This window comes from Myxococcus dinghuensis, from assembly GCF_024198235.1.
Taxonomy (GTDB): Bacteria; Myxococcota; Myxococcia; order Myxococcales; family Myxococcaceae; genus Myxococcus; species Myxococcus dinghuensis.
In genome coordinates this window covers 57672-115342 of record NZ_JAKCFB010000014.1, presented here as the reverse complement: position 1 = coordinate 115342, position 57671 = coordinate 57672, and the positions used below count along the sequence as shown (strand labels likewise).

At 70.7% G+C, this 57671-nt stretch carries 44 protein-coding genes (2 of these 44 cut by a window edge); 20 read left to right on the top strand and 24 right to left on the bottom strand.

Going from position 1 to position 57671, the window contains the following annotated elements:
- From LZ198_RS19895 to LZ198_RS19845, 11 genes are all read right to left on the bottom strand, one after another.
- Positions 1–268, bottom strand: partial view of a superoxide dismutase family protein gene (locus tag LZ198_RS19895; RefSeq protein ID WP_253973592.1) — the start only. It extends 317 nt beyond the left edge of the window; 268 of the gene's 585 nt are visible here — the first part of the coding sequence; its start codon is at positions 266–268; the stop codon falls past the left edge of the window.
- A gap of 107 nt (positions 269–375) precedes the next feature.
- Positions 376–1956, bottom strand: a complete 1581-nt coding sequence (locus LZ198_RS19890) for an HsdM family class I SAM-dependent methyltransferase (protein ID WP_253973591.1) — start codon at positions 1954–1956, stop codon at positions 376–378.
- 184 nt (positions 1957–2140) lie between these two features.
- Positions 2141–2584, bottom strand: a complete 444-nt coding sequence (locus LZ198_RS19885) for a DUF6691 family protein (RefSeq protein ID WP_253973590.1) — start codon at positions 2582–2584, stop codon at positions 2141–2143.
- Complete coding sequence (locus tag LZ198_RS19880) at positions 2581–3006, bottom strand: YeeE/YedE family protein (protein WP_253973589.1); 426 nt, start codon at positions 3004–3006, stop codon at positions 2581–2583. The genes LZ198_RS19885 and LZ198_RS19880 overlap by 4 nt, the downstream gene beginning before the upstream one ends.
- Before the next feature lie 315 nt (positions 3007–3321).
- On the bottom strand, positions 3322–4959 hold the full coding sequence (locus LZ198_RS19875; RefSeq protein ID WP_253973588.1) for a sodium:solute symporter family transporter: 1638 nt from the start codon (positions 4957–4959) through the stop codon (positions 3322–3324).
- Between the two features lie 13 nt (positions 4960–4972).
- Positions 4973–5251, bottom strand: a complete 279-nt coding sequence (locus LZ198_RS19870; protein WP_253973587.1) for a DUF485 domain-containing protein — start codon at positions 5249–5251, stop codon at positions 4973–4975.
- A gap of 28 nt (positions 5252–5279) precedes the next feature.
- Positions 5280–7244 (bottom strand): acetate--CoA ligase, encoded by a 1965-nt coding sequence (gene acs / locus LZ198_RS19865; RefSeq protein WP_253973586.1) that lies wholly within the window; start codon positions 7242–7244, stop codon positions 5280–5282.
- A gap of 36 nt (positions 7245–7280) precedes the next feature.
- Positions 7281–8390 (bottom strand): porin family protein, encoded by a 1110-nt coding sequence (locus LZ198_RS19860; RefSeq protein WP_253973585.1) that lies wholly within the window; start codon positions 8388–8390, stop codon positions 7281–7283.
- 207 nt (positions 8391–8597) lie between these two features.
- Entirely contained in the window at positions 8598–9971 is a 1374-nt protein-coding gene (locus LZ198_RS19855; protein WP_253973584.1) for a sigma-54-dependent transcriptional regulator, read from the bottom strand.
- Positions 9968–12940, bottom strand: coding sequence for an ATP-binding protein (locus LZ198_RS19850; protein WP_253973583.1), 2973 nt, complete (start codon positions 12938–12940; stop codon positions 9968–9970). Before LZ198_RS19850 ends, LZ198_RS19855 begins: the two co-directional genes overlap by 4 nt.
- Positions 12937–13131: a hypothetical protein gene (locus LZ198_RS19845; RefSeq protein WP_253973582.1), complete on the bottom strand. Its 195-nt coding sequence runs from the start codon at positions 13129–13131 to the stop codon at positions 12937–12939. The genes LZ198_RS19850 and LZ198_RS19845 overlap by 4 nt, the downstream gene beginning before the upstream one ends.
- Positions 13132–13824: 693 nt before the next feature.
- Here LZ198_RS19845 and LZ198_RS19840 point away from each other — a divergent pair.
- From LZ198_RS19840 to LZ198_RS19830, 3 genes are all read left to right on the top strand, one after another.
- Complete coding sequence (locus LZ198_RS19840; RefSeq protein WP_253973581.1) at positions 13825–14394, top strand: hypothetical protein; 570 nt, start codon at positions 13825–13827, stop codon at positions 14392–14394.
- Between the two features lie 233 nt (positions 14395–14627).
- Positions 14628–15698, top strand: coding sequence for a hypothetical protein (locus LZ198_RS19835; protein WP_253973580.1), 1071 nt, complete (start codon positions 14628–14630; stop codon positions 15696–15698).
- Between the two features lie 109 nt (positions 15699–15807).
- Positions 15808–16335: an FHA domain-containing protein gene (locus LZ198_RS19830; RefSeq protein ID WP_253973579.1), complete on the top strand. Its 528-nt coding sequence runs from the start codon at positions 15808–15810 to the stop codon at positions 16333–16335.
- Here the strand turns inward: LZ198_RS19830 and LZ198_RS19825 are convergent, their stop codons facing one another.
- A complete protein-coding gene (locus LZ198_RS19825) occupies positions 16336–16533 on the bottom strand; it encodes a hypothetical protein (protein ID WP_253973578.1) in 198 nt (65 codons plus the stop codon).
- A 377-nt stretch (positions 16534–16910) separates the two neighbouring features.
- Between LZ198_RS19825 and LZ198_RS19820 the strand changes: the two genes are divergently transcribed.
- The 4 genes from LZ198_RS19820 to LZ198_RS19805 all read left to right on the top strand — a co-directional run bounded on the left by LZ198_RS19820 (position 16911) and on the right by LZ198_RS19805 (position 21377).
- A complete protein-coding gene (locus LZ198_RS19820) occupies positions 16911–18092 on the top strand; it encodes a GNAT family N-acetyltransferase (protein WP_253973577.1) in 1182 nt (393 codons plus the stop codon).
- A 115-nt stretch (positions 18093–18207) separates the two neighbouring features.
- Positions 18208–19203: an NAD-dependent epimerase/dehydratase family protein gene (locus LZ198_RS19815; protein WP_253973576.1), complete on the top strand. Its 996-nt coding sequence runs from the start codon at positions 18208–18210 to the stop codon at positions 19201–19203.
- Between the two features lie 63 nt (positions 19204–19266).
- Positions 19267–20136 (top strand): WGR domain-containing protein, encoded by an 870-nt coding sequence (locus LZ198_RS19810; RefSeq protein WP_253973575.1) that lies wholly within the window; start codon positions 19267–19269, stop codon positions 20134–20136.
- Between the two features lie 35 nt (positions 20137–20171).
- Positions 20172–21377: a substrate-binding domain-containing protein gene (locus LZ198_RS19805; protein WP_253973574.1), complete on the top strand. Its 1206-nt coding sequence runs from the start codon at positions 20172–20174 to the stop codon at positions 21375–21377.
- Here the strand turns inward: LZ198_RS19805 and LZ198_RS19800 are convergent.
- Together LZ198_RS19800 and LZ198_RS19795 are read right to left on the bottom strand one after the other, a co-directional pair.
- The gene (locus tag LZ198_RS19800; RefSeq protein WP_253973573.1) at positions 21374–22168 is read right to left on the bottom strand and encodes a M14 family metallopeptidase; all 795 of its coding nucleotides are present in this window, start codon (positions 22166–22168) and stop codon (positions 21374–21376) included. The genes LZ198_RS19805 and LZ198_RS19800 overlap by 4 nt on opposite strands.
- Before the next feature lie 94 nt (positions 22169–22262).
- Entirely contained in the window at positions 22263–22709 is a 447-nt protein-coding gene (locus LZ198_RS19795; protein WP_253973572.1) for a Spy/CpxP family protein refolding chaperone, read from the bottom strand.
- Positions 22710–23034: 325 nt separating this feature from the next.
- Here LZ198_RS19795 and dnaE point away from each other — a divergent pair, with 325 nt between their 5' ends.
- The 4 genes from dnaE to LZ198_RS19775 all read left to right on the top strand — a co-directional run bounded on the left by dnaE (position 23035) and on the right by LZ198_RS19775 (position 29462).
- A complete protein-coding gene (gene dnaE / locus LZ198_RS19790; protein ID WP_253973571.1) occupies positions 23035–26589 on the top strand; it encodes a DNA polymerase III subunit alpha in 3555 nt (1184 codons plus the stop codon).
- 96 nt (positions 26590–26685) lie between these two features.
- Complete coding sequence (locus tag LZ198_RS19785) at positions 26686–27513, top strand: crotonase/enoyl-CoA hydratase family protein (RefSeq protein WP_253973570.1); 828 nt, start codon at positions 26686–26688, stop codon at positions 27511–27513.
- A 79-nt stretch (positions 27514–27592) separates the two neighbouring features.
- On the top strand, positions 27593–28630 hold the full coding sequence (locus tag LZ198_RS19780; protein ID WP_253973569.1) for a prephenate dehydrogenase/arogenate dehydrogenase family protein: 1038 nt from the start codon (positions 27593–27595) through the stop codon (positions 28628–28630).
- A gap of 163 nt (positions 28631–28793) precedes the next feature.
- Positions 28794–29462 carry a dihydrofolate reductase family protein gene (locus tag LZ198_RS19775; protein WP_253973568.1) on the top strand — a complete coding sequence of 223 codons (669 nt, stop codon included), beginning with the start codon at positions 28794–28796 and terminating at the stop codon, positions 29460–29462.
- A gap of 49 nt (positions 29463–29511) precedes the next feature.
- Here LZ198_RS19775 and LZ198_RS19770 read toward each other — a convergent pair whose 3' ends face one another.
- Complete coding sequence (locus LZ198_RS19770) at positions 29512–32145, bottom strand: U32 family peptidase (RefSeq protein ID WP_253973567.1); 2634 nt, start codon at positions 32143–32145, stop codon at positions 29512–29514.
- 115 nt (positions 32146–32260) lie between these two features.
- Here LZ198_RS19770 and LZ198_RS19765 point away from each other — a divergent pair, with 115 nt between their 5' ends.
- From LZ198_RS19765 to LZ198_RS19755, 3 genes are all read left to right on the top strand, one after another.
- Positions 32261–33064 (top strand): SDR family oxidoreductase, encoded by an 804-nt coding sequence (locus tag LZ198_RS19765; protein ID WP_253973566.1) that lies wholly within the window; start codon positions 32261–32263, stop codon positions 33062–33064.
- 170 nt (positions 33065–33234) lie between these two features.
- Entirely contained in the window at positions 33235–38790 is a 5556-nt protein-coding gene (locus LZ198_RS19760) for a lamin tail domain-containing protein (RefSeq protein ID WP_253973565.1), read from the top strand.
- A gap of 195 nt (positions 38791–38985) precedes the next feature.
- Positions 38986–40938: a M3 family metallopeptidase gene (locus tag LZ198_RS19755; protein WP_253973564.1), complete on the top strand. Its 1953-nt coding sequence runs from the start codon at positions 38986–38988 to the stop codon at positions 40936–40938.
- Positions 40939–41000: 62 nt separating this feature from the next.
- Here the strand turns inward: LZ198_RS19755 and LZ198_RS19750 are convergent, their stop codons facing one another.
- Together LZ198_RS19750 and LZ198_RS19745 are read right to left on the bottom strand one after the other, a co-directional pair.
- Complete coding sequence (locus LZ198_RS19750; RefSeq protein WP_253973563.1) at positions 41001–41318, bottom strand: YciI family protein; 318 nt, start codon at positions 41316–41318, stop codon at positions 41001–41003.
- Between the two features lie 118 nt (positions 41319–41436).
- The gene (locus LZ198_RS19745; protein WP_253973562.1) at positions 41437–41940 is read right to left on the bottom strand and encodes a hypothetical protein; all 504 of its coding nucleotides are present in this window, start codon (positions 41938–41940) and stop codon (positions 41437–41439) included.
- Between the two features lie 179 nt (positions 41941–42119).
- Here LZ198_RS19745 and LZ198_RS19740 point away from each other — a divergent pair, with 179 nt between their 5' ends.
- The 4 genes from LZ198_RS19740 (at position 42120) to LZ198_RS19725 (ending at position 45094) form a co-directional block, all read left to right on the top strand.
- On the top strand, positions 42120–42476 hold the full coding sequence (locus LZ198_RS19740) for a hypothetical protein (RefSeq protein WP_253973561.1): 357 nt from the start codon (positions 42120–42122) through the stop codon (positions 42474–42476).
- Between the two features lie 82 nt (positions 42477–42558).
- Positions 42559–43584 (top strand): hypothetical protein, encoded by a 1026-nt coding sequence (locus LZ198_RS19735; protein WP_253973560.1) that lies wholly within the window; start codon positions 42559–42561, stop codon positions 43582–43584.
- Positions 43585–43760: 176 nt separating this feature from the next.
- Positions 43761–44540 (top strand): hypothetical protein, encoded by a 780-nt coding sequence (locus LZ198_RS19730; RefSeq protein WP_253973559.1) that lies wholly within the window; start codon positions 43761–43763, stop codon positions 44538–44540.
- A gap of 143 nt (positions 44541–44683) precedes the next feature.
- Positions 44684–45094: a thiol-disulfide oxidoreductase DCC family protein gene (locus LZ198_RS19725; RefSeq protein ID WP_253973558.1), complete on the top strand. Its 411-nt coding sequence runs from the start codon at positions 44684–44686 to the stop codon at positions 45092–45094.
- Positions 45095–45160: 66 nt separating this feature from the next.
- Here LZ198_RS19725 and LZ198_RS19720 read toward each other — a convergent pair whose 3' ends face one another.
- Both LZ198_RS19720 and LZ198_RS19715 read right to left on the bottom strand, forming a co-directional pair.
- Complete coding sequence (locus LZ198_RS19720) at positions 45161–46156, bottom strand: aldo/keto reductase (protein ID WP_253973557.1); 996 nt, start codon at positions 46154–46156, stop codon at positions 45161–45163.
- A gap of 35 nt (positions 46157–46191) precedes the next feature.
- Positions 46192–46944: a (R)-mandelonitrile lyase gene (locus LZ198_RS19715; protein ID WP_253973556.1), complete on the bottom strand. Its 753-nt coding sequence runs from the start codon at positions 46942–46944 to the stop codon at positions 46192–46194.
- A 637-nt stretch (positions 46945–47581) separates the two neighbouring features.
- Between LZ198_RS19715 and LZ198_RS19710 the strand changes: the two genes are divergently transcribed.
- Positions 47582–48598 carry a zinc-dependent alcohol dehydrogenase family protein gene (locus LZ198_RS19710; protein ID WP_253973555.1) on the top strand — a complete coding sequence of 339 codons (1017 nt, stop codon included), beginning with the start codon at positions 47582–47584 and terminating at the stop codon, positions 48596–48598.
- Between the two features lie 59 nt (positions 48599–48657).
- Here the strand turns inward: LZ198_RS19710 and LZ198_RS19705 are convergent, their stop codons facing one another.
- The 3 genes from LZ198_RS19705 to LZ198_RS19695 all read right to left on the bottom strand — a co-directional run bounded on the left by LZ198_RS19705 (position 48658) and on the right by LZ198_RS19695 (position 53773).
- On the bottom strand, positions 48658–49728 hold the full coding sequence (locus tag LZ198_RS19705) for a hypothetical protein (protein ID WP_253973554.1): 1071 nt from the start codon (positions 49726–49728) through the stop codon (positions 48658–48660).
- A gap of 70 nt (positions 49729–49798) precedes the next feature.
- The gene (locus LZ198_RS19700; protein WP_253973553.1) at positions 49799–50908 is read right to left on the bottom strand and encodes an esterase/lipase family protein; all 1110 of its coding nucleotides are present in this window, start codon (positions 50906–50908) and stop codon (positions 49799–49801) included.
- A 369-nt stretch (positions 50909–51277) separates the two neighbouring features.
- Positions 51278–53773, bottom strand: a complete 2496-nt coding sequence (locus LZ198_RS19695; RefSeq protein ID WP_407667446.1) for a glycogen/starch/alpha-glucan phosphorylase — start codon at positions 53771–53773, stop codon at positions 51278–51280.
- A 250-nt stretch (positions 53774–54023) separates the two neighbouring features.
- On the opposite strand from LZ198_RS19695, the gene LZ198_RS19690 reads away from it, so the two are divergent.
- Positions 54024–54614: a DUF2378 family protein gene (locus LZ198_RS19690; protein WP_253973551.1), complete on the top strand. Its 591-nt coding sequence runs from the start codon at positions 54024–54026 to the stop codon at positions 54612–54614.
- A gap of 13 nt (positions 54615–54627) precedes the next feature.
- On the opposite strand, the gene LZ198_RS19685 is transcribed toward LZ198_RS19690, so the two are convergent.
- The gene (locus LZ198_RS19685) at positions 54628–55812 is read right to left on the bottom strand and encodes a M23 family metallopeptidase (protein ID WP_253973550.1); all 1185 of its coding nucleotides are present in this window, start codon (positions 55810–55812) and stop codon (positions 54628–54630) included.
- Positions 55791–57671: the 3' portion of a M36 family metallopeptidase gene (locus LZ198_RS19680; protein ID WP_253973549.1), read on the bottom strand. 2217 nt of this gene lie beyond the right edge of the window; 1881 of the gene's 4098 nt are visible here — the last part of the coding sequence; its start codon lies beyond the right edge, outside the window; the stop codon is at positions 55791–55793. Before LZ198_RS19680 ends, LZ198_RS19685 begins: the two co-directional genes overlap by 22 nt.

Genomic DNA, 57671 nt, shown 5'->3' with positions numbered 1-57671 from the left:
CGTGCTCGCCCGGCGCCAGGTTGGTCAGGGTGCCCTTGATGACGACGCCACCGGCCGTCTGCTCGAGGGTGATTTCACCCAGGTCCTTGCCCTGGGCGTCCCGCATCACGGCCTTCGCCGTCTCGCCCTTCTTCGGCGCGGGCTGCTTCGGCGCGGCGGCGGCGGGGGGCTGCTCCGCCGGCGCGGGGGCCGCGGCCTGGGGCGCCTGGGCCAGCGCGGGGGCGGCGGCGGTGAGGACGGTGGCGGTCAGCAGCGCTCGGATCTTCATGAGAGTGTCCTTCCTCCTGAGGAGATGTGTGCTCAGCGACGGGCGGACACTAGCGGTTGTTCAAGCGGCCCGGTGGGAAACCATGCGGGCCGCTCGAAGCGGGATGTTCACTGCTGGGACTCCGACGTCACCAGTGGAACGGGCACCACGCGTGAAGCGCCGAACGCGGGCGCCCAGTTGCGCTGGACGTCGGCGCTGTTGAGGAACCGCACGATGGCCTGGAACGCGGCCTGCGGGCCGCCCAGCGTCTCCGCCCACTCCAACCCGCGCGGTGACAGGTTCGGCACCAGCGGGCCCAGCTCGTCCGCGGATTCCACCGAGCGTGTGACCCGCAGCCCCTCGTCGCGGAGGCGCTGGGGCACGTACAGCGGCGCGAAGCGCGCGTGCCGGTGGTCGTGGACGCAGCCCTCCTCCTCGAGCAGCGCCGCGGACAGGGGCAGCTCCCGCACGTTGAAGAGCAGCTTCACCGCCCCGACGTGCGGGTCGTACGGCCCGCGCAGGCGGTGGTCCCCGCGTGGGATGAGGCGCCGGTCCAGGTAGCAGTAGGCGCGCGCCTCGGGCGGCAGGGTGCCGCGGTGCCGGGCTCCGCCATAGCGGAAGAAGGGGCGCAGGTGGCGCGCGTCCACCTCCAGCGGCGTCCCCACCTTCAGCGCCCGCAGCTTGGGCAGCAGCTCCTCCGGCAGGCCGTGGGCCCGCGCGAACTCGGGCAGCGACTCCTCGGTGGCGGCGGCGAAGGCGCGGATGCGCTCGAGCAGGCGCTGCGGGTCCGCGTCCACCAGCAGCTCGTCGAAGCGCGTCTTCACCCCGGGCAGGCTCACCGGCACCAGCGTGGTGAGCGGCTCGCCGAGCGCGCTCCACCGCGCGTCCAGCGCGCTGGCCTCCGGCGTCGTGGGCGCCAGCCGCCACTCCGGGGCCTCCGGCGTGAAGTGCTGGAAGCTGCCCTTGCGCTCGAAGCGCGGCGGGTCCATGTGGCCTGGAATGGATGACCACACGGTGATGCAGGTGCGCACCTGCGTGCCCGCGAACGCGCCAGGGCCCAGGTCCACCACCTCCCGCAAGGCGAGGGTGCGTGTGAGGGATTGGCGCAGGGGCGCGTAGAGAAAGGCATCCAACAGGCTCGCGGGCGTGATGAAGGCCAGCACCCCCGGGCGCGTGGAGAGTCTTTGCGCCGCCACCAGCAGGAAGAACGCGAAGTCGTCCCGCAGGCTGGTGCCCGGTGGAAGCGCGAACGGGAGCAGCGCCCGCAGCTTCGCGTAGGCATTGGGGTCCTTCAGCACGGGGGACGTGCCGTTGTAGGGCGGATTGCCCACCCACAGCTCACGGTGGTCCGGGGACACCGTGGCCAGGATGGGGTCCATCCCCGCGCGCAGCGCGTCACCCTCGCGCACCTCCGCGCTGGGGACTCGGGCCTGACACAGCCGGGCGACGGCTGGATCCAGCTCCAACCCGCAGAGTCGGGCGCCGGGCCAGAGCTTGGCGGCGGCCGAGAGAAACGCTCCGGCCCCGCAGGCCGGATCGATGACAGTGAGTGGCCCGTCCCCCAGGTGCGCCATCGCAAGCGATAGCGTGCGCTCCACCAGCGGCGCGGGGGTGAAGAACGCCCCCACCGCTTTTCGGTCCAGCCCGGGGAACTGGTGGACGAGCTTTTCCTCGTCGACGTCCAGAATCCTATTCGCTGCGCGTGGCATCGGGGACCCATCCTAGCGACCACGCATGCGCCCAGTATCCCGCGGGCTGTGATTCAAGCGCCGCTTGTGTGCGGATGTGATGTCCCAATCAATTCACATGCCCGGGAGTCTGAGTTTGGGAGCCCGCAGCAAGGGGTTTCCCTTAGCCCGCACGTGCCGCGGACGTCCGACAGCGGCTCCTGCGTCAGCCTGGCTGGGCCTGCGTGCGTGCCGTGAGCCGGGATTCCCACCACCGGAAGGCGCCCATCCCCACCACCATTCCGACGACGAAGAGCAGCACCGTCGCGCCTCCCACGGGCAGGACCACGAGCGCGGGCCCCGGGCAGTAGCCCGCCAGTCCCCAGCCCACGCCGAAGAGCGCCGCGCCCGCAACGAGCCGCGCGTCCACGCGCGTCGTGCCCGCGGTGGGGAACGCGGGCGCGAGCACCGGCCGCCGTCGGCGCAGGATGAGGCGCCGCAGCAGCGCGTGGCTGCCGAGCGCGCCCGCCATGACGAACGCGAGGCTCGGGTCCCACGCGCCCGCCACGTCGAGGAAGCCCACCACCTTCGCCGGGTCCGTCATGCCGCCCAGCCCCAGGCCCACCGCGAACAGCAGCCCGGCCAGTCCCGCCGCGAGCGAGGCCTTCATGGCGCGCCCCCCACCACGTGCCGCGCGACGAAGACGGTGAGCGCGCCCGTCGCCATGAACACCAGCGTCGCCACCAGCGAGCGCCCCGCGCCCCGCGCCAGCCCGCAGACGCCGTGGCCGCTCGTGCAGCCGTTGCCCAGCCGCGTGCCGAAACCCACCAGCAGCCCCGCGACGACGGCGACCCCGAGCCCCGGCACCACGGGGGCTCCGAAGGCGTGCGGCCGGACGAGCGCCAGCAGCACGCCACCGCCCGCGAGCCCCAGGAGGAAGGCGCCCCGCCAGCCGGCCTCGCCGGGAGCGGGGGCCAGCAGCCCACCGAGGATGCCGCTGATGCCCGCGACGCGGCCGTTGAAGAGCAAGAGGAGCGAGGCGGCCACGCCGATGAGGACGCCGCCCAGCAGGGGAAGGAGGTAGGAGTTCATCGAAGCCACACCCGACGAGAAGAGAGTCCGAGCAGGGGCGGGTCTCGACGCCCCCGGTCACCCCGCCATGATGACGGGGTGCGCCCGTGAGAGCCATGCGGGGCGCGAAAGGATTCTCGGGTGGAGTGGGGCGGGCGCGCCCGGGGCCCTCGGCCGTCCGGCCTCCCTGGCTTCAGGGGGCGGGCGACGGGGCTGCTCGCGGCGCGCACCGGCGGGTGAAAAGGGGACGGGACCCAGGCCCCTTGGAAGCCTGAGTCCCCGTCCCTGCCCTCCTCCCCAGGAGCAATGAAAGAGGAGGGCGTGTGTGACGCACGCTCACGCCTTGCTGGGCGTGGCCGTGGCGGAAGGCGTGGATGCCGCCGAGGCGGTGGCCGTCGAGGGGACGGCGGCCACCGGCGAGGGCTTGCCCAGGCCGACATGCATCCGGTGCTTCACCTCGGCGAAGCGCGAGGAGGCCTCGCGCTCCGGAGACAGCAGCGAAACGATTCCTCCCACGACGAAGGCCAGCGGAATCGTGATGATGCCTGGATTCTTCAGCGGAAACAGCGCGGTCGCGTTCTTCAGCAGGTCCACCTGTACGGTGGGCGACAGGAAGATGAGCAGCACGGAGCTGATGGCGCCGGTGAGCATGCTCGCCACCGCGCCGCGCGTGGTGAAGCCCTTCCACGCCATGGACAACAGCAGCGCGGGGAAGTTGGCGCTCGCGGCGATGGCGAAGGCCAGCCCCACCATGAAGGCCACGTTCTGCCCCTTGAAGACCACGCCCAGGACGATGGCGAGCACGCCCAGGAAGAGGCTCGCCAGCCGCGCCACCTTGAGCTGCTCGTGCTCTGGCGCCTCGCCCTTGCGCACCACGCTGGACCACAGGTCGTGCGACAGCGCCGCCGCGCCGGACAGCGTCAGGCCGGCCACCACCGCGAGGATGGTGGCGAAGGCCACCGCGGAGATGAAGCCCAGGAAGCCCGTGCCGCCCACCACCTCCGCCAGCATGGGCGCCGCCATGTTGCCGCCCTTGTCCACCCCGGTGATGGCCTGCCGCCCCACCAGCACGGACGCGCCGAAGCCGAGGATGAACGTCACCAGGTAGAAGTAGCCGATGAGCCCCGTGGCGTAGAACACGCTGCTGCGCGCGGCCTTCGCGTCCGGCACCGTGTAGAAGCGCATGAGGATGTGCGGCAGGCCCGCCGTGCCGAACATCAGCGCCAGCCCCAGCGACACCGTCTCCAGCGGGTTGCTCACCAGCGCGCCCGGCGCCAGCACCTGCGGCCCGTACCGCGTGGCCGCCTCGTTGAAGAGGGTCGCGGGGTTGAAGCCGAACTTGTACAGCACCGCGCCGGCCAGGCCCGTGGCGCCTCCCAGGAGCAGCACCGCCTTGACGATCTGGACCCAGGTGGTGGCGATCATCCCGCCGAACAGCACGTAGAGGATCATCACCGCGCCCACGATGACGACGGCCATCTCGTAGGACAGGCCGAACAGCATGTGGATGAGGTTGCCGGCGCCCACCATCTGAGCGATCAGGTAGAAGCTCACCACCGTGAGCGTCCCCACCGCCGCGGACAGCCGCACCGGCGTCTGGCGCAGCCGGTAGGCCACCACGTCCGCGAAGGTGTACTTGCCCAGGTTGCGCAGCGGCTCGGCGATGAGGAACGTCACCACCGGCCAGCCCACCAGCCAGCCCACCGAATAGATGAGGCCGTCGAAGCCGGAGGTGGCCACCAGGCCCGCGATGCCCAGGAAGCTCGCCGCGCTCATGTAGTCGCCCGCGAGCGCGAAGCCGTTCTGCAGGGCGCTGACGCCGCCGCCGGCGGCGAAGAACTCCGAGGTCGTCTTCGTCTTGCGCGCCGCCCAGTACGTGATTCCCAGGGTGACGCCGACGAAGAGGATGAAGAAGCCGATGGCCGTGCTGTTGGGCTGGCCGAGCTGCGTGGGGGAGACCGAGGTCGGGTTCATGCGCAGGCCCTCTTCAGCGACGGAGTTGGTGCAGGGCGCGGTCGTACTTGCCGTTCGCCCACAGCATGTAGAGGCCCGTCAGGGCCCAGGCGGTGACGATGACCACCGCGCCCAGGACGATGCCCACGGACAGCCCGGGGGTGAGCTGCTCGCCCATCAGCGGCTTGTTGAACGCCACCAGCAGGATGAAGCCGAAGTACGCCACCAGCGTGGCCACCGTCAGCACCGCGGCCACGCGCCAGCGCGCGGCGGCCAGTGCTTCCAGGGCGTCCTCTTGGGGATTGCCGGACATGTCTTGCCTCCTGTGCGACGGGGATGGACTACGGCTTGGCGCGCGCGGGCGCCGCCTGGGTGAGCAGCTCGTCGAGCACGGCGGGGTCGGCCAGCGTGCTGGCGTCGCCCAGGTTCTCCGTCTCGCCGGAGGCGATCTTGCGCAGCATGCGCCGGAGGATCTTCCCCGAGCGCGTCTTGGGCAGCCCCTGCACCACCACCACCCGGTCCGGCGTGGCGATGGGGCCGATGACGTGGCGCACCTGCTCCTTGAGCGCGCCCACCATCTGCTCGGAGGACGTCTCCTGCCAGTCCGGCTTCACCGTGACGAACGCGCACACGCCCGTGCCCTTGATGTCGTGGGGGAAGCCCACCACCGCGGCCTCGGCCACGGCCTCGTGGGCCACCAGCGCGCTCTCCACCTCCGCGGTGCCCAGGCGGTGGCCGGACACGTTGAGCACGTCGTCCACGCGGCCGGTGATCCAGTAGTACCCGTCCTCGTCGCGCCGGCAGCCGTCGCCGGTGAAGTACAGGTTGGGGAAGCGCGAGTAGTACGTGTCCTTGAAGCGCTGGTGGTGGCCGTACAGCGTGCGCGCCTGGCCGGGCCAGGAGCGGGCCAGGCACAGGTTGCCGCTGACGCCGTTGCCCTCGATGATGCGGCCCTCGTCGTCCAGCAACACCGGCTCCACGCCGAAGAAGGGCAGGGTGGCGGAGCCGGGCTTGCACGGCGTGGCGCCGGGCAGCGGGCTGATGAGGATGCCCCCCGTCTCCGTCTGCCACCACGTGTCGATGATGGGGCAGCGCTGCTCGCCCACCACGTCGTGGTACCAGCGCCACACCTCCGGGTTGATGGGCTCGCCCACGCTGCCCAGCAGGCGCAGCGACTTGCGCGAGGACCGCTTCACCCACGCGTCGCCCTCCTTGATGAGCGCGCGCAGCGCGGTGGGCGCGGTGTAGATGTTGGTGGTCTTCAGGTCGTCCACCACGCGCCACAGCCGACCCGCGTCCGGGTAGGTCGGCGTGGACTCGAAGAGCACGGTGGTGGTGCCGTTGATGAGCGGGCCGTAGAGCAGGTACGTGTGCCCGGTCACCCAGCCCAGGTCGGCGGTGCAGAAGTGGATGTCGTCCGGCCGTACGTCGAAGACGAAGCGGTGCGTCGTCGCCGCGTACACCAGGTAGCCGCCCGTGGTGTGCAGCACGCCCTTGGGCTTCCCCGTGGAGCCGGAGGTGTAGAGGATGAACAGCGGGTCCTCGGCGTCCATCCACTCCGCCGGACAGACACCCCGGTGCTTCGCCATCTCCGTGTCCAGCCAGTAATCGCGGCCGTCCGTCATGGGGACGTCGCGGGAGGTGCGGCGCACGACGAGCACGGAGCTGACCTGGGTGAGGCCCTCCACCGCCTCGTCCGAGATGGCCTTGGTGTGGACGCTCTTGGGGCCGCGCGGCCCCTCGTTGGCGGTGACGAGCACCTTCGCCCCACAGTCGAGGATGCGCTCGCGCAGCGACTCCGACGAGAAGCCCGCGAACACCACCGAGTGCACCGCGCCGATGCGGGCGCAGGCGAGCATGGTGTAGGCCAGCTCCGGAATCATCGGCAGGTAGATGCAGACGCGGTCACCCTTGCGCACGCCGTGGGCCTTGAGCACGTTGGCCACGCGGCCCACGTGGTGCTGGAGGTCCCGGAAGGTGATGGTCTCGTACTCGCCGGGCTCGTTCTTCGCCCAGAGGATGGCGGCCTTGCCCGGGCGCTCGCGCGCGTGGCGGTCCACCGCGTTGAAGGCGGCGTTGAGCTTGCCGCCCGTGAACCAGGCGAAGTCCACCTGCTCCGCGTTCACCTCGCGCACCGTCTCCGGCGGATGGAACCAGGTGAGCTGCTGGGCCATCTCGCCCCAGAAGGCCTCGGGCTGCTCGATGCTGCGGCGGTACAGGCGCTGGTAGTCCTCCAGGCTCTGCACGTGAGCGTGGCTGCTGAAGTGCTCCTTCGGCGGGAAGAGTGCTTCCGTCGACGTGGTCATCCGGGGCTCCTGGTGGGAATGGGGGAAGGGGAGGGGTCAGTAGAAGAACTGGACCTGGGCGGTGCCGGTGATGCCGGTCTCCGCCTCGGAGAGCTCACCCACGCGGGTGAGGGCCAGCTCCGTCTTCAGGTTGAAGGTGTGCTTCATGAACCAGAGGTTGACGCCGGGGCGCAGCGCGACGGCGTCCTGCGCGTGCACCCGCGAGTTGAAGTACTCGGCGGAGACCACCGGCTCCACCTTGCCGAAGCGGTAGCCCAGCTCCGACAGGAGGCCCGTGCCGCTCTGCGGGTTGTCCATGCCCTGGCGGTAGTGGAAGACGGTGCTCTGGAAGACCAGCTCCTGCGACGCGCTGAAGGGCAGGTCGAGGAAGACGTCCGCGGAGAACGCCGCCGAGTCGTGCTTGCCCGTGGCGCTGGCGACGGCGTTGGGCTGGTAGTCCGCGCCCGCGCCGATGGACAGGTGCGTCTTCTCCGCGAAGTAGATGCCCTGGAAGAAGAGGTCCTCCTCGCGCGTGAGGAAGTTCCAGCGCACCATCGCCACGCCGCGCGGGAGGTCATCCGGGTTGACGGTGGTGCCATTCTCCAGCCGCACACCCTCCTGGCCGTTGAGGATGGCGGCGCGGAAGCCGACGGGCCCCACGAAGCCGCGCAACTGCACGCCCACGTCGCGCCAGACCTTCCCCATCCCCGCGGTGAAGCGCACCAGGTTGGAGTGGAAGTCCACCGTGTTGAGCGCGATGGCGCCCTGCAGGTTGTGGCGCGACAGCGGCGCGATGATGAGCCCCACGTCCACCCAGACCTTGTCCAGGAACTCGTAGGACACGAACGCGTCCTGCACGTAGAACTGGGCGTTGAAGTTGCCGTCCTTGCCGAAGTTGGGCTGGTCCGTCTCCATGAAGAAGGACAGCCGCTTCGTCACGCTGCCGTAGACGAGCAGGCGCACGCGGCGGAGGAAGAAGTCCGTGCCCACGCCCCCCAGCGGCGTCGCGTCCTTGATGACCTGCGCCTGGGGTTGGAGCAACAGCGCGATGTTGAGGTTCGCCTCGTCGTTGATGGTGAGCTTCCCCGCGAGGGCGGAGTGGAGGGGGAGCAGCGCCACGACGAGCGCGGCCAGGACCGACAGCGGGCGGGACGGGGCTGGGGACATGCCGCGCTCCCAGAGCAACACTCCGGCCAACGCCCGCACGTACTGGATTCAGGACGTTGCAGGTTGGCTCGTCGCGTCAGGACGTTACCGAAGGTGACGTGGGCGTTACCCCGGTAACGATTCGCGCGGCGCGTCGTAACGATTTGCGCGGCGCGGCAATGATTGACGCGGGCCGCGACGGTGGGGGGGCGGTGCGCGAGATGACAATCAATTGCGGGCGCGCGGGATGCCCAGCTTCTGTCGCTTCTCCCACAGGGCCTTGCGGCTGATGCCCAGCCGCTTCGCCAGCTCCGTCTCGCCCATGTGCTCCTGGTGCTCCAGGACGAAGCGGCGGAAGTACTCCTCCATGGAGTCGGGGGACGTGCTGGCGGTCTCCGCCTCCTCCTCGGGCGGCTCCGGGACGAGCGGGCTGGTGTCGGGGCCGCCGCCGGGCAGCTCGAGGGACAGCAGCTCCGGGGTGATGACGGGCCCGTCCGCGAGGATGACGGCGCGCTCGAGGGCGTTCTCCAACTCGCGCACGTTGCCGGGCCAGGGATGGGCGGACAGGGCGGCCATCGCTTCCGGGGACAGCGTGGCGGTGGCGTGGCCCACCTTCCGGCCCGCCTTCTCCAGGAGGAACCTCGCCAGCGCGGGCAGGTCCTCGCCGCGCTCGCGCAAGGGGGGCAGGCGAATCTCCACCACGCGCAGGCGGAAGTAGAGGTCCTGGCGGAAGGCGCCCTCCTGTACGCGGCGCGGCAGGTCCCGGTGGGTGGCGGCGATGATGCGCACGTCCACCTTGCGGGGGCGGGTGGAGCCCACGCGCCGCACCTCGCCGTCCTGGAGCATGCGCAACAGGCGCGCCTGCGCGGGGGCGGGCAGCTCGCCCACCTCGTCGAGGAAGAGGGTGCCGCCGTGCGCGGCCTCCACGAGGCCCGCGTGCGCGGTGAGCGCGCCGGTGAAGGCGCCCTTCTCGTGGCCGAACAGCTCGCTCTCCAGGAGGCCCTCGGGAATCGCGGCGCAGTTGACGGAGACCAGCGGCCCGTCCGCGCGGGGGCTCTGCGCGTGGAGCGCGCGGGCCACCAGCTCCTTGCCCGTGCCGGACTCGCCCAGCACCAGCACGGTGGCGGGCGATGGCGCCACCTTGCGCACGCGCTCGAAGACGTCGCGCATGGCCGCGCACTGGCCCACCATGCCGCTCACCGGCCAGGCCTGCTCCACCTCGCGCCGGAGGGCCACGTTCTGCCGCGTCAACCGTCCCTCGCGCAGCACGCGCTCCACCTGGAGCAGCAGCTCGTCGTGGTCGAAGGGCTTGGCGATGTAGTCGACGGCGCCCAGCTTCATGGCGTCCACGGCCGACTTCACCGTGGCGTAGCTCGTCATGATGAGCACGGGCACCCCGGGACACAGGGCGATGACGTCCGTGCCGGGCGCGCCGGGCAGGCGCAGGTCGGAGATGACCAGGTCGAAGGAGTCGAGCGCGTAGTCGCTGGAGGCCTCCTGCACCGCGCCCGCCTCGGAGACCTCGTGGCCGGCGCGCACGAGCAGCCGGCGCAGCTCCGTGCGGATGATGGGCTCGTCCTCGATGACCAGGATTCGACTCATGTGGAAGCCCCCGGAGCCGGGCGCGCGGTGGGCGCGGTCCCGCGCGCGGCGGGGAGGCTCACCGTCACGCTAGTCCCTCCCCCGGGCCGGTTGTCCATCTGGATGGCGCCACCGTGCTCCCGGACGATGCCCGCCACCAGGGCGAGCCCCAGGCCCGTGCCCTCTCCCGGTTGCTTGGTGGTGAAGAACGGCTCGAAGACGCGCTGGGTCAGCTCCCCGGGGATGCCGTGGCCCCGGTCCAGCACCCGCAGGTGGATGTTCCCGTCGACGGCCTCCGCCTCCAACTCCACGCGCGCGCCCTCGGGCGAGGCGTCCACCGCGTTGGTCAGCAGGTTGACCAGCACCTGCTCCAGCCGCTGCGAGTCCCCGAGGATGACCAGGCCCTCCGGGCTGCGGTGCTCGAAGGACACGCCTCGCGACTTCGACGCGCCGCGCGCCATGCGGGCCAGCGCCACGGACTCCGCCAGGAGCGGGCCCACCTCCACCCGCGCGAAGGGCCGCGCCTCGCCGCCCACCGTGCCCGCGTGGCTGAAGCCCACCAGCATCCGGACGATGGCGTCGATGCGGCGCGTCTGCTGGAGGATGAGGCCCGTGCGCTCCTTCACCGCGTCCGCGTCGTCCAGCTCGTACTTGAGGTTCTGCGTGAGGCTGGCGATGGCGGTGAGCGGGTTGCCGATTTCATGCGCCACGCCCGCCGCCACCCGGCCCAGCGACGCGAGCCGGTCCTGGTGCGCCATGCGCGCGTCCACCGCCTTGCGCTCCGTCTGGTCCTCCACCAGCAGCGCCATGCCCTGCGACGCGCCGCCGCCCTCCTCGTCCTGGGTCAGCCGCGAGCGGTGCAGTCGCAGCGTGCGCTCGGCGCCGACGAGGGAGAGCCGCGCTTCGATGTCCGCCTGCTCGCCCGCGGCGAAGCCGGAGAGCAGGGGCCCCCAGGGTGGAGGCAGGGCCGCCAGGGGATGGCCACGCGCCGCGTGCTCCTCTACTCCGGACAGTCGCTCCAGCGCCGCGTTCCAGATGACCACCTCGCCATCCGGTCCCACCGCGCAGACGCCCAGCGGCAGGTCCTCCAGGATGCGGCGCAGGTAGCGGCGCACCGCCTCCACGGGCCCCTGGGCCTCGCGCGCGTCGCGCAGGCGCTCCTCCACGAAGCGCAGCTGTTCGGCCAGGGCCGCGCGGGGGCCGGGCCCCAACCGCAGGGCCTCCTCCACCGTCAGCCGCGCCAGCACGGGCCCCAGCAGGCCGGACAGGTTGCGCTCCACGCCGTCGCGCAGCCGGCGCAGCTCCAGGGGACGACGCTCGTCCGGCGCCATGTCCAGGCCCTCCAGCGCGCGGTCCACCTCCGCCGTCGCGGCCTCCTCGCCGAGCAGGGGCGCGAGCCGCTCGCGGAACTCTCCGGGCGAGCGGGCCTCCACGCCTCCTGGGACGAGCGAGGGCGTCTCGCGCGTGCACGCCCGCGCCGCCTCCGCTTCGGACTCGGATTGCCGCGTGGCCAGCGACACGCCCACGAAGGCCAGCGCGTTGAGCGTCAGCGAGGCGAAGGTGGCGAAGCCCCACGGCTCGTCCTCGGGGAAGCCCATGTGGACCGCCAGGTCATGTGTCCACGCCACCAGCTCGCGCGAGGCCCACATCGGGACGACGAGCGTCACCACCCACGCGCAGGCGCCCGCGAGCAGGCCCGCGAGCAGGCCCGCGCGGGTGCCCCGCTTCCAGAACAGCAGGCCCAGCACGCCTGGGGCGAACTGCGCCACCGCGACGAAGGACACCAGCCCCAGGTCCACCAGTCCCAGGCCGCGCGTGTCGAGCAGGCGGTAGAAGCCGTAGCCCGCCAGGATGATGAGCGCGATGAGCAGTCGCCGCGCCCACAGGAGCCAGCCGTACAGGTGGGGCTGACCGCGCGCGTAGCCCAGCGGCAGCACCAGGTGCGTCAGGCACATGGGCGCCAGCGCGAGCGTGGTGACGATGACCATGGCGCTGGAGGCGGACACGCCGCCCAGGAAGGCCACCAACGCCAGGCCCGTGGCGCCTTGCGAGGCGGGCACGGCGAGCACGTGGAAGTCCGCGGGCCAGGGGAGTCCCAGGGCCTCGCCGCCCCACAGCAGCACCGGCACCGCCAGGTTCATCACCAGGAGGAGCAGCGGGAAGGCCCACGTCGCGGTGGACAGGGCGTCGCGCTCCGGGGCCTCCGTGAAGGCGACGTGGTAGCTGCGCGGCGTGAGGAACGCGGCCGCGCAGGAGAGCACCAGCAGGGGCGCCCAGGAGGCCTCGCGCGCGGGGCGCTGGAGCTGCTGCACCGCCTCCGGATGCGCCTTCAGCCACGCCCACAGCCCATCCACGCCGCCGAACACCGACGACACGGCCCACGCGCCCACGGCGACCAGGGCCACGGCCTTCACCGCGGACTCGAAGGCGATGGCCAGCATGAGGCCCTCGTGTCGCTCGCGCGGGGTGAGGTGCCGCGCGCCGAAGAGGACGGAGAAGACGATGAGCACCGCGCAGAAGCTGGTGCCCACCAGCGTGGGCGAGGCGGACGGGCTGAGCACCTTCGCGGACTCCACCACCGCGCGGACCTGGAGCGCGAGGTAGGGGAGGCTGCCGGCGAGCATGAACAGCGTCACCGCCGTGCCGGTGGACTGGCCGGGGTAGCGGAAGGCGAGCAGGTCCGCCAGCGAGGTGAGTTGCAGCTCGCGCGTCAGCCGCAGCAGCGGGCGCCACAGCACGGGCACCAGCAGGCAGGCGAGGGTGACGCCCAGGTAGATGCCCAGGTAGCGGAAGCCGTGTCGCGCCGCGTAGCCCACGCTGCCGAAGTACGACCAGGACGTCGCATAGACGCCGAGCGCCAGCGCGTACACCAGTGGGTGCTGGGTGACGCGAGAGGGGATGAGGTTGCGCTCCGCCGCGTACGCCACGAAGAACAGCACCAGGAGGTAGGCGATGGACGCGGCGAGCAGCGGCCCCAGCTCGAGCGTCACGGGTCACCGCCATGGCGCGCCGCCCATCCGCCCAGGGCGATGACCCCCAGCCACACGACGAAGGGCAGATAGCCCGGGGCCTCCTCCGAGAGCCACACCCGCCTCAGCGGCGAGCCGAAGAGCAGCACCGCGATGGCGAAGACGAGCAGCGACGGCATCGCGGGCGCATCCGGCTCGGAGGGGCGCTTCATGGCGTGGAGGATACCAGTCGCGTGGCTCCTGGGTGACAATGCAGTGGCAGGGGTTCCGCGCGGGCGAGGAGTTGGCGAAGGGCGCGGCGATGACAGACACGGGGTGAGAGATGGATGGACACACCATGTGGCTCTGGCGGGAAGGCGAGACCTGGCGAGCACGGCTGGCTCCCGGAGGCTGGTCGCGGTTCTTCCTGGCGGGCGCCTGTGCGCTCTGGCTTTCCGTCTGGCTCGTCGGGGAGATGTGTGCCCTCGACGGCATCACCACGTTCGTCGGCAAGCTCTCTCGACCGCGGTCCCTGTCGCCGCTCCAGGGGTTGGATGGGAATGGGTCCCTGGTTGGGACACTGACGCCGCTGTTCGTGTCGTTCGGATGGGTTCTCTGGACCCTCATTGGCCCCTGGTGGCGTTCGTGTTGCTGCGTTCGATGGCGCGCACCGAGCACCTCTCCTTCGACCCGCGGGGGGTCGAGCGTTGGTTGAACCTGGGGCCCTTTCGCCATGGCTTCGAGCGCGTGGCGTTCGCCGACCTCGTGGACCTCTATCAGTCGCAGAGGGATGGCTCGGTGATGGGGCTCCTCCGCGCGGGATGCACCGTGCGGCTGGCCAGTGGAGGAAGGTACGAACAGCACGCCGAGTTGTTGGGCCGGTGGCGTGAACTCACCCAGCTCCCGTTGCAGGATGGGAGCTCGCGATGCGGGTCCCCGCGGGCAGGGAGGTGCTCTCCGAACAAGAGGGCGTCACCGTGATGCGCGAGGCCCCCGGGGCGAGTCGCTTCGCCGCGTGGGCTTGGTGGGTGACGGCGGGGCTGCTGGCCGTCAATCTGGGCTTCCTGCTGTGGCGTCGACGCTTCGGCGCGGAGGGTGTCCCCGAGACGCTCACGTCCCTGGGGCTGGTCGTCGTCACCTGGGCGGCGGCGCGAAAGGCCTGGCGCAACACCTGGGCCCTCCAGTGGTGGGAGGTTGGTTCAGGGCACTTCGTGCACGTCATCAAGACCCCCTTCTCCCTCCGGCGCGAGGCGCACCGTGTCTCGCGGTTGGTGGTGGAGATTCATCGGGACGATGACGACGGCGACCACGAGTGGACGCTCTGGTTGCATGGGGAGGGCAGCAAGGTGGCCCTGGTTCGCTACTCAGACGAACCTCGCGAGGTCGAGCACCTGGGGCTGTGGTTCGCGCAGCGCACCGGGGTGCCCTTCGAGCGCGAGGCGCTGACCGTGACGCCCGCCCCATTGGCGGTGGCGACCGACGGTCGCGCGGGATGAGTCCGTGGGCTCGCTCCTCCAGCGCGGGAGCCCTTCGTGGCGCGGAGGACGTCCGTCGCGTGGCGCCCGGGTGACAATGTGGTGACAGGGTTTCCGCGAGCGCCGGGCGCATCTGGAGAAGGGCGCGCGGCCATGACGGCCGCGGGGACGGGGAAAGGCACCCCATGTGGCTTCAGAAGGAGGGAGAGACCTGGCGGGCGAGGCTTGCGCCCGGGGGCTGGTCGAGGCTCTTCTTGGCGGGTTTCTGTGGGTTCTGGCTGATGGGTTGGGTCGTCGGCGAGGTGCTCGCCATCCAAATCCTGGCGACGTTCGTCGGTGAGTTGTCGCGGTCCGTGCCCTTGTCGCAGCTCCGGGGGCTGACGGGACAAGGCGACGTGGGCGTGACGCTGACGCCGCTGTTCCTGTCGTTCTGGCTGGCGCTCTGGACCCCCGCCGGGTTCGCGGTGGCTTTCGGGTTGTTCGCAGCGCTGGCGGGCGCCGAGCACCTGTCCTTCGACCGGCGCGGCGTGGAGCGCGCGTCCCGGCTGGGGCCCTTCCGCTTCGGCGTCCAGCGCGTGGCGTTCGCTGACCTGGTGGACCTCTACCCGCTGCAAGGCGTTGGCGCGGTGGTGGGGCTGCTGCGCACGGGGCGCAAGGTGACGCTGGCCAGCGCCGGAACGAAGGACCAACACACGGAGCTGCTGCGCTGGTGGCGCGAGTTCTCCCGGCTTCCGTTGGAGGACGCTGCGCTCGCGTCGCACGTCCCCATGAATCGCGAGGTCGTCTCCGAGCGCGCTGGACGCACGGTGCTGCGGAAGGCCGCGCGGGTGCGCCGCATCGCCGCGTGGGCGTGGTGGGTGACGGCGGGGCTGCTCGCCTTCAACCTGGGCATCCTGCTGTGGCGCCGGCTCTTCGGCGCGGATGGCGTCATCGAGACGCTGGCCACCCTGGGATTGGCCGCGCTCACCTGGCTGACGGCGCGGCAGGCCTGGCGCGAATCCTGGGGACTCCAATGGTGGGAGGTCGGCCCGGAGCGCTTCGTCCGCGTCACCCAGGGACGCTTCTCCTCCCGCCGCCAGGCGCACCGTGTGCGCAGGCTGGTGGTGACGGCGCAGCGGGACGACGAGGACGGCGACCACTCATGGGCGCTCTGGCTGCACGATGAACAGGACGGGAAGGTGGCGCTGATTCGCGGTTCCAAGGACGCGCGCGAGGTCGAGCACCTGGGCCTGTGGCTCGCACAGCGCACCAGGGTGTCCTTCGAGCGCGAGGCACTGTCCCCGCCCCTCGCCGAGCCGGCGGTCGCGACGGGTCGCCGTCGCTGAGGGGCCTGTCCGCGCCACCTCCTCGAACCGGTGATGACGGAAGAGGACTCGACGCGGGGCCCGGTCCGCCCCAGAATCGCGCGCCGACCACCGCAGGGGGACTTCTTCGATGATGACCGTTCAGGAGCTGCGCGCGCTGAGCAAGCGCCTGACCGAGCCGTTCTTCTGCAAACAGGTGGGGCCCTTCGTGCTCGTGCAGAAGCCCCCCAGCCCGGTGATGGCGCAGCTGGCCCTGAAGATGGGCGCGGCGCGCACGACGATGGCCCGCGACATCCCCAGCCTCGAGCGGCAACAGGTGGCGCTCTGGCTGCACTTCGACGCCCTCACCGTGGCCATGCTGCCGCCGGTGGGCGGAGAGGACGTGCTCACCGTGGGGCGTCAGCCCGACTGCGACCTCGTGGTCAACGAGCCCTCCGTCTCCAAGCGCCACGCGAAGCTGTGCTGGTGGGGGCCGCAGGTGGGCACCACCATCGTCGACCTCAAGTCGAGCAACGGCACGTTCGTGAACGCCAAGGAGGTCGCGTCCGGCGGCGAGATGCACGTGCGCGACGGGGACCTGCTGGGCTTCGGCGACGCGACCTTCGCCTACCTGCTCACGCCGTCCTTCTACGCGAAGATGAAGCGCGTCCAGCCGTAGTCACCGCCGGCCGGGCAACAGCAGCATCAACAGGGTCGCGACCAACGTGACGCCGCCCACGAGCACCGCCAGGGCCACCGGCAGCTGGACGCGCGTGATGCCCACGTAGAGCAACGCGCCCACGCCCCCAAGCACGGAGAGGGCGAGCACGGCCTTGATGATTCGCTCGACGTGTCCCGCGATGACCGAATAGGCCACGCCTCTCGCGCCATGAGGTGCAGGCCCGCGGTGAGCGCCTGGTCCACGAGGTCCGGCCGCCCGTGCTTCGCGAAGTGGCGTTCGGCGCAGTCGGGGCAGGCGAGCCGCGAGAAGCCCACGAGGGTCGGCGCCCGCCGGAGCGTCTGCTGGCACAGGTCGCAGGCACCACCCAGGCCGAGCTTGTACTTCCAGTCACGCAAGCGCCCCATGTGCCACGAGCCTAGCAGCCGGCTTGTGCACCCGACGATGACGCACCCCGCCCAGCCTTCGGTGGGTCAGCCCATGCCGCGTCGCGACGACAGCAGTCCTGGACCGGCCGCCCCATGGAGGGACGGCGGTAGGATGCGGGCCCCCCGCATCATGAAGGGACGGAACACGTGGACGCGACGCAGGACGACTTTGGCCCCCCGAGAGACGAGCGGGAGGTCGCCGCCGTCATCGACATCCTGATGCACTCCTACGCCATGACGCCGGAGGACTGCGAGGGCTGGAAGAAGCGCCAGGACCTGGGCAACCTGCGACTGCTGCGCGAGAAGGGCCAGGTCGGCGCCACGTTGGGCCTGTTGCGCATGGGGCAGTGGTACGGCGGGCGCAGCGTCCCCGTCATCGGCGTGGGCGGCGTGGGCGTCCACCCCCTGCATCGCGGGCAGGGCACGGCCACGCGGCTGATGCGCCACCTGCTCCGGGAGGTCCGCGCGGAGGGCGCGCCGCTGTCCATCCTCTACCCCGCGACGCAGCCGCTCTACCGGCGCGTGGGCTACGAGCTGGCCGGAGGCCGCTACGAGATTCGCGTCCCCGTGTCGTCGCTGGGGACGGACGAGCGCGGCCTGCGGCTGCGGGCCATCGAGGCCGCGGACGAGGCGGCCATCACCGCCTGCTACACCCGCGTCGCGCGCCACCGGCAAGGGTGGCTGGACCGGGGCGCGTTCTCCTGGACCCGCGTGCGCAACCCCCGCACGGAGACCGTGCACGGCTTCCTCGTGGAGGGCGACGCGGGCGTGGAGGGCTACGTGTACCTGGCGCGCCGGCCCCAGAAGGACCTGAAGTACGAACTCGGAGTGACGGACGTGGTCGCGACCACGCCCGTGGCGGCCCGGCGGCTCCTGCGCTTCCTCGGGGACCACCACTCCCTGGGCACGGAGGCGGTGTGGTTCGGCGGCGTGGACGAGCCGCTCTTGTGGCTGCTGCGCGAGCAGGACTACTCGGTGAAGCTGTACATGCATTGGATGGCGCGGGTGCTGGACGTGGCCGCCGCGCTGGAGGCCCGAGGCTGGCCTCCGGACGCCGCGGGCGTGCTCCACCTGGAGGTGGAGGACGACCTCTTCCCGGAGAACCAGGGGCGCTTCGTGCTGGAGGTCGCGTCCGGCGCGGCCCGCGTGACGCGGGGAGGCGAGGGCCGGATGCGGCTGCACGTGCGACAGCTCGCCTCGCTCTACACGGGCTTCGCGTCCGCGGACGCGCTGCGCGCCATGGGCCTCCTCCAGGCCGACGACGCCTCCGTCCAGGTCGCCCAGCGGCTGCTCCACGGCCCCACGCCCTCGATGCGCGACATGTTCTGACGGACCCCGGGCGCCCCTCCCACGGGATGGGAGGGGCACCCGGGCCGCCAGGTGGCTACCGCGTCGAGGGCGGGTGGTGGTAGGAGCCCGAGACCTCACTTCTCGGGAGCAGTCCATGCGGGCGTTCGTCACCGGCGGGTCCGGTTTCGTGGGCAGACACCTCATCGCGGCGCTGAAGTCGCGGGGCGACACGTCGCGCGCGCTGGCGCGCTCCCCGGAGGCCGTGGCGGCGGTGACGGCCGCGGGCGCCGAGCCCTTCGAGGGCGACCTGTCCGACGCGGTCCGCCTGAAGGAGGGCATGGAGGGCTGCGACGTCGTCTTCCACTCCGCCGCGGTGGTGAAGTCGTGGGCGCGCCGCGCGGAGTACTACGAGGCGAACGTGCGCGGCACGGAGCGGGTGCTGGAGGCGGCGGTCGCCGCGGGCGTGAAGCGGCTGGTGCACGTCAGCACGGAGGCGGTGCTGGTGGACGGCACGCCCCTGGTCCGCGCCAACGAGACGTGGCCTTTGCCCGAGCGCCCCATCGGGGACTATCCGTCCACCAAGGGCGAGGCCGAGCGCCGCGTGCTCAGCGTCAACTCCGCCTCGCTCACCACCGTGGCGGTGCGGCCCCGGCTCGTGTGGGGCAAGGGCGACACGTCGGTGTTGCCGCAGATGGTGGACGCGGTGAAGTCGCGCCGCTTCAAGTGGATTGGCGACGGGCGGTACCTCACCTCGACCTGCCACGTCGCCAACTGCGTGGAGGGCATGCTGCTGGCGGCGGAGAAGGGGCGGGGCGGACAGGCCTACTTCCTCACCGACGGCGAGCCCGTGGTGTTCCGCGACTTCGTCACCGCCATGCTCAAGTCGCAGGGGGTGGACCCGGGCAACGCCAGCATGCCGTTCGGCCTGGCCGCGACCGTGGCCACGCTGTCGGACGTGGCGTGGGGCGTCTTCGGCCTGCCGGGCCGGCCCCCCATCAGCCGCACCGAGCTGCTGCTGATTGGACGGGAAGTCACGGTGAGTGATGAAAAGGCCCGCCTGGAGCTGGGCTACGAGGGGCGGATGCCCCGGGGACTGGGGCTGAAGGAGATGGAAGCCGATTTCCAGGAGCGGACCGCGCGCGTGGCGTGAGGCGCGCATGTCGCGTGTGCGGTAGCCTGGGCGGCGGCCGACGCGCGAGGAGGAAGGGCCACCATGAGAAGGTTCGAGTTCGTCGAGGGGACCAGCTCCAAGTTCTGGCAGCCGGAGGTGCAGGGCAACGTCTTCGTCGTCACGTTCGGTCGCATCGGCACCGCGGGGCAGCGCAAGGAGAAGGCCTTCCCGGACGCCGCGGGTGCCCAGAAGGAGTACGAGAAGAAGGTCGCGGAGAAGGTGCGTGAGGGCTACCGCGAGGTGACCGCCGGAGGCGAGGCGGCCCCCGCCGTCGCGGCCCCGCCGGCCCCGCCCCAGAAGCCGCCCCTCCCCCGGCGCGTCCCCGTGGCCTCGCCCACGCCCGAGTCCCTGCGCATCGCCGCGGACGCGCTCGCGGCCCTGCGCGCGCGGCTGGGCTGGCGCAGCTGGGAGGTGACGTCTCGTGCCCGCGCCGCGCGCCGCTCCCTGCGCGCCCTGGGCGGCGTGGACCCCGCGAAGCACCCGGAACTGGACGCGACGTTCTCCGCGCTGATGGCGCGGGTGGTGGCGCCGGCGAAGGAGGGGCGGTTGCCGCTGCGGCACGCGCTCGCGCTCCTGGGCGAACTGGACACGGCGGCCTTCCAGCGCGCGGCGGAGCAGTGGCGCAGCGCGCCCGCCGCCACCCGGCCTCCCGGCGCGGCGACCATCGCGAGCCAGGCGGACGCGCTCGGCGAGCCGGAGCTCGCGCTGCGGCTGGGGCAGCTCCTGGCGACCCGCCCGGGGACGCGCGGCAGCCCCTCCGAGGACGGGTGGGCGAAGCGCTGGAGCCAGCTCGCGCCCCACGTGGCGGACCACCTGGAGGCCTCCGGTGGCTCGTTGTCGGCATTCGTGAAGGGCCTGGACGCGAGCGGTGACTCGCACCTGGCCGGGAGGCTCGCGCGCCTGGCGGGATAGGCGCGCGTGCCGGAGCGAGGGGGACGAGTCGGTCCATGACGCCCAGGTTTCTCATCATCATCGGAGTCTTCGTCGCGCTGGGCGGAGTCCTCTACCTGACCTCGGGGCGCGCCCCGTCGTCGCCGGGAGCCCCCGAGGCGGGCACGAGCGCGCCCGTCGCGCCGCGCCCGTCGCGGCCCGGCGAGGTGACGGAGGTCTCCTTCCTCTACAGCACGGAGAAGAAGGAGTGGGTGGAGGCCGCCGCCGCGGCGTTCCAGCAGGAGCACCCCTCCATCCGCCTGAAGCTGTTGGGGCTGGGCTCGCTGGACGCGGCGCAGGCCATCCTCGACGGGCGGGAGAAGCCCACGGTGTGGAGCCCCGCGGACAGCGCGGTGCTGCGCCTGCTCGCCGCGGACTGGGCCACGGACGCCGAGCGGGGCCCGCTGTTCGCGCCCCAGGGCGACGAGGCGCCGGCGCCGCTGGTCATCACGCCCCTGGTCTTCGTCGTCTGGGAGGACCGCGCGGAGGTGTTGAAGAAGGCGAGCGGTGGGGGGACCGTCTCCTGGAAGGTCCTCCAGAAGGCGGTGACGAGCCCCCAGGGCTGGCCCGCCATCGGGGGCAAGCCCGAGTGGGGCTTCGTCAAGCTGGGCCACACGGACCCCACGCGCTCGAACTCCGGGCTCCAGACGCTGCTGCTGGCCACGCTGGAGTACTACGGCAAGCGGGCCGGCCTCACGGTGGGGGACCTGCTCGACCCGCGCTACCAGGACTGGATGAAGGCGCTGGAGCGGGGCGTCACCCGCTTCGAGCCCTCCACCGGCACCTTCATGGCGGACATGGTCCGCTTCGGCCCGTCCCGCTACGACATCGCCGTGGTGTACGAGAGCCTGGCCATCTCCCAGCTCTCGCACGCGCAGGGGCGCTGGGGAGACCTGCGCGTCTACTACCCGTCGCTCACGCTGTGGAGCGACCACCCGGCTGCGGTGCTCCAGGGCGACTGGGTGACGCCCGCGCAGAAGGCCGCGGCGCTCGAGTGGCTGCGCTACCTGCGCAGCCGCCCCGTGCAGGAGCGGGCCCTGGCGTTCGGCTTCCGCCCGGCGGACCCGACGGTGCCGCTGAGGACCGAGGCCGCGGACAACCCCTTCACGCGCCTGGCGTCGCACGGGGTCCGCGTGGAGGTGCCACCCGTGGCGGAGGTGCCCCAGCCGCGCGTGGTGCGCGAGCTGCTGGCCCTGTGGACGCGCGTGCTGGCGTCGCGCTAGCGACGCGAGGCCAGGTCGATGAAGCCGCGAATCCAGAGCATGTTCACCGCGTGGCACGCGTCCATGGGCGTGTGCGTGCTCGTCTCCAGCGTCGCGGTGTAGGGGACTCCCTGGCGCATGTACCAGTCGGTGACGCTCCCGTCGTGGTACTCGATGAAGCCGTCCGGGTCCGTGACGTTGTGCTCGTCCACCTTCTGCGAGCGGATGACGGTGGCGTAGCGCTCCGCGGCGCGCATCATCGGGAGGTAGGCCCCCTTGTCCCCGAAGGTGTACGCGTACGTCAGCGCGCTGCTCTGGTAGTTGTCCTGGTGGATGTCGAGCGCGGCGACGGGCGGCGCGAAGCGCGCCAGGTCCGAGCGCACCGCGCGCGTCTCCTTCGGCCCGCCGTCGAACAGCGCCCAGCGCAGGTAGTCCTGCGCGCCGGTGAGCTCGCCGCGCCACTCCCCGGGCGCCACCTCGTAGCGGAGGAAGTCGTTGTTGGGCTTCTCGCCGCTCAGGTTGTACCGCGTGCCCGCCTCGAAGCCGGACGGGTTGATGCACGGGTAGACGCGCAGGCCCACCCGACGCTCGCGCGCGAAGGCGACCACCTCCGGCAGGTGCTCGGCCAGCGTCAGCGGGCCCGCGGGCTCCTCTCCGTGGAACCCGGAGGTGATGACCAGCCAACGTTCTCCGGGAAGGGTGAAGCGCAGGAGCGGGTACGGCTGTCCGCCCTCGAGGACCTGGCCGTACTCGGCCACCTCGCCGAGGCTCTCGAAGGCACGGATGCGTCGCGCATAGTCGGTGTAGTTCACGCATCCAACCTATGTGCCTGACGCCTCCGTGCCTACCCACTCCCACCCCACGGACCCGAGGCCCGTTGAGTGGGGGACGGGGAGGGGAGGCGGCCTACTTCACGCCGGTGCGCTCGCGGAACTCGGTGGCCAGCTCCTTGCGCTGCTCCGGGGAGAGCGTGCCGTGGACCTCCAGCGCGGCGTCCGTCGCCTGGTGGGCGAAGGCGCGCATGGCCTCGATGCGCTCGTCCACCAGCGCGTGCAGGCGCTTGGCGTCCGGCGTCGCCGACTCGAGCTGGGTGACCACCTCCGAGCGCACCCCGCGCTGCGCCTCCGCCAGCTTCATGCCCTCGTCGAGGAGCCGGTCCTTCACCGCGTTGATGGACTGGCGCTGCGCGTCCGTCGCGTCGAGGTCGTCCAACTTGTCGTTCAACTTCCACGACACCATCTGCCGGATGCGCTCCGGGTCGTGTCCCCAGCGGTGACCCCCGCGCACGGCGAAGCCGCTGAGCAGCACGACGGCGACGATGGCGGTGGCCGCGAGGGTGAGCTTCTTCTTCATGGTCCTGACTCCTGGTTCGAGGGCCCGTCCCCGGGCCCGGGTGGCTGCGCGCCGGTGTGGCGACGCTGCCCAATGTGCCGGGGGGCTTTTGCGCGGGCTTGTACCCGGCGTGAAGAAGTGTGAAGCCCCCGCCCCCTGTCATTCTCGCTTCGGGTGAGCCCGCCTGGACGCCGGGTAGGAGACCCCGGCGCGCCTTCGGCCCGGCCGGATTTCCACTCTGGAAAGAACGCCTTCCCGGGCCGATTTACCGGCCTCCGGGACACCGGACGAAAGGCCGCAACAGGGAGTGGCCAGGACCCATGCCGGGCTCTACTCTTCCCCGACCATGTCCTTTACCCACCTTCACCTGCATACCCTCTACTCACTGCTCGATGGGGCCATCCGGATGAAGGACCTCATCAAGACGGTGAAGGAGAAGGGGATGACGAGCGTGGCCGTGACGGACCACGGCAACATGTTCGGCGCCATCGACTTCTACAAGAAGGCGAAGGACGCGGGCATCAAGCCCATCCTCGGCATGGAGGCGTACGTCGCGGGGCCCAAGGGCCGCGAGGACCGCTCGGAGAAGGTGTCCCACCACCTCATCCTCATCGCGAAGAACGCGGAGGGCTACGCCAACCTCCGCTACCTGTCCTCCACCGCGTACATGCAGGGCTTCTACTACCACCCCCGCATCGACAAGAAGGTGCTGGCGGAGCACAGCAAGGGCCTGTTCGCCCTCACCGCGTGCCTGGGCGGCGAAATCACCAGCGCGTGCTTCCGCGGCGACATGGACCACGCCCGCCGCGCGGCGCAGGAGTACAAGGACATCTTCGAGCCCGGGCACTTCTTCCTGGAGGTGCAGTCCAACGGGATGCCGGAGCAGGACAAGGCGAACGCGAACCTGATGCAGCTGTCGCGGGACCTGGACCTCCCGCTGTGCGCCACCGCGGACGCGCACTACATCAAGCGCGAGGACGCGCGCGCCCACGAGCTGCTCATGTGCATCGCCAGCGGCAAGACGCTGGCGGACAACAAGCGCCTCAAGCACTCCACGGACAAGCTCTACGTCACCAGCCCCACGGAGATGCTGGAGTTCTTCAAGGACACGCCGGAGGCGGTCCACAACACCCAGCGCATCGCCGAGCAGTGCACCCTGGAGCTGAAGCTGGGCAAGCCCATGCTGCCCACCTTCAAGGTGCCCGACAGCCACACGCCCGACAGCTACATGGCAGAGCTGGCCTACGAGGGCCTGCGCGAGCGCTTCAATGAGCTGGCGGCCACCGTCAGCTACCCCATCGACCGCGAGCAGTACCAGGCGCGCCTGTCGCTGGAGATCGGCGTCATCCAGAAGATGGGGTTCAGCGGCTACTTCCTCATCGTCCAGGACTTCATCAACTGGGCGAAGAAGATGGGCATCCCCGTGGGCCCGGGCCGTGGCTCCGGCGCGGGCAGCCTCGTGGCCTACGCGCTGCGAATCACGGACGTGGACCCCATCCCGTACAACCTCCTGTTCGAGCGCTTCCTGAATCCGGAGCGCGTGTCGATGCCCGACTTCGATATCGACTTCTGCCAGGACCGGCGCGACGAGGTCATCCAGTACGTCGGTCGCAAGTACGGCGAGATGAACGTGGGGCAGATCATCACCTTCGGCTCGCTCAAGGCCAAGAGCGTGCTGCGCGACGTGTGCCGCGTGTTCGCGCTGCCGTTCAGCGAGGGTGACCGCATCGCCAAGCTGGTGCCGGAGGTGCTCAACATCACCTTGAAGGAGGCCATCGAGATGGAGCCTCGCCTCAAGGAGATGATGGAGAAGCCCTCCAACATCGGCGAGGTCGAGGGCAAGCCCGTCACGACGAAGGACGTGCTCGAGATCGCGCTCGCGCTGGAGGGCCTGCACCGCCAGCCCGGCATGCACGCGGCGGGCGTGGTCATCGCGGACAAGCCGCTGTGGGAGTTCGTGCCCGTCTACCAGCCGCCGGGTGAGAAGACGCTCATCACCCAGTTCGCCAAGGACGAGGTCGAGGCCGCGGGCCTGGTGAAGTTCGACTTCCTGGGCCTGAAGACGCTCACCGTGATTCAGCACGCGCTGGACCTGGTCAAGCGCAACCACGGCAAGGACATCCCCCGCCACGAGATTCCGCTCGGCGACGACAAGGTCTGGCAGTTGATGGCCGAGGGCGACACGGCCGGCGTCTTCCAGATGGAGTCCAGCGGCTTCACCGAAATGGTGGTGAAGCTCAAGCCGTCCTGCTTCGAAGACGTCATCGCCGCCGGCGCGCTCTACCGCCCGGGTCCGCTGGACTCCGGCATGGTGGACGTGTTCATCAACCGCAAGCACGGCCGGGAGAAGGTGTCGTACCCGCACCCCGCGCTGGAGCCGGTGCTCAAGGACACGTACGGCGTCATCGTGTACCAGGAGCAGGTGATGCAGATCTCGCAGGTCCTGGGTGGCTACACCCTGGGCCGCGCGGACCTGCTCCGCCGCGCGATGGGCAAGAAGAAGGCCGAGGTCATGCAGGCCGAGCGCGCCGGCTTCCTCGAGGGCTGCGCGAAGAACAACGTCGACCTCAAGGTCGCCGGCGAAATCTTCGACCTGATGGAGAAGTTCGCCGAGTACGGCTTCAACAAGAGCCACTCGGCCGCCTACGGCCTCGTCACCATCCACACCGCGTGGCTCAAGGCGCACTTCCCCTGCGAGTTCATGGCGGCCCTTCTCTCCAGCGAGAAGGACAACACGGACAAGGTGGTGAAGCACATCGGCGAGGCCCGCGAGTCCGGCCTCCAGGTGCTGCCGCCGGACGTCAACCAGTCCGACCTGCACTTCGGCGCGGTGGAGGGGAAGATCCGCTTCGGCCTGGGCGCCATCAAGGGCGTGGGCGAGAACGCCATCGAGTCCATCCTCGAGGCGCGCAAGGAGGGGCCCTTCAAGAGCCTCTTCGACTTCACCGAGCGCGTGGACAGCCGCCGCGTCAACCGCAAGGTGCTCGAGGCGCTGGTGAAGGCCGGGGCCTTCGACTTCGAGAAGCGCTCGCGCCGGCAGATCTTCGACACCATCGAGAAGGCGATGAACCGCGGCTCGGCCAGCCAGAAGGACAAGGCCGCGGGGCAGAGCTCGCTGTTCGGCATGCTCGGCGCCCCGTCGTCGGGCGGTGGCGGCGGCCTCCAGGACGACTACGTCCAGGTGGAGGAGTGGTCGGAGAAGGAGCGGCTGGCGCTGGAGAAGGAGGCCATCGGCTTCTACGTGTCCGGCCACCCGCTGCACCAGTACGACAAGGAGCTCAAGCGCTACGCCAAGCCCATCACCGCGGTGCAGCGCGCGCGCAAGGACGACAAGATCACCGTCGCCGGCATCGTCGCGGCGCTGCGCGAGCGGCCCACCAAGACGGGCAAGCGCATGGCGTGGGTGACCATCGAGGACCTGTCCGGCTCCATCGAGCTGGTGTGCTTCCCCGGCAAGGACGGCACGCGCAGCGTGATGGGCAAGGACGGCAAGTGGTCGAAGCAGGGCCCCAAGCCGGGCTTCGAGCACTGGGAGCACCTGCTCAAGTCGGACGACCCCATCCTCGTGTCCGGCACGGTGCAGATCAGCCAGCGCGACGAGGACACGCCCATGGCGGAGCTCATCGTCGACGACATCCAGAGCCTGAAGTCCGTGCGCGAGAAGCGCACCAAGCGCCTGGAGCTGCGCGTGCCGGCGGACCTGCTCACCGAGGAGCGGCTGCAGAAGCTCAACGCGCTGGCGAAGCAGTACGCGGGCGCCACCCCGGTCGCGGTCAGCGTGCTCTTCAAGGGCGAGGGCGAGGCGCTCATCGGCAACACGTCGCTCAAGGTGCAGGTGCACGACGACCTGCTCCTGGCGGTGGACCGCCTGTTCGGCATGCGCGTGGTGGAGTTCGGCTGATGGCTGGGTGACGGGGCGGGCGACCGGAGCCGGGACGCCATCGCCCCGCGCCGACGTGACTGCGCTACGGTGGCCTCCCTCGACAGGGAGGCCGTCATGGACGCCACGTACAAGTCGCTGCGCATCGAGAAGTCGGACCACGTCGCGGAGCTGGTCCTGATGGGGCCGGGCCGGGGCAACGCCATGGGTCCGGACTTCTGGCGGGAGATGCCCCAGGCCATCCGCGCGCTCGACGCGGACGAGGCCGTGCGCGTCATCCTCGTGCGCGGCGAGGGCAGCCACTTCACCTACGGCCTGGACCTGATGGGGATGATGGAGTCGCTGGGGCCGCTGCTCACCGGTGATGCCAACCTGGCCTACGAGCGCACGAAGCTGCTCCAGTTGATTGGCGACATGCAGCAGGCGACGGAGGGGCTCGCCCGCTGTCGCAAGCCGGTCATCGCCGCGGTGCACGGGTGGTGCATCGGCGCGGGCATGGACCTCATCGCCGCGTGCGACTTCCGCTACTGCTCGCGGGAGGCGAAGTTCTCCCTGCGCGAGGTGAAGGTGGGCATCGTCGCGGACATGGGCGCGCTCCAGCGCCTGCCGCGCATCATCGGCGAGGGGAACACGCGCGAGCTGGCCTACACCGGCCGCGACGTGGAGGCGGAGCGGGCGCTGCGGATGGGGCTGGTGAACGACGTCTTCGCCACGCCGGAGGCGCTGCTCACCGAGGCGCGCGCCATCGCGAAGCGCGTCGCGGAGAACCCGCCGCTCGTCGTGCAGGGCGCCAAGCAGGTGATGGAGTACTGCGCGGGCAAGTCCATCGAGGATGGCCTGCGCTACGTGGCCGTGTGGAACGCCGCGTTCCTCCAGTCGCTCGACCTGACGGAGGCCTTCGGCGCCTTCGCCGAGCGCCGCACCCCGCACTTCCAGGGTCGATGACACCCCGCCCCCGTGGGGCCTTCTGCCGCCGCGCCCGGAGTGCGAGGATTCCTCGGACATCCGGGCCTGGGAGTTCCGAGTGACGACGGAGACGGTGGGATTGCTGGGCTACGGCCGCTTCGGCCGGGCGCTCTCGGGGCTGTTGTCGGATGCGGGCATCGCGCATCGCGTGTTGGACCCGCGTCAGGACGAGGTGCCTCCGAAGCTCCAGGCGGCGTCGCTGGAGGAGCTCGTCGGGGGGGCCTCGCTGCTGGTGCTCGCGATGCCCGTGTCGCTGATGCGGGCGTCGCTGGAGGCGCTGAAGCCGCTGCTGACGCCCCGGCACATCGTCCTCGACGTCGGCAGCGTGAAGGTGCGGCCGGTGCAGATGCTGGCGTCCGTGCTGGGCCGCGACATCCCCTGGGCGGGGACGCATCCCCTGTTCGGCCCCGCGAGCCTGGCGCGAGGGGACGCGCGGCGCACGGTGGTGTGTCCCAACGAGCTGCATCCGGAGGCGGTGCGCCGGGCACGCGAGCTGTTCGAGCGGCTGGGGTGCGAGGTGACGGAGCTGTCCCCCGAGGCGCATGACGAGCTGATGGCGCGCACGCACGTGCTCACGTTCTTCCTGGCCCACGGGCTGGTGAAGGCGCGCGCGGGCCGCGACCTCCCGTTCGCACCGCCCAGCTTCCAGCCCATGGCGCGCCTGGAGGAGTACGCGCGCCTGGAGGTGCCGCACCTGTTCGCCGTCGTCCAGTCGGAGAACCCCTATGCGCGCGAGGCGCGGGTGCGGCTGCTCGACGCGCTCACCCAACTGCATCAGGGGCTCGACGCGGATGCCTCCGGCAAGCCCCCGGTGGAGCAGGTGCCCCCGCCGCCCGCCCTCGCGGACGTCCGCGAGCGCATCGACGCGCTGGACCAGGCGCTGGTGGACCTGCTCGCCCGGCGCGCCCGGCTCGTCCAGGAGGCCGCGCGCGTGAAGGAGGCGCACGCCCTGCCGTTCCCAGACGCCGAGCGCGAGGCCGCCATGCGCCGGGTGCGACGCGACTGGGGGGCGGCCGAGGGCCTCGACGGCGACGACCTGGACGAGGTCTTCCTCGCCGTCCTGCGCCTCTCGCGAGGCTCGGGCTCCACGCGGTAGGGCCCCTGGGCCTCCCGCCAGTCCCCCTCGAGGTGACCACGGGCCGTGAAAAATGCTGTCTCGGGATGTCACGTGTCGATCGGCCCCTGCCTGGTTCGTCGTCGTCACGAAGGTGGTCGAAAACCACGGGCGGGCGAGCCCCGCGTCCAGAGGAGTGACGTCCATGTCGAAGCTCAAGGTCAGTTCATTCTCGATTTCCATCGATGGTTACGGTGCCGGTCCCGACCAGGGGCTGGAGCAACCGCTCGGGGTCGGGGGCCCCGCGTTGCATCAGTGGCTCGTGGGCACGCGCACGTTCCACAAGCTCCATGGTGAAGGTGGCGACGCGAGGAGCACCGGTCCCGATGACGACTTCGCCGCGCGTGGCTTCGAGAACATGGGCGCCTGGATTCTCGGGCGGAACATGTTCGGGCCCGTGCGCGGCCCCTGGCTCGATGACGGTTGGAAGGGCTGGTGGGGCACCAATCCGCCCTACCATGTGCCCGTCTTCGTGCTCACCCACCATGCCCGCCCGTCCATCACCATGGAGGGGGGGACGACGTTCCACTTCGTGACGGAGGGAATCCACGCCGCCCTGAGTCGCGCGAAGGAGGCGGCGCAGGGCCGTGACGTCCGGCTGGGCGGAGGCGCCGCCACCATCCGCCAGTACCTCGCCGCCGGGCTCATCGACGAGCTCCATCTCGCGATTTCCCCCGTGCTCCTGGGGAAGGGCGAGCACCTCTTCGCGGGACTCGATGTGGCGAGCCTGGGCTACGTGTGCTCGGAGCACGTCGCCACGAGCAAGGCCACGCATGTCGTCCTGACGAGGTCGGGCCAGACGCGGCCCCGCTGATTCGCGCTGTCCCGCCGTAGCTGCTTGCTCCCGCGGGGGCCACGCTCCGTTAGCGCTGCACGGTGAAGGTCGGGTTGAGCACCTTCATCGTGCCCTTCGTGACGCCGAACTGTTCATGCACCGCCGCGCGGCGCACGGCCTCCGCGGGGGAGATGCGGCCGGCGAGCAGCTCCTGGTAGGCGCCCAGCACGCGGGTGGCCTCCTCGCGGGACTCGCGCACGAACTCCACGCGGAAGCGCCGCACGCCGCGCGCCAGCAGCGACGGCACCAGCGACGCCGCGCTCTGCGCCTGCGCGTTGAACACCGTGTTGCGGCAGCCCACGTCCACCACGACGGGGTGCTCCAGGCCCTTGTGGTCCCGCAGGGACACGCGGTGCTGCTCACACGGCCGTCCACAACTGCGGAAGTCGCGCCCGTGCGACAGCGTGTGGGAGTACACGCAGTGCTCGGTGTGGAACGTGGAGATGTGGTGGTGCACCGTCACCGTGAAGCGCTCGGCGGGCAGGTGCTCCAGCATCGCCCCCAACTGCACCGCGTCCAGGTCGTGCGCGAACGTCAGCGTGTCCAGCCCCAGCCCGAGCAGGTGCAGCGCCGTCACGGAGTTGGTGACGTTGAGCGAGAAGTCGCCGTGCAGCGCCGGCCGCGTCTCCCCCGGCGCGAAGGGCCGCTCCAGGAAGTGCATCATCGCGCCCCAGTGCCGCGCGAGCACCGCGTCCGGCTTCAGCTTCGCGATGCGCGCGTCGTAGCCCTCCTCGCCGGGCTTCTGCACGCGCACGGTGGCGATGGTCACCCGCAGCCCCGCCGCGCGCGCCCGCTCCACCGCCCGCTGGAGCCCCACCAGCTCCATCCAGTCCAGCTCCACCTCCGGCAGGCCGGCGGCAATCACCGCCTCCAACTGCTCCTCCGTGCGGCACAAGGGGAGCAAGCGCGCGCCCTCGGTGGCCGCGGACGGCGCCACCACGCGCTCGCGAATCGCGGCGCGCACCTCCTCGAGCACCGGCGTCTCGCGCACCTCGCGCACCGGGCCCCGCGCCACCGACTCCGTCAGCTCCGCCACCAGCGTGCGCCGCAGCGCCTTCAGCTCCGACACCGGCAGGTGCAGCCCCGTCGCGAGCCCCGCGGTGTCCAGCTCCGCCAGATGGAAGGGCGTGCCGCCCAGCGCCGCGAGCTTGTCCTTCAACAGCGCCGCGTCGATGCCGCCGCCCCGCGCCTCGGACAACGCCACCGCGCTCGACGCCGTGGCCACATGCCCCCCGCGCACCCGCGCCGTCACCGTCAGCGGCGCCCCGGCCGCGCCCGACACGCTCAGCGTCAGCGGCACGCGGCCCTCGGGCTCGTCCTGCGCGAGCAGCTCCTCGGTGCGCTTCACCAGGGCGGGATCGCTCGTCACCCACACGCGCTGGCCCGCCGCGACGCGGGACATGTCCGGCCCGGGGTTGCCGAAGCCCAGCACCCAGCCGTGCCCCTTGCGCTCCACGCGGAACAGCGGCCCGCCGGCCTCGTGCTTGTCCTCGGGGTGGCCGTCGTCGAACACCACGCCCATGCCCGGACGCGGCGACACCTCCGCCGCCACCGGCGTCTCGCTCTCCAGCGGCGAGGACACCTTGCCCTGGGGACCCTCCGGCCGCGCCTCCGCGTCCTCCTGGCCCAGGCCGCCCGTCCACGGCCGGCCCTCCGGGTCCTCCACCACGCGCACGTCCCGGCCGTGCACCGACTCCACGACGCCCAGGTACGCGCCCCGGTGCTTGGGGAAGCGGCCCTCCACCAGCGTCTGGTGGTCCGAGCCCGCGAAGAAGCCGTGCGAGAAGCCCCGGCTGTACGACAGCGTCATGTCCGCCAGGTCCTTGCGCAGCGCCCCCGTGTCCGCCTTGCCCGCCGCCACGCCGTCCACCCAGCGCCGGTAGCCCTGCACCGCCGTGGCCACGTACTGCGGTCCCTTCTGCCGGCCTTCGATCTTCAACGAATGCACGCCGACGTCGACGAGCCTCGGCACCGCCATGACGCCCGCGAGGTCCTTGGGGCTGAGCAGGTACTGCACGTCGCCCAGGTCGCGCGTCTGCCCGTCCACCACCAGGTCGTACGGCAGCCGGCACGACTGCGCGCACTGGCCGCGGTTCGCGGAGCGCCCGCCCCACGCCTCGCTGGTGAGGCACTGGCCGCTCCACGACATGCACAACGCGCCGTGGATGAAGACCTCCAGCTCCAGGTCCGTCTCCGTCGCCAGCCGGGCGATCTCCGCCACCGACAGCTCGCGCGGCACCACCACGCGCGTGACCCCCAGCCCGCGCGCGAAGCGCGTGCCCTCCGCGCTCGAAATGGTCATCTGCGTGGAGGCATGCACCTCCATCCGGGGACACACCGCGCGCGCGACGAGCGCCACCGCCGGGTCCTGGACGATGAGCGCGTCCACGCCCGCGGCGGCCACGCGGCGCAGGATGTCCTCCAGCACCGGCAGCTCCGGCTCGAACACCAGCGTGTTCATCGTCAGGTAGGCCCGGGCCCCGGCGCGGTGGACGCGGGCGAGCGTCTCCGGCAGGCGGGCGAGCGAGAAGTTCTCCGCCCGGGCCCTCGCGTTGAAGCCCTCGTCGAGCCCGAAGTAGATGGCGTCCGCGCCGCTGGCCAGCGCGGCCTTCATCGAGTCGAGGTCTCCAGCGGGGGCGAGGATTTCGGGGCGACGACGCATGCCGGGTCCTCTAACACAGCGTCCACGACGTTTCGCCCGTCCTCACGCCGCCGTGGACGCAGTGCGCCATGTTCTGGTCAAGTCGCCGCAGGGTTGTTTCCACAGGAGACGAGTCATGGCTGATGGCGTGTTCAAGGACGGGCTGCTGGCGGGCAAGGTGGCGTTCATCTCGGGCGGCAGCAGTGGCATCAACCTCGGCATCGCCGAGGCGTTCGTGAAGGCGGGCGCGAAGGTCGCCATCAACGGCCGCAACGTGGAGAAGCTGGAGGGCGCGGTGAAGGGCCTCCAGGCCCACGGCGCCGCCATGGGCGTCGCCGCGGACGTGCGCGACTTCGCCGCCATCCAGAAGGCGCTGGAGCAGGTGAAGGACGCCTACGGGGAGCTCGACATCCTCGTCTGTGGCGCGGCCGGCAACTTCCCCGCGCCCGCGCTGGGCATCTCCTCCAACGGCTTCAAGGCCGTCATGGACATCGACGTGCTCGGCACCTTCAACCTGTGTCGCGCCGGCTTCGAGCACCTGCGCAAGCCCGGGGCCTCCGTCATCAACATCTCCGCGCCCCAGGCCTATCTGCCCATGGCCATGCAGGCCCACGTCTGCGCCGCCAAGGCGGGCGTGGACATGCTCACCCGCGTGCTGGCCCTGGAGTGGGGCGGCGCCGGCGTGCGCGTCAACGCCATCACCCCCGGCCCCATCGAGGACACCGAGGGCATGCGCCGGCTCGCGCCCAGCGAGGAGGGCCACCAGAAGCTCGCCCAGGCCCTGCCCCTGCAACGCTTCGGCACCAAGGCGGACATCTCCCGGTTGGCCCTGTTCCTGTCCTCGGACGCCGCCTCCTACATCACCGGCTCCATCATGGTCTGCGACGGCGGCCAGTCCCTGCTGGGCGGCGCCGCGCTCATGTCCGCGCTCGGCATGTAGCGCGCCTCACAGGGAGGATGGGGCGGTTCGGACCTCCCAGGGACTCCGTATGATGGGACTGCAACATTCTCCCTGGCCTTGAGAGGCCGTGGGAGATGTCTGCTAGAAGACGCTTCACTCCTGAGCCGAGTCGCCCTTGGGGAGGCGACGGCTCGGAGTCGGAGACCTTCATGTCCGCACGCGTATCCTCGCTCACCCGCTTGTTGGCGTTGAGCGTGCTGTGCCTCGGTGTGTCGCTGGGCTGCAAGGGAGACGATCCGCAGCCCACACCTCAGCCGCCGGTCTCGGAGGTCCCCGACGCCGCGGTGTCCCAGGTGGTGCTCACGCCGGAGCGCGAGCTGCTTGCGAACGGCGTGGACCAGGCCATCGTCACCATCGCCGTGCGCCAGAAGAACGGGCTGCCCCTGAAGGGTCGCCACGTGGAGGTCGCGGTCGAGGGCGAGGGCAACGCGGTGCAGCCGGCGGCGGAGACGAACGCCGAGGGACTGACGACGGCGACGGTCACGTCCACGCGCGCGGGCGTCAAGCGCGTCACGGTGACGGTGCTCGCGAAGGGGAGCGAGGGCCCGGTGGTGCTGAACGCGCGGCCCACCCTGACCTTCGTCAGCCCGCCGGCCACGCGGCTGGAGTTCTCCGATGCGTCGCACGACGCCATCGCCGGCCGTCCCATCCCGGGGCTCGAGGTCCGCTTCGTCGACGACTGGGGGCACGTGGTGCAGAGCGCCAACGGCGCGGTGACGCTGTCCCTGTCTGCCTCTCCGGCGGCCGCCGAGTTGACGGGCACGCTGACGCAGACCGCCGTGAACGGCGTGGCCGTCTTCCCGGATGTGGTCCTGACGCTGGCGAGCACGGGCTATCGGCTCGATGCCGGGTCGGACGGAGTGGCTCCGGCGCGCACGGCGACCTTCGACGTCGTCGCGAACGACGCGGTGGTGCTGTCCACGTCCGCGCCGCGCGCCACCACCGCGGGTGAGGCCGTGAGCCTCGAGGCGAAGCTGTCGGATGCGATGGGCAACGTGGCGACGGGCTACCGGGGCACGGTGGTCGTCACCTCCTCGGACGGCCTCGCCACGCTGCCGGTGTCCCACACCTTCACCGAGCAGGACCGCGGCGTCTTCACGTTCACCGGCGTCACCCTGCGCCGCGCGGGCGCCCAGACCGTCACGATTGCGGACGCGACGCCCTCCTCGTCGCTGCGCTCCGTCCAGGACATCGACGTGGCGGCCGGCCCGCTCGCGGCCCTGGCCTTCGCGACGGTGCCCGAGCGGGCGTCGATCCACGTGACGCTGCCGCCGGTGTCGGTGGCCCTCCAGGACGCCTTCGGCAACGCGGTGTCGGCGGGCTCGCCGCCGGTGTCGGTGGCGCTGGACGGGATGAATCCGTCCCTGCTCACGGGGGTCCTCCAGGTCACGCCCGTGGACGGCGTGGCGACCTTCTCCTCGCTCCAGGTCCACACGGACGGCGTGGTCCACCTCACGGCGAGCGCCTCGGGCCTGACGGGGGCGCGGAGCCCCGCGCTGACCATCGTCGACGACGTGCCGCCGGCGAAGCCCGTGCTGTCCGTGGCGGCGCTCACGACCGACTCCGCCACGGTGACGTGGCTGGCGGTCGGAGATGACGGCGACACGGGCACGGCGACGTCGCAGCAGTTGCGCTACTCCACCCAGCCCATCACCACGCCCGCCGAGTTCCAGGCGGCGACGCCCGTGGGCGGAGTGGGGGCGCCCGCCGCGCCGGGGACGACCGAGTCCGCGACGCTCACCGGCCTGTCCTCCGCGCAGGTCTACCACGTCGTGCTGGCGGTGACGGACAACCAGGGCAACACCACGTACTCGAACGACCTGATGCTCAAGACGCGCAACGCGCTCGTCAAGCAGATCGCCTTCACGCAGCAGCCGGCCAACGGCGTCGCGGGCGTGGCGCTGGCGGACATCCGTGTCGCGCTGCTGGACGCGAACGGCGCCGTCGCCCCGTCCGCGGACTCGCCGGTCCTGTTGACGCTGGTGGGCGGCTCCGCCTTCGAGCCGCGTCAGGTGGTGGCCGTCAATGGCGTGGCCACGTTCACGGGCGTGCGCGTGGACCGCGCGGGGGAGTTCCGCTTCTCCGCGAGCGCCGAGGGCCTGTCCGTGGAGAGCGGCGCCTTCGTCATCTCCGCGGCCGCCGTGCACCACCTCGTGCTGACCGGGCCGGCGTCGCCGGTCGTCGCCGGGCAGGCGCGGGACTTCGAGCTGGCGGCGCGGGACGCGTTCGACAACCTGGTGCCGGGCTACACGGGCACGGTGCACTTCACGTCGACCGACCCGCAGGCCGGCCTCCCGGCCGACTACACCTTCACCGCGGCGGACGCCGGGCACCACACCTTCACGGGCGTGACGCTGGCCACCTCGGGGACGCGCCGGGTGACGGCGACGGACACCGCCGCCCCGTCCCTGACGGCCTCCGTGGAGCTGGAGGTGACGAGCGACGTGGCCCACCACCTGGAGATTTCGGGGCTGGCGGCCAGCGTGGGCGCGGGGACGCAGCAGGGCTTCACCGTGTCGGTGCGTGACAACTTCGGCAACCTCGTCCCGAGCTACCGGGGCGTGCTGGCCTTCCAGTCCGACGACACCCAGGCCACGCTCCCCGCGGAGTATCGCTTCACCGCGGCGGACGCCGGGCAGCACACGTTCACCGCCACGCTGAAGACCGCGGGCGCGCGCGCCCTCACCGCGAAGGAGCTGCTCGGGGCGCTGGCCGTGACGGCCTCCACCCAGGTGCAGCCTGGCGTGACGCGATACCTGGTGATGCCGACGTCCGTGGAGCCTCACACGGTGGGCGTGCCGCTCCAGGTGTCCGTCATGGCGTGGGATGAGTTCTCCAACCGGGTCCCAGGCTATCGCGGCACCGTGAAGTTCTCGTCGGACGACACCACGGCCACGCTGCCCGCCGACTACACCTTCACCGAGGCGGACGCGGGCGAGCACGTCTTCACCGTCACGTTCGCCCGGGCGGGAGACATCCTCCTCATGTTCCAGGACACGGCGGACGAGTCCCTCATCAACTCCGAGTTCTTCTGGATGATCCCCGACGCGGCCGCGTCGCTGACGGTGTCGCTGGTGCCAGGCCCGTACACCGCGGGAGTCGCGTATGGCTTCACCGTCACGGCGAAGGACCGCTTCGGCAACGTCGCGACCGCCTACGCCGGAACGGTGAACGTGGCGACGACGGACCCGCAGGCGGAGCCCGTCGCGTCCCACGCCTTCACCTCCCAGGACAAGGGGGCCTACTCCTTCTCCGTGGCGCTGCGCACGGCGGGGGCCCAGACGGTGACGTTCTCGGACACGACGCTCGGCGCGTCCGCCTCCCAGTCGCTCACGGTGGCGGCCGCCGCCCCCACGCGGCTGCGCATCGCCGCCAGCCCGGCGTCGGTGTCCGTGCGTCAGACGCTGGCCGAGGTGCGGGTGTCGGTGGACGACGCGTTCGGGAACACCGTGCCGACCGCCTCTGCTTCCGTGACGGTCTCGCTCACGGGGAGCGCGGGGGCCACCTCCCTGCGCGGCACCCTGACGCGCGACGCGGCGTCGGGCGTGGCGGCCTTCGCGGACCTCGCCGTCGACGAGGAGGGGCAGTATTCGCTGGTCGCGCAGTCGGTGGGCTCGGGCTTCACCCTGGCCACCGCGGCGCTCACGGTCGTCGACGACGTGGCGCCCGCGGCGGTCGCGACGCTGTCGGCCACGGTGGAGGGTGACGAGGCCATCCGCCTGCGCTGGCGGGCGACGGGCGATGACGGCCTGGATGGCCGCGCGGCGCGCTACGAGCTGCGCTACGCCCAGTCGCCGTTGACCGACGCGAACTTCGGCACGGGGACGCTGGTGTCCACGAGCCTCCCTGGCGAGCCGGGCACGGAGGAGCAGGCCGTCGCGTCGGGGCTGTCGCCGGGTCGCACGTACCACTTCGCGGTGCGCGTGTTCGACGGCAGCGACAACGCGAGCGCGCTCACCACCACCTCGCTCCGCACGCCCAGCGCCTGCGACGACGTGGTCTGCGAGCCTCGCGCCGCGACGTGCGCGGAGAACGGCGTGGACCGGGTGACGTACGCGGCCGAGTGTGTGCTCGAGGCCGGCGCGCCGACCTGCCAGTACACCCCCACGGCCACGGCGTGCACGGGCCTGGATGGCGTCTGCTTCCAGGGCGCGTGCACCACGGCCGCGGCGCCCGCGGCGAACGAGCTGGTCATCACCGAGCTGATGCACTCCCCGACCAACGGGACCACGAAGTACGTGGAGCTGACCAACACCACGGACCACCCGGTGAACATCAACGGGGTGTCCATCGAGGTCGTCAGCCCCGTGGCGGGACTCTTCACGCTGGACCGGGGCGCGGGCGCGGCGGTGGTGGTCGGCGCGCACGACTCGTTCGTGTTCGCGAGTGACGCGAACCTCCAGACCAACGGTGGCGTGCTCGCGGACGTGGCCTACGGCAACGCCCTGGACCTGGCGCCCACGGGGCAGTTCGCGGTGCGCCTGGAGGGCGTGGTGTTGGACACCCTGATGTACGACGAGGCGTTCCCCTCGGCGGCGGGGGCGGCCATCAGCCTGTCCTCCGTGGTCCAGGGCGCGCACGTCAACCGCTACGCCTGGTTCTGGTGCCTCGCCACCGAGGAACTCGCGGGTGGCAACCACGGCTCCCCGGGAGATGCCAGCGACACGTGCGGCATCACCTACGATGCGCCCGTGGACAACTGCGTCATCGACACGCCGAAGTCCTTCTCCGAGCCCCTGGCCCCCAACGAGGAGGCCCTCGTCACCAGCCGCTTCGCGGAAGGCCGCGTGACGTCGGGGAACACGGCGGGCAACGACTACTTCCCGTTCGTCGCCGGTGAGCTGGGGTACGGCACGGACCCCGACCATCCGGAGTCCTGGACGTGGGTGCCCGCGAGCTTCGCGACGGGCTACGTCGCGGAGGGGCGGACGGATGACCAGATGGAGGCGACGCTGCGTATCCCCGCGGTGGGCAACTACCTCTATGGCTTCCGCTACCGGTTCACCCGGGGCCCGGCGGGCTCGGATGTCTGGACGTACTGCGACCAGGACGGGGTCGTGTCGCAGGGCGTGACGCCGCACTACGGCACCGTGTCGGTGGAGGAGCCGCCGCCGGTGGCGAACCACGTGGTCATCAGCGAGGTCAGCGGGCGCGGTGTCTCGGCGCAGACGGACGAGTACATCGAGCTCTACAACCCGACGAACGCGGACGTGAACATCGGCGGCTGGCTGGTGCAGTACAAGTCGGCGACGGGGGCGGCCTACTCCGGCAGCGTCACCATCCCCGCGGGCAAGGTCATCCGCGCCCACGGGTACTTCCTGGTCGCGCACACCGCCTTCACGGGGGGCGCCACGACGCCGCCCGACGCCACCTACAGCAACTTCGACATGGCTGGCTCCACGACCGGCGGTGGCCACGTGCGCATCGGGCCGGGGCTCTTCACGAACCCGAACGAGGTGGCGGTGGACGTGCTGGGGTGGGGGACCGCGAACGCGCCCGAGGGCACGGCGGCGCCTGCCCACCCCGCCGCGGGGGGAAGCCTCGAGCGCAAGGCGCTGCCCACGTCCACGTCGGCCACCATGGCGGTGGGCGGTATCGACGCCAACAAGGGCAACGGAACGGATTCGAACCAGAACGCGCAGGACTTCGTGACGCGCGCCACCCGTCAGCCGCAGTGCTCGACGAGCCCGACCGAGCGGCCGTAGTCCTGGCTCATTCCCGATGAGAGGAGAGGCCGCCCTGGCTGCACGCAGGGCGGCCTCTTCGTTTCCTGGTGACGGGGGCCTGGGGGAATCTGTCCGGCATCGGGCCGTCCGCCCGCCAATCCCTGCTGCTCCGGACGAAAGGGCGGATTACCTTTGCCCCCATCGTCCCCTTTCGCACGACCAGGAGAGCAGCCCGTGTCCGAAACGCTCGTTCCCGACGCCGTCCGCCACATCACCTGCCCGCCCGAGGCGTTCCGCCAATCGGGTGAGGAGGCCATGGCCGCCGCGCGCGCCGGAATCGCCCGTCTCAAGTCCCTGCGCCCGCCCTATGACGTGAGCCAGGTGCTGGAGGTCTACGACGAGGCCATGGCCTCCCTCGACGACGCGGCGGCCCAGGCGAGCGTGGCGCGCAACTCCCATCCGGACTCCGCGATGCGCGACGGCGCCGAGGCGGCCGAGCAGGCGCTGGAGACGCTCGCCACCGACATCCGCATGGACCGGGGCGTCTACGACGTCCTGTCCTCCCTGGACCTCTCCGGCCAGGACGCGCGGACGCGCAAGTGGATGGAGAAGGTCCTGCGCGACTTCCGCCGCTCGGGTGTGGACCGCGACGACGCCACCCGGGCCCGCGTGAAGGAGCTCCAGGAGGAGCTGGTCCGCATCGGCCAGGAGTTCAGCCGCAACATGCTCCAGGACACCCGGACGGTGTCGCTGCCGCCGTCCGCGCTGGAGGGGTTGCCGGAGGACTACGTGCGCGCCCACCCGCCCGGGGCGGACGGGCAGGTGCGCATCACCACGGACTACCCGGACATCGTCCCCTTCATGACGTACTCGCGGGACGCGAAGGCGCGCGAGCAGATGTGGCGCGTGTTCCGCATGCGCGGGCACCCCGCCAACCTGGACGTGCTCCAGCGCATGGTGGCGCGTCGCCACGAGCTGGCCACGCTGCTGGGCTACCGCAACTGGGCGGCCTACGCGACGGAGGACAAGATGATTCGCGACGAGAAGGCCGCCGCGGACTTCATCGCGAAGATCGCCACCGCCTCAGGCGCGCGCATGGAGCGCGACTACGGCACGTTGCTGGAGCGCAAGCGCCGGGACGAGCCGGGCGCCGAGCGGGTGAATCCGTGGGACCAGGCGTACCTGGAGGACCGCATCAAGGCGGAGCAGTACGCGTTCGACTCGCAGGCGGTCCGGCCCTACTTCGAGTACACGCGCGTGAAGCAGGGCATGCTGGACCTCACGGCGAAGATGTTCGGCGTGACGTACCGCAAGGTGGCGGACGCCACGGTGTGGCACCCGGACGTCGAGGCCTATGACGTCCTGGAGGACGGCGCGCTGCTGGGCCGCTTCTACCTGGACATGCACCCCCGGGCGGACAAGTACAAGCACGCGGCGCAGTTCGTGCTCGCCAGCGGCAAGGCGGGGCGGCGGCTGCCGGAGGGCGTGCTGATGTGCAACTTCCCCAAGCCCGGCACGGAGCCGGCGCTGCTCCAGCACGACGACGTGGAGACGTTCCTCCACGAGTTCGGCCACCTGCTGCACCACATCTTCGGCGGGCACACGCGCTGGGCCGGGGTCTCCGGCGTGCGCACGGAGTGGGACTTCGTGGAGGCGCCGTCGCAGATGCTGGAGGAGTGGGCGCGCGACGCGGCGAGCCTGCAGACCTTCGCGAAGCACTACCAGACGGGGGAGCCGCTGCCGGCGGAGCTGGTCACCCGGATGCGCCGCGCGGATGAGTTCGGCAAGGGGCTGTGGGTGCGTCAGCAGATGTTCTACGCGGCGCTCAGCCTGGAAATCTATCGCAGGGACCCGGCGCAACTGGACGCCACCGCGCTCGTGCGCGAGCTGCAGGGCAAGTACACGCCGTTCCCCTACGTCGAGGGCACGTACTTCCACCTGTCCTTCGGGCACCTCGAGGGGTACTCGTCGAACTACTACACGTATATGTGGTCGCTGGTCATCGCGAAGGACCTCTTCACCGTGTTCCAGCGCGAGGGCCTGTTGTCGTCCGCGCCCGCGAAGGCGTACCGCCGCGCGGTGCTGGAGCCGGGAGGCTCGGACGATGCCGCCCGGTTGGTGCACGCCTTCCTGGGCCGTGACTACGACTTCCACGCCTACGAGGCGTGGCTGAACAAGGCGGCCTGACCTCGTGCCCCGGAGCCCAGGCGCGGAGTGGCGCGCCCGGGCTCCTCGGAGAGGGTCCTGCCTCAGCCGCGGACGCGTGAGGCGTCGACCCCGAGCAGCGGGGCGAGCGCCGGATGTACGCGGCCCGGCGTGAGCGTCAGGATGCTGTAGCCGGCGACGCCCGCGAGGACGAACGGGTCCTCGGAGGCGATGCGCTCCACGGTGGCCCGGTCCACGCCCTTCGCGAGGATGACGCCGCCGTGCGCGGTGGGCTCCGTCTGGCCGGAGAAGAGGAACGTCCCCGCGCGGTGATGCTCCTCGAGGAAGCGGACATGGTCCGCGACATGAGGGGCCGCCGCTTGCTCCGAGTGTCGATAGGTCAGGTGGAGGACGTGGAGCATGGGCTGCCCGGGGGGACCCGCGTGGATTCGCGGGCGGCATGATGGCTCGCGCCCGCGCATGACGCACCCGCTCATCGCCGTCGACGCACCCCGCGCGGGGGGGCATGCGTTCGGAGCATCAGGTGGGGCGCACCGCCACACGCCGGTCCTTCCGAGCCCGGAGGAACTGGAGCAGCGCCTGGGCCGCGATGACGGCGGGGAGCACCTGGAGCGAGCCTGTGAGCTCGAAGAGCACGTCGTTGGGCAGCTCGTAGGTGGGTGGCGGAAAGAGCCGCAGGAGCAGGGCGGGGGAGGTCCCTCCGAAGAAGAGGATGTTCTTGAGGAGATGGTTGTAGAGCCCCTCGTATGCGCCAATCATTCCCACGGGAATGGCCAGGGTGACCAGGGCGAACAACCCCGTCGCGGCCCACCCCGAGCCGCCTGTCGGCCGCGCACGCAGCCACGCCAGCGCCCCCATCAGCCCCAGCGCCGCGACCACCGCGATGCCCACGACGTGCAGTCGCCAGGGCGTGGCATAGCGATAGGCCCCGTAGGCGTGATGCACGCTCGTCAGGACGAGCACCGCGCCCGAGGCCCACGCGGAGCGCTTCGCGACACGCCATGTCTCTGTTTGCATCGTCATCGGTCTTCCTCCTCGACGCCGGTCCGGAGCGCCGGTCCGTCACGAGGAGGGTTGTGCCGTGTGCGCTCCCGTGGTGCGAGTGAGGTCTGGGCACTTCATCCATGCGCGCGGCGCATCAATCACGCACACCCGCGCCGAGATGCTAGGATTCAGGTGCTTCAATCAACAGTGGGGGTGTCATGCAAAAGCCGCTGCGATTGTGGATGGCCATGCTGTTGTGTGTGTCTGGAATCATCGCTTGTGGTGGAACCACCGAGCCCGAGTCCCCGCTCGAGGACGCGTCGGGGACGACGAGCCAGCAGGCCCTGGCCTGCGTCAACGACGGCACGATGGCGGGAGCGTGTTCCTCGTCGAACACGTGCGTGGGGGGCACCTGTCGCCCGCGGTGCTCTTCCTCGGGCACGTGCTCATCGGGCCAGCGTTGCTGTCCCGGGTACATGTACTCGGATGGCAGCCTGATGCACCCCTACTGCATCGCGACCTCGCAGGGGTGTTACAACCCGGGAGGTGTGGACGCCGCCGCCACGGACCTGTGATGGGGTGAGTCGAGGTCGGGGGCCGTCGCGGTGGTCCCCGCCTCGCGCATCGTGGAAGATGGCGGCTCCGGAGAGCCCCTCCATGCGTATTCGAATCGTGGTCCTCCTGTGGAGCGTGCTCGCGTCGACCTCGGTCGTGGCGGCGCCTTCATCCCGCTCCGTCGAGGCGGCGACGGAGACGGCGGCCTCCACCCAGAACATCTGTCGGGAGGTGCGCCCCTTCTACTGGGAGATGGGGACGGCGGAGGGCAAGGTGGTGGGGGTGTCCGTGGGGCTGCTGGCGCCCACGGCGACCCGTCCCATGAATGTCGCCTCCGCGTCGAAGTGGCTCTACGGGGCCTATGTCGCGCAGGTGCTCGACGGGCAGCTCCGCGTCGACGTGGACGTGCCCTTCCTGACGTTCATCAGCACCACGCCCCGGCTCGCGGCGGGGCGGAGCTCCGAGTGCAGGAAGGGACGCTCCACGGTGCATGGGTGCAACCTGAGCGGCGACATCCTGGGGCCGCTCGGGCTCTATCTGCCCCGGTCGCCGAAGCAGTTCGTCTACCAGCCGGGGCACCTGGAAGCGCACGCGGACTACGCGATGGGCCTGGGGGCGGCGACCGTGCGCGAGCTGGAGGAGGCGCTGGAGGGCCGCCTGCACGTGGACCTCTCCTTCACCAGCGTCAACGTCGCGGGGGGCGTGCGGATGGCTCCGGGGGAGTACGCGAAGTTCCTCCGGGGGCTCATGACGGGTTCGCTGAAGCTCGGGGGGCTGTTGGGGACCTCGAGCGTCTGCGCGACCGCCGCATGCGGGAACACCGGCGACAGCCCCTGGTTCCTGGAGGAGCCGGCGCACTACTCGCTGGCCCACTGGGTGGAGCCGGACGAGGGGCCGGAATGGAGTGGCGGCTTCAGCAGCGCGGGCCTGTTGGGCTTCTATCCGTGGATATCCAAGGACCGGAGCACCTACCTCGTCGTCGCGAGCGAGCACCTGCTCGGGGCCGTGACCCAGCGCGTCTCCACGCCCCTGGACGAGACGCCCTCCGGCAGGGCGGTGCTCTGCGGACGGCTCATCAAGAAGGCCTACTTCACCGGACAGCCCCAGTCAGGCGCGCCCCGGAAATAACAAGCAAATCCTGGCGCCGTCGAATGGCGTGGTCTGCGTGGGTGGGGAATGGGCCCTTGCCCATGACAGGCCCTGTGCCAGGAGGCTGTATGTCCTTGAAGACCATGAGGCCGTGGGGCTGGATTGCCATTGCGGGAGTCGGGCTCGCGGGATGTGAGGTCGCGCCACCGCCAGGGATGGAGTCCTCGCCCGTGCTGGCGGAGACGGAGCGCGCCGTCGTCATTCCGCCCACCAACTCCTTCGCGTGGCCGCCGTTCGCCAACGTGACGGACCTGCAGTTGGACTCGGGGCACCGGACGGTGGCGGCGGCGCCGGGCCAGCTGTTCTCCGTGTCCACGGACTACTTCGTGGCGGCGGACCCCTGCATCGGTTGCAGCAATCAACTGGTGCTGGGGGTCGTGGGGGGAGGGCGTGAGTGCTTCTACGACGGCGTCGGGCCGGTGCAGAGCAGCGCCGCCGTCAAGCTGCTCGCGCCATCGACCCTCGGCATCTTCCCGGTCTACGCGAACCACGCGCGGACGCCGGATTGCGCCGAGGCGCTCCGTGTCACCGAGGGTGGACCGGCGTTCGGGCTGCTCGGCGTGCACGGAGACCCGTGGGACTGGGGCTGGGGCTCCGTGACGAACGTCCGGCTGAACGGGAACGGCTCGCACAAGATCAACGTATTCCCGGGAGACAAGGTCACGATCACCACGAACTACACCATCGACGCGGCGAAGGGCGGTTGCCCGTACTGCGTCTCCCAGGTCGTCTTCGGTATCGAGGAGGGCTCCAAGGAGTGCATCTACAGTGGCCAGGGCGTGGTGAACGCCACGGACCAGTCCTTCTCCCTGACCGCGCCGACCCAACCGGGGCTCTATCCCGTGTGGGCCGCGCCCCAGTGGACATACAGCTGCGCCCAGGCCCTGTCGTGGTCCAACAGCGGAACGCCCGTGGCCTTCATCGAGGTGAAGTAAGCCCGCAGGGCTGAATCCCCGGGGGCGGGGTCGTCGGTTCGACCCCGTCCCCGTGTCTCCTGGCGTCCGAGGACGGACGGGGAGGGCGTCCGAGTGGCGCCGGGCGGGCCTCCGGACTATCTCTAGGGCACGGAGGTCGAGGGATGGATGCGGCGAACCCGAAGCCGGTGGTGTTGTTCGATGGCGTCTGCAACCTCTGCAATGGCGCGGTGAACTTCATCATCGACCGGGACCCGGGCGCCCACATCCGCTTCGCCGCGCTCCAGTCCGAGCAGGCCGCCGCGCTCCTGGCCCCGTTGGGGCGCGTTCCGGAGATGGACCCCCAGAGCTTCATCCTCGTGGAGGACGGGCGCGTCTACGAGCGCTCCACTGCGGCCCTCCGCGTCGTGCGACGCCTGAGCGGCGCCTGGAAGCTGCTCTACGCCTTCATGCTGGTGCCCAGGCCCCTGCGCGACGTCGTCTACGGCCTCATCGCGCGCAACCGCTACCGCCTGTTCGGCAAGGCCGAGGCCTGCCGCATGCCCACGCCCGAACTCCGCGCCCGCTTCCTGTGAGCGCGTGAGGGGCGGGGGCCTGCGTCAGTCGCGTCCTCTCCTCCCGGGGAAATGGCCGGGTCCCCACTAACGGTCGATCATGCGTTGCTGGGCGGGCGAGTACCGGTCACCCATGGGCTCGAGCTTCGAGGCACGCTCCTCGATTTCGCGAAGCTCGCTTGCGCTGAGGACGACGTTCACCGCGTCCGCGTTCTCGCGCATGCGCTCCGGCTTCGTCGTGCCAGGAATCGGGACGATGTACGGCTTCTGGGCGAGCACCCATGCGAGCGCGATCTGTCCGGGCGTGGTGTTCTTCTCCTGGGCAATCCTCGAGAGCAGCTCCACGAACGCCTGGTTCACTCGAAGGTTCTCGGGCTTGAACCGGGGGAGGGTGCTCCGGAAGTCCGACGATTCGAAGGTCGTGCTCGGCGCGAGCTTCCCCGTCAGGAAGCCCTTGCCGAGCGGGCTGAACGGCACGAAGCCGATTCCGAGCTCCTCCAGCGTCGGGAGCACGCTGGTCTCGGGCTCGCGCCACCACAACGAGTACTCGCTCTGCAGCGCGGTCACGGGTTGCACGGAATGCGCGCGACGGAGGGTCTTCGCTCCGGCTTCGGAGAGGCCGAAGTGCTTCACCTTCCCCTCGCGGATGAGGTCCTTCACCGCGCCGGCGACGTCCTCGATGGGCACGGCCGGGTCGACGCGATGTTGGTAGTAGAGGTCGATCGCGTCGACTCTCAACCGCTTCAGGGACCCCTCGACGGCCTGCTTGATGTGGTCCGGGCGGCTGTTGAGGACGCTCCACCGCGCTTCCCCTTCTTGCGCCGGGGCGAACCCGAACTTCGTCGCGATGACGACGCGGCCGCGGAACGGCGCGAGCGCCTCGCCCACGAGCTCCTCGTTGACGAGCGGGCCATACACCTCCGCGGTGTCGAAGAAGGTGACGCCCTTCTCGACCGCCGCGCGGAGCAGCGCGATCATCTCCCCCTTGTCCTTCGGCGGTCCGTAGCTCCAGCTCATCCCCATGCAGCCGAAGCCGATGGCCGAGACCTCGAGTCCTTGTCGTCCGAGCTTACGCGTTTGCATCATGCTCCTCCTGCGGGTTCGTCTCCTTCACCTGTTCAAGGGACGGGTGGGATGGGTTGGCTGCTGAGCTGGAGCGGGACGGCCTCCCGCAGTCGACGCGACACAATCATCCCGCTCGTCGCCTGGAGGTAGTGCTGGAAGTGGGGCGTCGCGCGGTGCAGCTCATAGGCCGCGTTGTTCGCGTAGAGTTCGAGGAACGTCAGCTTCGCCGGGTCATCCTTCGCGGCCACGGCATAGAGCGCGACGACCCCTGGCTCCTTCGCGATGGACTCCGTCATCTCCGGTCGTACGATCGCCAGGTACGTCTCGAGCCGAGCAGGGTCGATGTCGAGCTCGGCGATGCGGACCGTCATCGCCGCACGCGCGGATGAGGCGGGCGCGGGGGGAGACAGCGCCGCGTCGTACTGCTCGTCCGTGACGTGCTCCATCCATTCGACGACCTTCCCGTCGACACTCTCTTGAATCGCGGTGTGGGTCATCGCCGTGGTGCTGGTGGCGCCGTGCCAGTGTTTGACGCCGGGGGGCGTCCAGATGACGTCTCCGACGTGAATCTCCTGCCGCTCGGCACCCCACTGCTGCACCCAACCCGTCCCCGAGGTGACGACCAGGGTCTGCCCGGCGGGGTGGCTGTGCCAGGCGCTGCGTGCGTTCGGCGCGAACGAGACGGAGCCCGCCGAGGCGTGACGGTGCTCCATCGCCTGGAAGAGCGGCACGACCGTCACGGTGCCGGTGAAGTGGGCGGCCGGCCCCAGGGTCGTGGGCCGCGAGCCGCTGCGCTGGATGGTCATCGCTCCGTCCCCTCCGGGAGGCGACCCGGCGGGCGACCCGGTATGCGCTTCCGTCGAGGCTCGGCACCCGCTCGCGGCGATGAGCGCGAACGTGAGCTCGAGTGCAAGCGGGGTCCTCATTCCCTTGCCCTGCCTTCCTCCAGGCAAGCGTCAGCCATTGAATCCGAGGCGAGCACGGAATTCCGCGCTGCCAGCGACGCAGGTGTCTTCATAGGGCCCTCTCATGGGTCTCAGGGGCGCCAGTTGCCCTCGACCCGAGCAGGAAACCAAGGGGCCGGAGCGCGCCTGACAGACGCCATCCTGGCGTGTCCGAGAAGGAGCGTAAGGCGTGCGTGGCCTCTCGACTAGGAGGCCGTGGGAAACGAGCTGTTAAGGAGGAATGAACAATGGAACCACCGGCGCGAGCACCGCGCCGCGCTCGGCTCCTGGCGCGCCACCCGGCTGACGGTCGAGCGGGAATCCCCCGGTTCGCGCGCGGCGCGGCTGAGGCCATTCGAGCGTGCGACCGCCTTGTATCCATCCCCGCGCCTTCGATGGTCGAGCCGCGCGGAACAGCCCGTTCGAGGTGAAGCACCTACCCATTCGGGAGTCCGAAACGCAGATTCAGGCGCGAGACCCCGAGAGAAGGAGCCCTGCCATGAAAGGTGCTGTCCTGCATCGTCCCGGTGACGTGCGTTTCGAGGAGCGCGAGACGCCTCGAATCATCGCTCCGACCGACGCGGTCATCCGGCTCTCCGCGACCTGTGTCTGTGGCTCCGACTTGTGGCCCTATCGGGGCATCCAGGCTGTCGAGCAGCCGATGCCCATGGGGCACGAGTACTGCGGCATCGTCGAAGAGGTCGGTTGCGCGGTGAAGTCGGTCAGACCGGGCCAGTTCGTCATCGGTTCGTTCTTCGCCTCCGACAATACCTGTCCGCACTGCAAGGCCGGCTACCAGACCTCCTGTCAGCACCGCGAGAGCGTCAGTGGGGCGCAGGCCCCCAGGTTGCGTGTGCCGCTCGCGGATGGAACGCTCGTGGCCACGCCCGAGGTACCTCCGGATGACCTGGTTCCGAGCCTGCTCGCGGTCTCCGATGTCTTCGGGACGGGATGGTTCGCGGCGGACGCGGCGAACGTGAAGGCGGGTTCGACCGTCGCGGTCGTCGGTGACGGCGCCGTGGGCTTGCTCGCGGTGCTCTCCGCGAAGCAGAAGGGGGCTGAGCGCATCATCGCGATGAGCAGACACCCCGCGCGGCAGGTCCTCGCCCGCGAATTCGGTGCGACGGACCTCGTGACGGAACGCGGCGCGGCGGGCGTCGCGCGCATCAAGGAGCTGACGAAGGGCATCGGCGCGGACTCCGTCCTCGAGTGCGTGGGGACACAGGAGTCGATGCTGCAAGCGATCGGCGCGGCGCGGCCGGGAGGCTTCGTGAGCTACGTGGGGGTCCCGCACGGTGTTCAACTCGCGGGAGAGGGGTTGTTCTACTCCCATGTCCACCTTCACGGCGGACCGGCTCCCGTCCGTCGGTTCCTGCCCGAGTTGATCGCACGCGTGTGGAGCAGGAAGGTGGACCCCGGCAAGGTCTTCGACCTCACGCTTCCGCTCGCGCAGGTCGCGGAGGGGTACCGTGCGATGGATGAGCGGCGTGCCATCAAGGCCCTCCTGCGTCCGTGAGCGAGGACGCAGGGCGCCGCGATGGCGCGGTGGACCGCATCATCGACCCGGGTCGGACGTCAGTTGCGTCCCCACTGGCGGGGGCGCTCGAAGCGCAGGAACCCGCTGGCCTCCTCCTGGGCGATGGTGTCCGCCTCGGCTCCGAAGTAGCGGGTGCGCAGCTCCGCGAGCTTCGCCTCCAGCGCCTCGCCGGACAGCTCCTGGCTCGCGGCCTGTCGCTCGGTCATGTAGCGCGCGCCCGCGTCCCAGCGGGCATCCCGGTTCTGGTCCAGGGTGTCCCAACGCTTCAGCGCCTCGTCGTCCAGGCCCATCTCCCGGCGCACGGTGCGCAGGCTGCGCGAGCGCTCCTGGGGGGACATGGCCCCCAGCTCCGCCTGGATGGTGCCCAGGTCCAGGAATCGGTCCATCGCCTCCTGCTGGTGGCGGGCGAGGTACGCGTCCGCGTTCTCGCCGTGAATCTCCTGGATGCGCTGCTTGTACGTGGAGAGCTTCTGCTCCAGCGCGCCATCCGTCGCGTCCAGCGTCCGCAGCGTGTCCGCCATGGCCTGGTTGCGCAGCTCCCCCGCCCAGATGCGCTCCGCCGCCTCCTTGCCGAAGAGCCGGTTGCGCGCGTCCCAGGTCGCCGCCCGCCGCTGGGCGTCCGTCAGTCCGCGCAGGTATGGCTCGTTGTCGCGCACCCACTTCTCGTAGTCCACGCGGTTGCGCAGCATCGCCTCGAGGGCGTCGTAGCGCTCCGGGAAGGCCCGCTTCAGGAACGCGAGCAGCTCCTCCCGCCAGCGGTCCGGATACCGCTGCTGGAAGTAGCGCATCAGCTCCTCCAGCATGCGTATCTGGATGTAGGGCTCGTCCAGCTTCGCCCCGTACTTCTCGCGCAGCGAGGCGGCCAGCGCCTCCAGCTCCGCGTCCTGCGTCGGCTCCGCCACGGCGGAGGGCGCGGGCGCCCCGACGGCGGCGACCTGCGTGGGGGCGGGCGCCACCGGGGCCACGGCGCCGGCCGCGGGCGTCGCGGCTCGCGCCTCGGTGGCCCTCGCGGCCGCCGCCTGCGTCCCGGTGCGCCCCAGGAGCGCGAGTGCACCGAGCAGCAGGAGGATGCCTCCTCCCGCCAACAAGACCTGGGTGCGCTGTCGCATGACGACCTCCTGGGGCTTCAGAGAGGGGAGGGCCGAGAGGGCCCTTCCCCGACGACGGCTGGATGGGGGCTCAGTCGTTCTTCGCGATGTAGTCGAAGATGGCCGCGTAGAACTCCATCTCGCTGAACGTGTCGGGCCCCAGGCCGATGACGTCCAGGTGGTCCTGGTTGATGAGGCTGGAGGAGGACGTCATCTGCGAGGCGTTGGGCGCGTTGATGTCGGACACGTAGCCCAGCGCGGAGTCGACGGAGACCAGGTCCAGGCCCAGCCGCTCCGTGTAACGCAGGCGGTAGCCCATCTGCTGGGAGTTGATGCCCACCAGGCCGTCGTCGTCGTTGCCCGTGCGCACGCCGTTGCCCTTGCCGGCCGCGCCGTCGTTGTCGCAGTCGTCCACGCAGTAGCCGTCACCGTCGATGTCGAAATAGAAGCCGCGCAGCAGGTACAGCGCCGGGTTGACGCTCAGGCCGCTCTGCGCCGTCATCAGAGAGGCGTAGTTCGACGCGTAGCTGGCGCTGATGTTGTAGTTGGTGTTGAAGCGCTTGGCGCCCGTCGCCTTGCCGTCGTTGGCGTCGTAGTCGTTGTAGACGAGCGACTTCACGGACGCATAGGCGTCGTTGCCCGGCCCGTACACCACGTCGCCGTAGATGCGGAACAGCGCGTCCAGCACGCTGGTGACCCCCGGCCCCAGGTCGAGGATGAACTTGGCCACCGGCGAGCCGCGGTGCGGAGACGACACGCTCACCAGCGACTTCACCACCGTGTAGCCCTTGCGCTCGCGCAGCACCCGCGCCGCCTTGCGCGCGTCGATGCCGCCCTGCGAGTGGCCCACGAGGTTCACGTACTTCGTCCCCGCGGTCGCCATGTAGCCCTCGATTTCGTTGGCCAGCTGCAGCCCACGGACGTCCGAGTCATGCAGCGGCTGGACCGCGGCCACGAACGAGCGCTGGTTCACGTCGATGCCGCTGTTGCACGTGATCTCGAGGAACTCGTTGCACGGGTCGCCGACGAACACACCGAAATCATCTCCCCAGTAGTCATACCCGAGGATGTTGTCGAAGCCGCCGAGCCCGTGCGCGAAGACGACGGGATAGGTGGTGCGCTCCGCGGCCGCCATGGCGGAGGGCGAAATACCCGCGACGACCAGGGCCAGGACGGCCAGGGACAGTGGCTGTTGCTTCATGAGGTGCTCCTTGCTGGGGGGAATGCCTGTCGCAACCAGTGCACGTCGGAACCGGGCCTCGGGATTCCACGACGCCTCGCGGGGCACCGCGAATGTCTCACTGCAACCGCATCAACAGGTGAATCCCGAACACCCGGCGTATGAATGCAGCAGGATTGACTCCCGAGTCAACACATCGCGACGCGTCAGCCCCGCCGGACGAGACATTCGTTCGGTGTCGCACTGCGTCGTCGATTCTGTCCGCGAGTCATTGCGCGGCGCGTCGTCAGGGCGACGGGCCGTCCTGTGTCACGCGATACGCGCGGCGCGCGCCACGAGCGCCTGGGCGGAAGGGCCCGGCGGGACTCGTGGCGCACGGCGCGCCCGCGCTCAGGGCTCCACGGCGGTGTGCTGGATGCGCCAGATCTCCTCGGCGTACTGCTTGATGGTGCGGTCGGAGGAGAAGATGCCGGCGCGGGCCACGTTGATGATGCACTTGCGCGTCCAGCCGTCGGCGTCCTGGTAGGCGCGCACCACCTCGTCCTGCTTCGCCGCGTACGACGCGAAGTCCGCCAGCACCAGGTAGCGGTCCTCGTCGAGGAGGCTGTCCACCAGGGGCTTGTAGAGGTTCTTGTCCTCCGGGGAGAAGAAGCCGGTGGAGATGAGGTCCAGCGCCTCGCGCAGCTCCTGGTTCTGCTGGTACTCCTCGCGCGGCCGGTAGCCGGCGCGCTTGCGCGCGATGACCTCGTCCGCGGTGAGGCCGAAGAGGAAGAAGTTCTCGTCGCCCACCGCGTCGCGAATCTCCACGTTGGCGCCGTCCAGCGTGCCCAGCGTCAGCGCGCCGTTGAGCATCAGCTTCATGTTGCCCGTGCCGGAGGCCTCCATGCCCGCCGTGGAGATCTGCTCGGACACGTCCGCCGCGGGGATGATGCGCTCGGCCAGGCTCACCCGGTAGTTGGGCGCGAACACCACCTGCAACCCCGTGGTGCCCGCGTCGCTGTTGACCACCTCCGCGATGCCGTTGATGAGCCGGATGGTCAGCTTCGCCAGGTGGTAGCCCGGCGCGGCCTTGGCGCCGAAGATGAACGCGCGCGGGTGGACGATGGTGCTCGGGTCTCGGCGCGCCCGCATCCACAGCGCGACGATGTGCACCGCGTCGAGCAACTGCCGCTTGTACTCGTGCAGGCGCTTGATCTGCACGTCGAAGATGGCGTCCGGATTGAGCTGCACCCAGCGCAGGTCCTGGATGTGCCGGGACAGGTCCTCCTTGTTGGCGCGCTTCACCTCGCGGAACGCCTGGCGGAACGCCGGGTCCTCCGCGTGCGGCTCCAGCTCCCGCAGCTTGTCCAGGTCCGTGGCCCACCCCTCGCCGATGCGCGAGGTGATGAGCTTGGACAGCCGCGGGTTGCACCACGCCAGCCACCGGCGCGGCGTCACGCCGTTGGTCTTGTTGTTGAAACGCTCCGGATACATGGACGCGAAGTCCGGCAGCACGTCCCGGCGCAACAGGTCCGTGTGCAGCGCGGCCACGCCGTTGACGCTGTGGCTGCCCACCACCGCCAGGTGCGCCATGCGGATCTTCTTCTCCGCGCCCTCCTCCACCAGGCTCATCCGCCGCAGCTTCTCCTGGTCGTACGGGTAGCGGATCTGCACCTGGCGCAGGAAGCGCGTGTTGATTTCGTAGATGATTTCCAGGTGCCGGGGCAGCAGCCGCTCGAACAGCGTCACCGGCCACTTCTCCATCGCCTCCGCCAGGAGCGTGTGGTTGGTGTAGCCGAACACGCCCTGGGTGACGGACCACGCCTCGTCCCAGGTCAGCCGCCGCTCGTCCACCAGCACGCGCATCAGCTCCGCCACGCCGATGGCCGGGTGCGTGTCGTTGAGCTGGATGGCCGCCTTGTTGGGGAAGTCCCTGAAGTCGGTGTGGTTCTTCAGGTAGCGCCGGACGATGTCCGCGATGGAGCAGGCGACGAAGAAGTACTGCTGCTTGAGCCGCAGCTCCTTGCCGGCCTGGAAGGCGTCGTTGGGGTAGAGGACCTTGGAGATGACCTCCGAGTCGTTCTTCTCCACCACGGAGCGCTCGTAGTCGCCCGCGTTGAACAGCAGCAGGTCGAACTCCTCGGACGCGCGCGCCTGCCACAGCCGCAGGGTGTTGACGGTGTCGTTGTGGTAGCCGGCGATGGGGGTGTCGTACGGCACGCCCACCACCGTCTTGCCGCCCACCCAGCGCGCCACGGGCTTGCCGTCAGGCCCCTGGTGGTGCTCCACCCGCCCGAAGAAGCGCACCGGCACCGCCTTCTCCGGCCGGACGATCTCCCACGGGTTGCCGAACTTGAGCCACTCGTCGGCGCGCTCCACCTGGTAGCCGTCCACGATGTCCTGCGTGAAGATGCCGAACTCGTAGCGGATGCCGTACCCCATGCCGGGGTAGCCGAGCGTCGCCAGCGAGTCCAGGAAGCACGCCGCCAGCCGCCCCAGGCCGCCGTTGCCCAGGCCCGCGTCCGGCTCCATCTCCAGCAGGTTGGTGAGGTCCACCCCCACCTCCCGCATGGCCTCGGAGGCGGCCTCGTGCATGCCCAGGCTCAGCAGGTTGTTCCCCAGGGCGCGCCCCAGGAGGTACTCCGCGGACAGGTAGTAGGCGCGCTTGACGTCCTTCTCGTAGTACGTGCGCGCGGTGCGCACCCACCGGTCCGCCAGCCGGTCGCGCACCGCCAGCGACAGCGCCATGAAGCGGTCGTGGGCCGTGGACGTCTCGTAGTTCTTTCCACGGGAGTAGCGCACGTGGTCGAGGAACGAGCGCCGCATGGTGTTCGCATCACGTCCGGTACGGCCGACGTCATCGTTCGAGGGGGACGCGGGGCGGGACGGGGAACCGGAAGAGGCCATGTCGCGAGGAGTCTCCATCCAGGGATGGGTCGGGTGGGAAGTCGTGAGGACGCTCGGGGGAGGGTAGCGCAGGGCCGGCACGCGCCGTACGTGCAAAAGCGCGGAGCCGGGGAGGGGGTGGATGCTCCCTGGCAAGGACCTGGGACGTCCAGGTGTCACCCTCCCGGGCGAGGCTTCCGCCCGTTTTCACACAGCCTGCGCGCCGAAGGGCCGCCCCCCGGTCCCGGGTTTGATGTAGAAATCAACGGTCATGGCCTATCCGAAGAACGACATGGACCAGCGGCTGGCGCTGGTGCGGCCCGAAGACACGGTCCGCGGCCTCATCTTCAACGCGGTGCTGAACCTCGCGGAGCGCCAGCTCGGCCCGGACACGGCCATGAAGCTGCGGGAGCCGCTCTTCAAGCGCTCGCCGGTGGACTTCTTCTCCTACTCCGCGGTGGACGCCATCCGGTTGCTGTACGCCACGTCGGAGGCGCTCGCGAAGGCGGGCCGGTTCGGCTCCCAGGAGGAGGCGGTGCGCGCCTGCGGGGCGGCGGCCGTCACGGGCTTCTTCTCCTCCACCGTGGGGCAGACGCTGACGCGGCTCATCGGCAAGGGGGACCCCAAGCGCCTCTTGTCCAACGCGCCCACCGCGTACTCCACCCTGGTGAGCTACGGCCGGCGCGAGTACTCCGTGATTGCGGAGCGCCACGTCCGCCTGGCCTTCGAGGGGGACATGCAGCCGGTCCAGTTCCACGAGGGCGTGCTCCAGGAGGCCCTGAAGGCCATCCAGTGCAACGGGACCGTCACGGGCACGCCCCGCGGCTACTTCGCCGCGGACTACGACATCCGGTGGGAGTAGCGCCCGCGCGCCCTCACGGGGCGGCGGGAGCGGGGGCCTGACCGGCCACCGCGGCCACGGACACGGCCTCCATCTGCCCGGCCAGCTCCTGGGCCTTGGCCAGGAAGTCCGGCAGCAGCGTCTTGGGCAGCGGGTCCGCGCGGGGGAACTGCTGGTTGAGCGGGTTGGTGTAGCTGCCCCCGCGCTTCATCCCGAAGTGCAGGTGCGGCCCGGTGGAGCGGCCGGTGTTGCCGGAGTAGGCGATGACCTGCTTCTGGCTGATGCGGGCGCCCGCGCGGATGCCCTCGCCGAAGCGCGACAGGTGCATGTACTGCGTCTCGAAGCCGTTGGCGTGGCGGATGACCACCATGTTGCCCGCGGCGCCCGCGTTGCCCGCCTGGGTGACGGTGCCGTCCGCCACGGCCCACACGGGCGTGCCGATGGGCGTCCCGTAGTCCACGCCGTTGTGGTTCTTCAGGTACTGGAGCACCGGGTGGAAGCGCGAGCCGAACTTGCTGGTGACGTGCGCGTACTTCAGCGGGCTCTTGAGGAAGGTCTTCTTGGCGCTGGAGCCGTCCGCCTGGAAGTAGTTGGGCTGCCCGTCCGGGAGCACGTAGCGGTAGACCTTCTTGGGGCCCACCAGCCCGCCCACGTACTGCGCGGCGAGCACCTCGCCGTAGCGCAGCACGCGGCCCTTGGAGACGAACTTCTCCACCAGGGCCTTGGCCGTGTCGCCCTTGCGCACGTCCCGGTAGAAGTCGATGTCCCAGGCGAACACGTCCGCCAGCACCATGCCGATGGCCGGGTCCTCGCCCGCGTCCACCGCCGCCTCGTAGAGCGACGTCTGGATGTCCAGCGCCACCACCGCCACCTGCTTCTCCACCTCGATGGCGCGCTTGCTGCCGACGTACTTCTCCCCGTCGCGCCGCACCTGCCACTCGTCCACCAGGCTCTGGCGGTAGTCGAAGAAGTCCAGCTCGCCGTCGCGCAGCACCAGGCGGAACTGGTCGCCCACGCGCGACTTGCGGAAGTCGAACACGCCCTCCAGCGCGGAGATGACCGCCGTCACCTGCGCGTCCGGCAGCTTCGCGTCATGCAGCGCGCCCGCCAGGGTCTGCCTCGGCTCGATGCGGCGGTTCTTGATTTCGTACCGGACGACGGCCTCGGAGGAGGACGCCACCAGCAAGGTGGCCAGGCTCAGGAGGGGGGCGATTCGCATGGGGCGGGCGCGAGTGTAGTGGACACTCGCGCGCTCGCCCAGAACCAGGTCCGGGCCCGCCTGCCTGGCTGCTGGGGGCCGGGAGCCCGGCGGGGCCTCCAGCCGCGGTGCGCGCGCGCCCTGCCGGGGCCCTGGCTCCAGGCGCGCAGCAGCAACATCAGCACGCCGGCGAGCCACCCGCTCCCGGGACGCGTCGGCGTCTCCGGGGTCATCGAGCAGCCGCCCTCCGGCGGGTCGGGCTTGGGGTCCGTCGGGCCCGGCCCGGGGGTCTTCTTGACGGTGACGTCCACCGGGTCCGTCGCGGAGAAGTCGCCGGAGGCCACGGTCAGCCCGAAGGAGAGCTTCGTGTCCGAGGTCACCGTGGGCGCGGTGAACCGGGGCGAGGCGGTGTCCGCGCCCGTCAGCGCCACCGGCGTGCCGCCCGTCTGCCGCCAGAAATAGGTCACGGGTCCTCCGTGCGGCGTCAGCGTGCCCGTGCCCTGGAGCGTCACCTGCGCCCCGCTCTCGACGAACTGGTCCACGCCCGCGTCGGCGACGAGCTGGCAGGCTCCGGCGTCGTCGACGATGGCGCTGAAGGGCTTCTCGTCGACGCCGCCCAGGGTGATGTCGTCGATGTCCCAGCCCTGGGACTCGATGAGCCAGGGGGAGCCGAAGCGGAAGCGCAGCTGGAGCGTCTTGCCCTTGAACCGCGTGCCGAAGTCCATGAGCGGGGAGGGGACCAGCGCGGGCCAACTGCTGCTCCGGTCCACGTAGGCCGGGCGCCCCGCCAGCTTGTTGCTCGTCGTCGCGTCGAGCGTCCCGCCATAGCCGGGCGTCACGTACTTGTTCACGTCCTCCCACGTCTGGCCGCCATCCACGGAGAGCTCGACGACGCCGCCGGTCCAGTAGTCGCGCCGCCCCGGGCCCCGGTCGATGTACGCGAAGGCGTGGCGGTGGTCGAAGCGCAGGGTGAAGGGCGCGGTGTTGGAGATCTTCAACGGCGGGGAGACCAGCGCCGTGTCGGCGAAGTCGAAGTCGTCCTTCATGTGCCAGACGTGGTTGAGGGTGCTGGCCGTGCTGTCGTCGGTCACCACGCGCTGCCAGCGCTGGTCCGCGCTCCCCTCGAGGACGGTCGCCGTCCAGGCCGTCACCGGACTCTCGACCGTGTCCCGGCTGTCCGTCCCCAGGTCGTGGTCGATCCGCGCGAAGAGGTGTCGGGGGCGCGCGTCGCAGGTGAGGGTGGCTGGGGGCGTGAGCGTCAGCTCGAGGACCCGGGTGGGGACGGAGGCCTGGGGGAGCGAGATGGGGAACGTCAGCGTGGTGGAGGTGAACGGGAGGAGCGTGGGCAGGGTGAGGTCTCCCGAGGGCAACCCCATCACCTGGGGCAGGTTGCTGGCGAAGGCGATGGTGACGCCCTCGGCGGCGACGAGGCCCTGGTTGGTCACCTTCAGCCGGAGCAGGCCCGCCTCCCCGGCGTCGAGGACGTCGTCGCGCTCCGCGTCGCACGAGCGCTCGCTGTCATCCGCCTTCTCCAACTCGAAGCGGAGGTCCGGCTGGGCCAGCTCGGACTCCGTCAGGGTGTCGAAGTCCTGGGCCTTCCGGGGCGGCGAGCTGGCGCAGGTGCCGGCTCCGCGGCGGGCGAAGGCCTGGGCCAGGAGGCGCGCGTCGCCCGCGTTCGTGCTCACGGCCGCCATGAGCAGCGCGTCGCGCTGCTCCGTGAAGGTGGGGTCCACGGGGGCCAGCTTCATGCCCTCGACGACGTAGTCCGCCATGCGCCGTTTGGCGTCGGCGAAGGTGGCGAGGTCCGAGCCGGGCTTGCCGACCTGCTCGATGAGGGCCAGGTAGCCATCGAAGAGCATCGACGCCCAGACCTCCCCCGC

What these genes read in the sequence shown, in the direction of transcription:
- LZ198_RS19890 (WP_253973591.1), bottom strand. Translation starts at nt 1,956, where the DNA reads ATGCCACGCGCAGCGAATAGGATTCTGGACGTCGACGAGGAAAAGCTC.
- LZ198_RS19885 (WP_253973590.1), bottom strand. Translation starts at nt 2,584, where the DNA reads ATGAAGGCCTCGCTCGCGGCGGGACTGGCCGGGCTGCTGTTCGCGGTG.
- LZ198_RS19880 (WP_253973589.1), bottom strand. Translation starts at nt 3,006, where the DNA reads ATGAACTCCTACCTCCTTCCCCTGCTGGGCGGCGTCCTCATCGGCGTG.
- LZ198_RS19875 (WP_253973588.1), bottom strand. Translation starts at nt 4,959, where the DNA reads ATGAACCCGACCTCGGTCTCCCCCACGCAGCTCGGCCAGCCCAACAGC.
- LZ198_RS19870 (WP_253973587.1), bottom strand. Translation starts at nt 5,251, where the DNA reads ATGTCCGGCAATCCCCAAGAGGACGCCCTGGAAGCACTGGCCGCCGCG.
- acs (WP_253973586.1), bottom strand. Translation starts at nt 7,244, where the DNA reads ATGACCACGTCGACGGAAGCACTCTTCCCGCCGAAGGAGCACTTCAGC.
- LZ198_RS19860 (WP_253973585.1), bottom strand. Translation starts at nt 8,390, where the DNA reads ATGTCCCCAGCCCCGTCCCGCCCGCTGTCGGTCCTGGCCGCGCTCGTC.
- LZ198_RS19855 (WP_253973584.1), bottom strand. Translation starts at nt 9,971, where the DNA reads ATGAGTCGAATCCTGGTCATCGAGGACGAGCCCATCATCCGCACGGAG.
- LZ198_RS19845 (WP_253973582.1), bottom strand. Translation starts at nt 13,131, where the DNA reads ATGAAGCGCCCCTCCGAGCCGGATGCGCCCGCGATGCCGTCGCTGCTC.
- LZ198_RS19840 (WP_253973581.1), top strand. Translation starts at nt 13,825, where the DNA reads ATGCGGGTCCCCGCGGGCAGGGAGGTGCTCTCCGAACAAGAGGGCGTC.
- LZ198_RS19830 (WP_253973579.1), top strand. Translation starts at nt 15,808, where the DNA reads ATGATGACCGTTCAGGAGCTGCGCGCGCTGAGCAAGCGCCTGACCGAG.
- LZ198_RS19815 (WP_253973576.1), top strand. Translation starts at nt 18,208, where the DNA reads ATGCGGGCGTTCGTCACCGGCGGGTCCGGTTTCGTGGGCAGACACCTC.
- LZ198_RS19810 (WP_253973575.1), top strand. Translation starts at nt 19,267, where the DNA reads ATGAGAAGGTTCGAGTTCGTCGAGGGGACCAGCTCCAAGTTCTGGCAG.
- LZ198_RS19805 (WP_253973574.1), top strand. Translation starts at nt 20,172, where the DNA reads ATGACGCCCAGGTTTCTCATCATCATCGGAGTCTTCGTCGCGCTGGGC.
- LZ198_RS19795 (WP_253973572.1), bottom strand. Translation starts at nt 22,709, where the DNA reads ATGAAGAAGAAGCTCACCCTCGCGGCCACCGCCATCGTCGCCGTCGTG.
- dnaE (WP_253973571.1), top strand. Translation starts at nt 23,035, where the DNA reads ATGTCCTTTACCCACCTTCACCTGCATACCCTCTACTCACTGCTCGAT.
- LZ198_RS19785 (WP_253973570.1), top strand. Translation starts at nt 26,686, where the DNA reads ATGGACGCCACGTACAAGTCGCTGCGCATCGAGAAGTCGGACCACGTC.
- LZ198_RS19775 (WP_253973568.1), top strand. Translation starts at nt 28,794, where the DNA reads ATGTCGAAGCTCAAGGTCAGTTCATTCTCGATTTCCATCGATGGTTAC.
- LZ198_RS19770 (WP_253973567.1), bottom strand. Translation starts at nt 32,145, where the DNA reads ATGCGTCGTCGCCCCGAAATCCTCGCCCCCGCTGGAGACCTCGACTCG.
- LZ198_RS19765 (WP_253973566.1), top strand. Translation starts at nt 32,261, where the DNA reads ATGGCTGATGGCGTGTTCAAGGACGGGCTGCTGGCGGGCAAGGTGGCG.
- LZ198_RS19760 (WP_253973565.1), top strand. Translation starts at nt 33,235, where the DNA reads ATGTCCGCACGCGTATCCTCGCTCACCCGCTTGTTGGCGTTGAGCGTG.
- LZ198_RS19750 (WP_253973563.1), bottom strand. Translation starts at nt 41,318, where the DNA reads ATGCTCCACGTCCTCCACCTGACCTATCGACACTCGGAGCAAGCGGCG.
- LZ198_RS19745 (WP_253973562.1), bottom strand. Translation starts at nt 41,940, where the DNA reads ATGACGATGCAAACAGAGACATGGCGTGTCGCGAAGCGCTCCGCGTGG.
- LZ198_RS19740 (WP_253973561.1), top strand. Translation starts at nt 42,120, where the DNA reads ATGCAAAAGCCGCTGCGATTGTGGATGGCCATGCTGTTGTGTGTGTCT.
- LZ198_RS19735 (WP_253973560.1), top strand. Translation starts at nt 42,559, where the DNA reads ATGCGTATTCGAATCGTGGTCCTCCTGTGGAGCGTGCTCGCGTCGACC.
- LZ198_RS19730 (WP_253973559.1), top strand. Translation starts at nt 43,761, where the DNA reads ATGGAGTCCTCGCCCGTGCTGGCGGAGACGGAGCGCGCCGTCGTCATT.
- LZ198_RS19725 (WP_253973558.1), top strand. Translation starts at nt 44,684, where the DNA reads ATGGATGCGGCGAACCCGAAGCCGGTGGTGTTGTTCGATGGCGTCTGC.
- LZ198_RS19720 (WP_253973557.1), bottom strand. Translation starts at nt 46,156, where the DNA reads ATGCAAACGCGTAAGCTCGGACGACAAGGACTCGAGGTCTCGGCCATC.
- LZ198_RS19715 (WP_253973556.1), bottom strand. Translation starts at nt 46,944, where the DNA reads ATGACCATCCAGCGCAGCGGCTCGCGGCCCACGACCCTGGGGCCGGCC.
- LZ198_RS19710 (WP_253973555.1), top strand. Translation starts at nt 47,582, where the DNA reads ATGAAAGGTGCTGTCCTGCATCGTCCCGGTGACGTGCGTTTCGAGGAG.
- LZ198_RS19705 (WP_253973554.1), bottom strand. Translation starts at nt 49,728, where the DNA reads ATGCGACAGCGCACCCAGGTCTTGTTGGCGGGAGGAGGCATCCTCCTG.
- LZ198_RS19700 (WP_253973553.1), bottom strand. Translation starts at nt 50,908, where the DNA reads ATGAAGCAACAGCCACTGTCCCTGGCCGTCCTGGCCCTGGTCGTCGCG.
- LZ198_RS19695 (WP_407667446.1), bottom strand. Translation starts at nt 53,773, where the DNA reads ATGGCCTCTTCCGGTTCCCCGTCCCGCCCCGCGTCCCCCTCGAACGAT.
- LZ198_RS19690 (WP_253973551.1), top strand. Translation starts at nt 54,024, where the DNA reads ATGGCCTATCCGAAGAACGACATGGACCAGCGGCTGGCGCTGGTGCGG.
- LZ198_RS19685 (WP_253973550.1), bottom strand. Translation starts at nt 55,812, where the DNA reads ATGCGAATCGCCCCCCTCCTGAGCCTGGCCACCTTGCTGGTGGCGTCC.